Consider the following 56,449-nt stretch of genomic DNA (forward strand, 5'->3'; position numbering starts at 1 on the left):
CACCAAGTGCTTCAAGGCAGTCCTGACCGCCATCCAGCCGCACCTGCCGGCCTCGCTCAAGCGCTGAGACCTGGCACGACAAGAAAAGCACCCCACGGGGTGCTTTTTTCATGGGCGCAATTCAGCCTCCGCCCAGTCAACCTTCGCAGGCGAAAGCCAGTATTCGTCCCAGCATCTCGTCGCATCCGGCCAGCTGCGCGAGGCTGACGAACTCATCGGGCTTGTGCCCCTGCGCCATACTGCCGGGCCCGCACACCACGGTGGCGATGCCTGCCTGATCGAACAGCCCGCCTTCGGTACCGAAGGCCACCGTGGAAAACGCCTGCGAACCGCTGAACCGCGCGATCAAGCGGGCGGCCTCGCTGGCATGGCTCACGTCCAGGCCCGGATAGCTCGACAGCTCGCTGAACCGAATTGCACTCTGACCACTGATCGCCTGCATCCCCGGCAGCAGCGTGTGCTCGGCGTAGCGCTGCAGGGCCTGGGTCAACTGTCGCGGATCCTCGGCAGGCAGCGAGCGCACCTCGAAATCGAAACGGCAGAGCTGAGGAACGATGTTGAGCGCGGTACCGCCAGCGATCACTCCCACCTGCACCGTGGAAAACGGCGGATCGAAGCGCTCGTTGCGGGCAGCCGGTGCCTGCAGCGCGTCGCCCAGCCGACCCAGTTCGGCAATCAGCCGCGCGGCGTATTCGATGGCATTGACCCCGCTCGGCGCATGGGCCGAATGGCAGGCCATGCCCTGCACCTCGCAGCGCATGGCCAGTTTGCCCTTGTGGCCGAGCACCGGCGCCAGCTCGGTCGGCTCGCCGATCACGCATAACATCGGCTGCACCGGCTTGCCCCGCAAGGCCACGAGCAGCGAGCGCACGCCCAGGCAACCGACCTCCTCATCGTAGGACAAGGCGATGTGCACCGGCCGACGCAGGGGCGCCTGCACCAGCGCGGGCACCTGTGCCAGTACGCAGGCGATGTAGCCTTTCATGTCTGCCGTGCCGCGGCCGTACAACTTGCCGTCCGCTTCGCTCAACTGGAACGCAGGATACGTCCAGGTCTGGCCGTCCACCGGCACCACGTCGGTATGACCTGACAGGACGATGCCCGGCACATCGGCCGGGCCGATGCTGGCGAACAGATTGGCCTTGCTGCCGTCCTCGTTGTAGATCAGTTCGCTGCTCACGCCGTGCTCGGCCAGGTAGTCGCGAACGAACTCGATCAGGGCAAGGTTGGATTCGCGGCTGGTGGTGTCGAAGGCCACCAAATGCGCAAGCAGCTCACGGCTGGCGCTCATCGCTCGTCTCCGGGCACGCCATAGCCCGGTGCTACCGCCGGATTCAGGGCACGGTCGATGTAGTCCTGCATCTGCGGTCGATAGGCCTGCCACAATCCCTGCAACTCGCCCAAGGGGTCATGCTCGGCCCAGTCAACACGCAGATCGACAATGGGCCACGGCAGCTCGCCCACCACCTTCAGCGCCGCCGAATGCACCGGTCCGGCTTCGCCGCCCGCGGCCAGGCCGGCGAGCATGGCGTGCAGCAGACGCTCGGCCAAGTGCCCGGAGGCGTTTTCGAACGCCTCGACCACGGCGTCGACCACGGCGGTCGTGGCCAGCATGTTGCCGGCGGCAACGCACTGCTCACCGCTGCGCGCGTGATGAATGCCCAGGGTCTGGCTGCCACTGGCGTGGGCGCTGCGGCCTTGCGCATCGATGGCGATGATCTGGCGATACGCACCGAAGCCGTCGCGGTCCAGCACCTGTTGCAACGCCTGGTCAGGCGACACCTGTTGTTCCAGTTGCGCCAGCGCCTGCGGACCGAGGGCTGGCAGTGTGATGTTCTGCGACGACACCGCGCCCACACCGGCCAAAAGCCACGGGCAGCGGGCGCCCACGGCGATGCTCGACGAACTGATGGCGATGCCCAACTGGCCGGTTTCGGCGCAGCGCGCTGCGATGGAAAGGGTCATGGCAGAGAACTCCTCAGTCCGGAATGACGGCGATCACGTCGATTTCCATCAGCCACTGCGGCTGGCCCAGGGCCGAGACCACCAGGCCCGTGGAGATCGGAAAGACACCTTTGAGCCAACGGCCAACGACGTGATAGACCGGCTCGCGATAACGCGGATCGATGATGTAGGTGGTGGTCTTGACGATGTGCGACAGGTCACTGCCCGCCTCTTCCAGCAACTGCTTGACGTTTTTCATGGCCTGCTCGGCCTGCGCCGCAGGGTCGCCCAGGCCGACCAGGTTACCGTCGAAATCGGTGCCCACCTGACCGCGCACGTACACGGTATTGCCGGCGCGGACGGCCTGGCACAAATCATTGTCCAGGCTCTGATTAGGGTAGGTGTCCTTGGTGTTGAACATGCGGATGCGGGTATGGGTGACCATGAACGAAGCTCCTTGGCGTGCGCGTCGTAATGACGCGACACAGTGATGATCAAGCGTTGACGCGCAACGGCGCGGGTGTCCGGGCAGCGGTCCGGGACTCGTCATAGGCGCGGTACTTGCGCTGCGTGGCGATCTGATCGGCGACATGCTTGGCGTCGTGCCAGACGCCCCAGATAAAGGCCGACCCGCGCCGCGACAGCCAAGGCAGGCCGACGAAGTAGACGCCCTGCTCGCTGCTCACACCGCGCTGATGGCGTGGCTTGCCGTTGGCGTGGAAGGCGTCGACCTGCAGCCAGCTGTAGTCCTGCGAATAGCCAGTGGCCCAGATGATCGTGGACACCCCCGCCTCGGTCAGGTCCAGCGCTTGCAGGGGTTGGGCAATGCACGCCGCGTCGGCCACGCGTTCGCGGGCGGTCGGCTCCAGGGGCAGGTCCAGGCCGTTGCGCTCGGCGTAGGCGTCGGCAGCATCGAGCAGCGCCAGGTAGTTCTCGTCGCCTCGGTCCAGATTGTCGTTCAGATCCTGGGCGAAGCTGACCTTGCCGTCGGCAAAGCGCTCGGTCAGACCCACCAGCACCATGCCCGCCTGAGCCAGTCGCCGGAAGTCCACGGTGTGCCCGCCGCGGGCACCGCTGACGGCGATGGTGACGTGCTCCCGACCCGCCTGCACCGTTTCACTGTCCCACAGCCCGAGTACCCCCAGCCACCAGCAGAAGTCGCGCCCACGGTAGGCGCGCGGCGGCCGATCGTGGGGACCCACCGAAAGGTAGACCTTACGCCCGGCACGCAGCAGCTCCTCGGCGATCTGCACCCCGGAGGAACCGGCACCGACCACCAGCACCGCGCCTGCGGGCAATTGTTCAGGATTGAAATAGTGCGCCGAGTGAATCTGGTGGAGGGTCGAATCCGTAGGCGCGATGGCCGGGATCACCGGCCTCTGAAACGGCCCGGTGGCCGATACCAGATGGTTGACGCAATAGGTGCCGTCGCTGGTTTCCACGGTGAAGCCGGCGCGGCCGACATTGCGCGTGACCCGCTTGACCTCGACCCCGGTCTTGATCGGTGCGTCGAACTTGCGGGCATAGGCCTCGAAATAATCGGCCACCTGCTCCTTGCCGGCAAAACCATCGGGGTCCATGTCGAATTCCAGGCCAGGGAAACCGATCGTGCCAGGCCGGACCGTTGGCCACCAGCGAGTCCCAGCGGCCCGAGCGCCAGGCTTCGGCGATACGATGCCGCTCCAGCACCAGATGAGGGATACCCAGACGGCTCAGGTGCTCGCTCATGGCCACGCCGGCCTGGCCGGCGCCTACGACCAGGGTGTCTATTTCGGTGATCTGTTGGTTCATCTTGGCATCCTTCGACAGGCCGTCGGTGGCCAGTCGCTGTCTTCATGAAAATTCGAAAGCCGGGCGCACGGCGTCCTGCGGCACCCGCGAGGTTGTGTGCAAGGCTTCAATCAGTCGGGCGCTCGGTTGCGCTCAGTCCACCAGCGAAGGGTCCGCCTGGATCATCAGGTGCTTCATTTCTTCGAAATGGCGCTGGGAAAAATCGGTGATCTTCTCCCAGTCCCGTGCGGTCTTTTCCGCCACGTCATCGGCCAGCAGCTTGAGCGGCTGGCCGGTCGACCACGCCGTCACCAGAATCTGGCAGGCCCGCTCCAGGGTCCAGATGTCGTCGAAAGCTTCCCCCACCGTGGCGGCGGTGACGATGACGCCGTGGTTGCCCATCAGCAGCCGGCGCTTGTCCTGCAGCAGGTTGGCCAGACGGGCACCCTCGGCGCTGGTATCGGCCATGCCGCCGTAGAGTTCGTCCACCGCAATGCGGTTGAAATAACGCGCCGTGTTCTGGTCGACCGGCAGAATCTTGGGTTGCGCAAGGCAAGCCACGGCCGTGGTGTAGACCGGGTGCAGGTGCAGCACCACACGGGCATCGGGCAGGCGCTGGTGAACCTGGCCGTGGATCGACCAGGCCGTGGCGTCCACGTCCGGGCGGTGCGCGGCGTCGGTGTCGTCGGCATCGAGCAGCAACAGATCACTGGCCCGCAGCCGCGAGAAATGCACCCACTTGGGGTTGAGCAGGAACTGCTTGCCGTCGGCGCTGATGGCGGCGCTGAAATGGTTGGCGACCGCCTCGTGCATGCCCAGGTGGGCGATGATGCGAAAGGTCGCGGCCAGGTCGATGCGCGTCTGTTCTTCGAAACTCAGGGCCATGCTCTGGGCACTCCATGGAAACGTACCCGCGAGTATCGACGGGTACTGTCGGCTGATGTCGAGGCGCGATATCAGGGCTTGGGCATCAAGGCCGCGATGTCATCGGCGGTCGGTGCCTGGAACTTGTACTTGTCCAGCAGGGCCGCGTATTCGGGGGTCTTGCTGTACTTCTCCAGGCCCTGGATCAGCGCGTTGCGGACCTCGTCATTGCCTTTCTTCACACCGAAGCCGTTGAGCACCGGGTAGATCAGGGTCTGCGAGGAAATCACCACGCGATCGCCCAGCTTGTCGACCACCCCGCGAGCGACCGCCGCGTCGGTGATCTGCGCTTCCACCGCGTGGGCCAGCATGGCCTGGGTGGTTTGCGGGTCGGTGCCGTACTCACTGATGGCGATCGGCTGCAGACCGTTCTTCACGCAGTACTCGGCGGACAGCTTCTGCAACTGCTGCAACCAGGAGGTGGCGCCCATGGAGCCGATCTTGTGCCCGCAGAACTCTTCCGGCGTCTTGGGCTGATAAGCGCTGCCCTTGACCGCGAGGATCGACTCACCGCTTTTCAAGTAGGGGACCATGTCGATCACCTTCATGCGGTCGGCGGTGATGTACATCGACGAGTTGGTGATATCGAACCGTCCGGCCTGAAGCCCGCTGATCAGGTTGGGAAAGCGGGTGTCGATGTTTTCCGCAGTCATGCCCATGACCTTGGCGAGGCCGTCGAGGAACTCGATATCGAAGCCGGCAGGCTTGTTCTTCTCCATGTACTCGTAGGGGAAGAACGTCATGTCGGACCCGGCGACGATCTTGCCGGGCTGCTGGAACGCCGAAGCGCTCAACGAACTGGCAGCCAGGATGGCGCCGAACACGGCCATGGCGACGGGGCGGGCTTTCAGGCTTGGCAACTTCATGGGGTATTCCTCGCAGTCAATGGATTCAGGCTGTTGCCAGGTCGGTACCGGCCTGCTGGACGAAAAACGATGCACCCTTGGGTTTCTGGGGCAGACGCACATGGTTCTCGGTGCTGCGGATCAAGCCGCTTTCGCACCCGGCCACCAGGCGTCCGGCGTGCTCACTGGGCAGCGGGTTGTCGGCCAGTGGCAGAGCGTCCTCGGCGGCGTACACGCTGATGAACAGCGTCCGCGGATCTTCGGTGTGGTTGGGGCTCGAAGCATGCAGCAGGCGGGTGTGCATGAAGCACACCGAGCCAGGCGGGCCGAAGCAGGCCACCGGCGCCTGGCAGTGTTCCTCGACCACGGCATCGGCCACCGCGCCAGTGAAACGCTCGTCGTGCCAGTGCGACCACAGCGGGCCTTTGTGGCTGCCGGGTATCACCTTGAGCGGACCGTTCTGCGCGGTCACTTCGCTGACCATCAACAGCGCCGTTACCAGGTCGTCGTTGCTGTGCGGAGTGAAGAGGAAATCCTGATGCCATTTCACCTGGGTCGCGGTGTGTGCGGCAGCTTGGAGTTGATCTTGCTGTGATGGAAACGGGTGCCGCTCCCGCCGATCAACTGCCCGGCGATTTCGGCCATGCGCGATTCGAAGGCCGTCTGGCGATAGGCCGGCGAAATCTCGGTGGGCGACGCTACCCGGCGCAGGGAGGGATGGTCGGCACGGTGATCGCTTTCCACATCGAAACGTGCGCGACCATCCAGAGTTTCACCCCAGGCCTGAGCCTGGCTGCGGCTATCCTGCACCCATTGATCGAAGTCATGCTGCAGCGCCGCCACTTCAGGCGCCGCCAGCACGTCCTCGACCACCAGAAAGCCATCCTGGTGAAACTGGTCTATCTGCCATTGCTCGATCATGTTCTCTCCTCGCACCGGTAGGGTTGGCTTCAGGCCAACGAGACATCTTTCAGGAACGCTTCCACTCGCGGGTTGTGACCGCCACGCAGCGCCTGCGGGCTGTCGTCGCAGACCACTCGCCCCTTCTCCATGAAGACGATGCGATCGGAAACCTTGAAGGCAAAATTCATTTCGTGGGTCACGATGATCATGGTGATGCCCTCGCTGGCCAGGGCCTCGATGACCTGCAGCACCTCGTTGACCTTCTCCGGATCGAGCGCCGAGGTGGGCTCGTCGAACAGCATGATCTGCGGGCGCATCATCAATGCCCGGGCGATCGCCACGCGCTGCTGCTGGCCGCCGGACAACTGATGCGGGTATTTCCAGGCGTGGTCGAGCATGCCGACCTTGTGCAGCAGGGCGTAGGCCTGTTGCTTGAGTTCGGCCAGGGGCGCCAGGCGGTGATAACGCGGCGCCATCAGCAGGTTGTTCAGCACGGTCATGTGCGGGAACAGATTGAAGCTCTGGAACACCATGCCGATGTTCATGCGGTGCTCGGCGTGCTCCACATAGCGCGGCGGTTGCGCGCCCTGCCGGTTCAGGTGAATGAACGGCTTGCCGTTGATCTTGATGTCGCCGTTGTCGATCTGCTCCAGGCCATTGAGCAGGCGAATCAGCGTGGTCTTACCCGACCCCGAAGGACCGATCACCGACACCACCTCGCCCGGCTCGATCTGCAGGCTCACCGCGCCCAGCACTTCGACGTCGTTATAGGCCTTGTGCAGCTTGGTCGCCTGCAACGCAGGACCGGTCGCGGCGCTATCGGGTCGCGTCACGGCGGCCCGGTGCTCGGTGGCCAGGCGCAGCACTTCGGCATCCGGCTGACGCGCGGCCTTGGTCTGGGTCACGTCCAGATAACGCTCCAGGCGTTTGAGCAGGAAATCGAACACGGTCACGATCAGCACATAGAAGAACGCCACCCCTGCCATGGTTTCCATGACCAGAAAGTTCTGCGAATAAAGGCGCTGACCCACCATGAGGATCTCGGTCAACGAGATCACCGACACCAGCGAGCTGAGCTTGACGATGGAAATGAATTCGTTGGTGAGCGACGGCAGTGCCACCCGCAAGGCCTGGGGGATGACGATGCGCCACTGGGTGCCGGCAAAACGCAGGCCCAATGCCCGTGCAGCCTCGCTTTGCCCCTTGGCGATGGAGAGCAGCCCGCCGCGATGGATCTCCGCAACGTAGGCGGTTTCACTCAACACCAGCGCGATCAGCCCGGCCCAGAACGGGTTGGCCAGCACGGCCGACGTAGACGGCATCGCCTGTGGCAGGTTGTAGACGAATATCAGCAGGACCAGCAGCGGCAGGCTGCGAAACAGCCAGATATAACCGCGCGCCGGCAAGTTGAGCAGTGGACGGGAAGATTGCTTCGCCAGCGCCAGTACGAAGCCCAGCACAATACTGACGACCCAGGTCAATACACTGAGTTGAATCACGGTCCAGGCCGCCATCCAGAACTCGGTATCGCCGAGCAGACCAAACATGTATTTCCAATCAAACGTCATCGTCGGCTCGCTTGGCAAGGTCAAGGGTGATGGGTGACTTCCTGTCGACTATGAACTTCGAACGTTGCCCGTTCTGCCCGTCTTGAACCCATCATGATTGATGCCAGGTTCGGCCGAAATTAGTAAATTCGGGCCCTTTGCATAGGAAAAACCTAAGCAGAAGTTCCTGAGTCGAACATCGCACTCCCTGTTTCTGCTTGGTTAGATACAAAGATCAGGAAATCCTGAAAACCACTGCACGGTTTTAGCGCAGCCTGTTTCCGGTCTTTTGGCAGACGAGACTTTTTGGTGCGAAATGGGTTTTGCGCCTTGATTCATTGGGTGTGCCGGAATGCCGCACTTCAGAAGCTCATTTGCAGAGCGCCGCTATTGCCGGCCGCGAAGTATGATCAGGGTTCCGACAGCCCCTGTAGTTGGGGGGGGCCCAAGCACTGGCATGGTCTTCGCAGGCATAGGTAAAACCTATTCAGGCGGCGCAGGGCTGAACGGCGCTGCCGAGGAGCTGAACTTGATGCACTTCACCCTTCGGCAACTCAAATACTTCGTCGCGGCCGTCGAACAGGACAGCATTGCCGAAGCCTCCCGACAGTTGCATATATCCCAGCCGTCCATCTCCGTCGCGATCAAGAATCTCGAAGAAGCCTTCAATCAACCCTTGTTCGTCCGCCATCATGCCCAAGGTGTTTCACTCACGGCCGGAGGCGGCAGGATCTATGAAAAGGCCAAGGAGTTATTAAGGCTGTCCCAGGAATTGGAACAGGATTCGCGCGCCGAGAATGGCAATGTTTCGGGCACCATTGCCATTGGCTGTTTTGAATCGGCCGCGCCGTTGTACATGCCGAAGTTGGTGGCCGGATTCAAGAGCCTGTACCCGGAAGTTGCCATTCAACTCTATGACGGTGAACAGCACGAACTGATGCACGGCCTGCACCGTGGTCGCTTCGACCTGGCCTTTCTCTACGACCTGGAACTGGGCAACACCATCCACAAACAGGCCCTCAACGCGCCCCACAAGCCCTATGCCCTGCTACCGCTCGACCATCCTCTGGCGCAACGAACCTCGGTCACTTTGCAGGCCCTGAGCGAGGAGCCTATGATCCTGCTCGATGCCGTTCCCAGCCGCAGTTACTTCATGGATATCTTCACCGAGAAGGGCTATGCCCCGGTCGTTGCCTACAGCTCCCCCTCCATCGAAATGGTGCGCTGCATGGTGGGGCAGGGATTAGGATTTTCGGTGTTGGTCACGCAGCCATGCAGCCATATGACCTATGACGGCAAGCTGCTGGCGCATCTGGAGATCGAAGACGACATGCCGGCCTCAACGCTGGTGATGGCTCACCTGCGCAACAACCAGCCGAGTCGGGCGACTCGGCTGTTCATGGAGTATTGCCGGAGTGTGGAGCTGACGCCGCCGGGGCCGGCGGCGCGTATGAGCGAGGAGGAACCTGGGGCTTATTGCCCGGCCTGATTCTCACCAAGGATCAATTGACCCTGCTTGTTCACCGGGATCTGCGAACCTGGGTCGCGATCCATGCGCACTTGGCCGACCTTGCCGTCGAGCTGGTACTTCACGTTGTAGCCCACGACCTTGTCGCTGATGTCGTTGACCGTGTTGCAGCGGGTCTGAGTCGTGGTGTAGGTGTCACGACCCTGCATGCCTTCCTGGACCTTGTTGCCGGCGTAGCCACCGCCGACGGCACCGGCCACGGTGGCGATCTTCTTGCCGTTGCCACCACCGACCTGATTGCCGAGCAAGCCGCCCGCCACTGCGCCCAATACACTGCCCACGATCTGATGCTGATCCTGCACCGGCTTCTGCCGAGTCACGGTGACGTCCTTGCACACTTCGCGCGGCGTCTTGATCTGCTGTTTGATCGGCTCTGCGGCCAAGACGTCGGCGTACTCGGGGCCTTTGTTCACGAGGCTGTAGGTTGCAACGGCGCCTCCGGCGGTAACACCGACAGCACCCAGCACTGCACCAATCAGCAACGACTTATTCACTTTGAACCTCCTGACTACGGTCATGGCGCCAGGCCACGTTTCCCAGCCTTGGAGCATGAAAAAAGGCGCGAGTTCAATACTCGCGCCTTTCAGGCCTTGCCGCAGTTGACGTCGAACGTCTTACGGACGGTCGTCGACCTGGTCCTTGGCCACGGGAGGAATCAGATCCTCGCTGCTCAGGTTCAGCCAGATCAGTACCACGTTGGCGATATAGATCGACGAGTAGGTACCGGCCATGACGCCGATGAACAGTGCCAGCGAGAAGCCCCACAGGTTGTCGCCACCGAAGAACATCAGGGCGGCGATGGCCAGCAAGGTCGACACCGAGGTCGCCACGGTACGCAGCAGCGTCTGGGTCGTGGAAACGTTGATGTTCTCGATCAGGGACGCCTTGCGCATCACCCGGAAGTTCTCGCGAACCCGGTCGAATACCACGATGGTGTCGTTGAGCGAGTAGCCGATGATGGCCAGTACCGCCGCCAGCACCGTCAGGTCGAAGGTGATCTGGAAGAACGACAACAGGCCCACGGTGACGATTACGTCGTGAATCAGCGACAGGATGGCGCCGACCGCGAATTTCCACTGGAAGCGGAACGCCAGGTAGACGAGTACGCCGCCAAGCGCCAGCAGCATGCCGAGGCCGCCCTGGTCGCGCAGTTCTTCGCCCACCTGCGGGCCGACGAACTCGACGCGCTTGACCGTGGCCGGGTTGTCGCCACCGACCGTCTGCAGCGCCGCCGCGACCTGGTTGCCCAGTTGCGGGTCTTCACCCGGCATGCGCACCAGCAGGTCGGTGGTCGCACCGAAGTTCTGCACCACGGCGTCGTGATAGCCGGCTTTCACCAGCTCGTCACGGACCAGGCCCAGGTCGGCCGGCTTCTCGTAGGTCAGCTCGATGAGCGTACCGCCGGTGAAGTCCAGCCCGTAGTTCATGCCCTTGTGGAACATGCTGAACAGCGCCAGCACGGTAAGGAGCACGGTGATGGCGAACGCAATATTGCGCACGCCCATGAAGTTGATGGTACGTAACATGGCAGCCCCTTAAATCCACAACTTCTTGAAGTCCCGACCGCCGTAGATCAGGTTGACCATAGCGCGGGTCACCATGATGGCCGTGAACATCGAGGTAAAGATCCCGAGGGACATGGTAACGGCGAAGCCCTTCACCGGGCCGGTGCCCATGGCGAAGAGAATCCCGCCGACCAGCAGCGTCGTCAGGTTGGCGTCGATGATCGCGGTGTAGGCGCGGTCGAAACCTTCGTGAATGGCGCGCTGGATGCTCATGCCATTGGCGATCTCTTCACGTATGCGCGAGAAGATCAGCACGTTGGCGTCCACCGCCATACCCATCGTCAATACGATACCGGCGATACCCGGCAACGTCAGGGTCGCGCCCAGCAACGACATCAGCGCCAGCAGCATGACCATGTTCAAGGCCAGTGCCACGGTGGCGATCACACCGAAGAAGCGGTAGATGGCGATGATGAACAGCGAGACGAACAGCATGCCCCACAGCGACGCATCGATACCCTTGGTGATGTTGTCGGCACCCAGGCTCGGACCGATGGTACGTTCTTCGGCGAAGTACATCGGTGCGGCCAGACCACCGGCGCGCAGCAGCAGGGCCAGCTCGGAGGATTCACCCTGGCCGTTGAGGCCGGTGATGCGGAACTGGCTGCCCAGCGGCGACTGGATGGTCGCCAGGCTGATGATCTTCTTCTCTTCGGTGAAGGTCTGTACCGCGACGTCCTTCTCCACACCATTGACCGTCTGCTTGACATAGCGGGTGGTCGGGCGCTGTTCGATGAAGATCACCGCCATGCTGCGGCCGACGTTGCTGCGCGTGGCGCGGCTCATAAGGTCGCCGCCGTGGCCATCGAGCTTGATGTTCACCTGTGGCTGGCCATGTTCGTCGAAGCTGGCCTGGGCGTCGGTGACCTGGTCACCGGTGATGATCAGGCCACGCTCGACCGCCGCCGGAGCACGGTTGCCCTCGCGGAATTCGAAGGTCTCGGTGGTGGCCTTGGAATCGTCCGGGCCTGCGCCGAGGCGGAATTCCAGGTTGGCGGTCTTGCCCAGGATACGCTTGGCTTCGGCAGTGTCCTGCACGCCCGGCAGCTCGACCACGATGCGGTTGGCACCCTGACGCTGTACCAGCGGCTCGGCCACACCCAGTTCGTTGACCCGGTTACGCACCGTGGTCAGGTTCTGCTTGATCGAGTATTCGCGGATTTCCGCAACCTTGGCCTGAGTCATGGACAGGCGCAGCACCGACAACTCGTTGCGCTCGCTGGCGGTCAGGTCGAAATCGGTGAAATTCTTGCGGATCAGGGCCTGGGCCTGGTCACGGGTCGCGGTGTCGTTGAAGCCCAGCTGGATGGCACCATCCTGCTGCGGCAGGCTGCGATAGCGCACACGTTCCTTGCGCAACAGCGTCTTGACTTCGCCTTCGTAGACTTTCATGCGGGCGTCGAGCGCCTTGTCCATGTCCACTTCGAGCAGGAAGTGCACACCACCGGACAGGTCGAGGCCCAGCTTCATCGGGCTGGCGCCCAGGCTGCGCAACCACGGCGGCGTGGTCGGGGCCAGGTTCAAGGCCACCACGTAGTCGTCGCCCAGCGCCTTGCGCACGACATCCTTGGCCGGCAGCTGGTCTTCGGCCTTGGTCAGGCGCAGCAGACCGCCCTTGCCGTTTTCGGCCAGGCTTGCGGATTTGACCTGGATGCCGGCGGCGTTGAGCGCCGTGCCGACGCGATCCAGATCGGCCTGATTGACCTGCAGCGCAGTGCTCGCGCCGCTGACCTGGATGGCCGCGTCATCAGGATAGAGATTAGGTGCGGAATAGATAAAACCGATCGCCAGCACCGCCAGGATCAGTACATATTTCCACAGAGGGTATTTGTTCAGCATCACGCCGCCCGTTCAAGACGCGGGGCGCCTTGCGCGCCCCGACATGGGTAAAAGTCTGCAGCTTAGATCGCTTTGAGCGTGCCTTTGGGCAGGGTCGCGGCGATGGCGCCCTTCTGGATTTTCAGCTCGACGGTATCGGACACTTCGATGACTACGAAGTCGTCGGTGACCTTGTTGATCTTGCCGGCAATGCCGCCGTTGGTAACCACTTCGTCACCCTTCTGCAGGTTGCCCAGCAGGTTTTTCTGTTCCTTGGCACGCTTGGCCTGCGGGCGCCAGATCATCATGTAGAAGATGACCAGGAAACCGACCAGGAAAATCCACTCGAAGCCAGTGCCGGCAGGGCCAGCAGCCGGTGCAGCGGCGTCCGCGAAAGCGGCGGGGATCAAAAAGCTCATTCAACGCTCCAGTTACTTAGAAGTTATTGACTTGAAAGTCTTTATAAAACGGTCAGTCCAAGGGCGGCACAGGCAGCCCGCGCTTGGCATAGAAGGCATCGACAAAGGCGGCCAATGTACCCTGTTGAATAGCCTCGCGCAAACCAGCCATCAGGCGCTGGTAATGACGCAAATTGTGGATGGTATTCAACATGCTACCCAGCATTTCCCCGCACTTGTCCAGGTGGTGCAGATAAGCGCGCGAGAAGTTGCGGCAGGTGTAGCAATCGCAGGTAGGGTCCAGCGGCGAATCATCGTGGCGATGGAACGCGTTGCGGATCTTCAGCACGCCCGTGTCGATGAACAGATGCCCATTGCGCGCGTTGCGCGTAGGCATCACGCAGTCGAACATGTCGACACCGCGGCGCACACCCTCGACCAAGTCTTCGGGTTTGCCTACTCCCATAAGGTAACGAGGTTTGTCAGCAGGCATCTGGCCCGGCAGGTAGTCGAGCACCTTGATCATTTCGTGCTTGGGCTCGCCCACCGACAGGCCGCCGATGGCCAGGCCATCGAAGCCGATCTTGTCCAGGCCTTCGAGCGAGCGCATGCGCAGGTTCTCGTGCATGCCGCCCTGAACGATGCCGAACAGCGCCGCCGTACTGTCAGCGTGGGCGTCCTTGGAACGTTGCGCCCAGCGCAGCGACAGCTCCATGGACGTACGCGCGGTCTGCTCGTCGGCGGGATAAGGCGTGCATTCGTCGAAGATCATCACGACGTCCGAGCCCAGGTCACGCTGCACCTGCATCGATTCCTCGGGACCCATGAAGACCTTGGAGCCGTCCACCGGGGAGGCGAAGTACACGCCCTCCTCCTTGATCTTGCGCATGGCGCCGAGGCTGAACACCTGGAAGCCACCGGAGTCGGTCAGAATCGGCCCTTTCCATTGCATGAAATCGTGCAGGTCGCCGTGCGCCTTGATCACCTCGGTGCCGGGGCGCAACCACAGGTGAAAGGTGTTGCCCAGGATCATCTGTGCGCCGATCGCGTCGATGTCGCGCGGCAACATGCCCTTGACCGTGCCATAGGTGCCCACCGGCATGAACGCCGGGGTTTCCACCACGCCACGGGGAAAGGTCAGGCGACCACGACGGGCCTTGCCATCGGTGGCCAGCAACTCGAACGACATACGACAGGTGCGACTCATGCTTGATCCCCTGGCGCGGCTTCGCTGGGACCGCGAGGCGCCGGATTGCGGGTGATGAACATGGCATCACCGTAACTGAAGAAGCGGTACTCGTTGGCCACCGCCGCCGCATAGGCCGCCATGGCTTCGGGATAACCCGCGAACGCCGAGACCAGCATCAACAGCGTGGACTCGGGCAAATGAAAGTTGGTCACCAGGGCATCGACCACATGAAACGGCCGCCCTGGAAAGATGAAGATGTCGGTGTCGCCGCTGAACGGTTTCAATACGCCATTGCGGGCCGCGCTTTCCAGCGAACGCACGCTGGTGGTACCTACCGCTACCACGCGGCCACCGCGGGCCTTGCACGCCTGCACCGCATCGACCACGTCCTGGCTGACCTCCAGCCACTCTTTATGCATGTGGTGATCTTCGAGCTTCTCGACCCGCACCGGCTGGAAGGTACCCGCGCCCACATGCAACGTCACGAAGGCAGTTTCAACGCCCATGGCTTCGATCTGCGCCAGCAGTGCCTTGTCGAAGTGCAGACCCGCCGTCGGCGCCGCCACCGCACCGGCCTTCTCGGCGTACACGGTCTGGTAGCGCTCGCGGTCGGCGGTGTCGTCGGGCCGGTCGATGTAGGGCGGCAACGGCATGTGACCAACCTTGTCGAGCAGCGGCAGCACCTCTTCGTTGAAGCGCAGCTCGAACAGCGCATCGTGCCGCGCGACCATCTCGGCCTCGCCGCCGCCGTCGATCAGGATCATCGAGCCTGGCTTGGGCGACTTGCTGGAACGCACATGGGCCAGCACGCGATGGCTGTCCAGCACGCGTTCCACCAGAATTTCCAGCTTGCCCCCCGACGCCTTCTGGCCAAACACCCGCGCCGGAATCACCCGGGTGTTGTTGAACACCATCAGGTCGCCCGGCCGCAGAAAGCCCGGCAGATCGGTGAATTGACGATGATCCAGCGCACCGGACGGCCCATCGAGGACCAACAGGCGGCTGCCATGGCGCTCGGCCAGCGGGTGGCGAGCGATCAGGGAATCAGGAAGCTCGAAAGAGAAATCGGCGACGCGCATGATAGGGTTCGGCTGTATAGGGCTGAAAATTCTAGCAAAAATCTTCAAAATTGACCATGAAAGCTGATTGACCAGTGGTCGAGTCGTCTCTATACTTCGCCGCCTGTAAGCCCTGATGGCGGAATTGGTAGACGCGGCGGATTCAAAATCCGTTTTCGAAAGGAGTGGGAGTTCGAGTCTCCCTCGGGGCACCAAATCAGAAAAAAGACCTTTGCGAAGGTCTTTTTTTTCGCCTGCGATTCGGCATCCTTCCTGTGCAGAAACGGCCGCTGACCATGAACAAGCCAGCGCTGCCGACGCCGTATCCGTTCACCGCCACCTATTCAGTGGTACACAGGCATTCGATACATGGCTCAAAGGGCACCGTGTCTTTCGCAGCCTTGGCGACCCCTGAAGCAAAATCGACTGTTGCCCCCACCTTCTCATGAACTGTGCCTCCCGCCGCTGACCTGATGCGCCTACCCTTGGAATCAACTCAAAGGAGCAGTCGTCATGCCGGATGCAGCCAACCTCTACCTGTTCGTCATTGCCGCGGCATTGCTGCTGATCGTCCCCGGACCGAACATGGCGTTCGTCACCAGCCACGCCCTTGCCCATGGCTGGCGGGCCGGGGTGGCGGCCGCGCTGGGTATTTCGCTGGCGGATTTGATCATGACGCTGCTGGTCAGCGCAGGCATGGGTGCTGTCGTCATGAGCTGGGCTCCTGCTTTCGACTTGTTGCGGTTGGCGGGTGCGTGCTATCTGTTGTGGATGGCTTGGCAAGCGTTGACGGCGCCAACGGCTCAAAGCGCTGCCCCACGTCCGCTGGACTCGACCCGAAAGGTGTTCATTCGCGCCACGCTCAATAGCTTGTTGAACCCCAAGGCCCTGCTGTTCTTCATGGTGTTCCTGCCGCAATTCGTCACGGTCGGCAACGCAAGCGTAGTCGTCCAGCTCTCGGTGCTGGGCATGGTGCTCGCCTTGATTGCCCTGGTTTTTCACTGCGTGCTCGCGCTTTGTGCCGCAACGCTGCGCAAACGGTTGAACGGTGGTCCGGCGTTGAGAAAGTGGGGCAGCTATGGCTTCGCGGGCATGATGACGGCACTGGCCGCACGACTGTTATTTCTTGAGCGCCCCCTATGATCTTCCCTCAACCTCTCAGCAAAACAGGTATCAGGTTCAACCTACTGGCACTATAAAAGCCCCTACCTGATCCACCCTCGCGAACACGGAGTTCCGCCCTTCACATGAGCAATGCCTACCGTACATTCTTCGCAACCCCAGGCGTCGTGGCGCTGATCGTGGCCGGCTCGATGGCCAGGCTTCCGCAAGCCATGGTCGGGCTGGGCCTGATTGCCATGCTTGCACAGGAAACGGGCCGCTACTGGGTCGCAGGTGCGGTAGCGGGCACTTATACCCTCACCAGCGCCATACTCGGGCCGATGATCTCGAAGCTGGTGGATCAGCGCGGCCAGCGCAAGGTGCTGGCGCCTATCGCGGCGTTCAGTATCGGCATGCTGCTGGCCCTGATCGGTGCCGTGTACTGGCATGCGCCGTTGCCGGTGCTGTTCGTGCTGGCAGCCATGGCGGGTGTGCCTCCCCATTTCGGGGCGATGATCCGCGCGCGCTGGGCCTATCTGTTTCGCGGAAAGCCGCAACTGCACGCCGCGTACTCTCTGGATACGGTGCTGGTGGAATTCACCTTCATCGTCGGCCCGCCGCTGTCCATCGCCTTGAGCAGCGGTCTGTTTCCTCAAGCCGGACCTTTGGTGGCCGCCGTGCTTTTGGCCGTCGGCGTGGTCGCTTTCCTGCGCCAGCACGAAACCGAGCCACCGCCGATACCGGCCGTCAAAGGCCACTCCAGCTCTCCCCTGCGCATTCCGGCCTTGCGGATCATCGTCGTGGCGATGCTGGCGCTGGGCGTGCTCGGCGGGTCGGTCGACGTGGCTGTGGTCGCTTTTGCCAAGGAGGCCGGCTGGGCGGCCGCAGCCAGCTTCGTCCTGGCAGGCTTCGCGGCCGGGTCGATGGTCGCCGGGATCACCTTCGGAGCGGTCAGGAGTGGGCTACCGTTCGAAACCCAATTGCTGATCGGCGCGGTATTCACCGCCGTGGCGACGACACTGCCGATCTTTGCGCCCAATGTGTACTGGCTCACCGGATTGCTGTTCATCACCGGCATGTCGTTCGCGCCGACGCTGATCGTGGTGATGAACATCGGCACGAAAATCCTGCCGCCCGGAAAGATCACCGAAGGGCTGACCTGGTTGAGTACAGGCGTCAGTGTCGGCATTGCAATGGGCGGCGCGACTGCCGGCCTGGTCATCGACCACTTCGGCACCCGTGCCGGATTCGGCGTCGCCATCGGCGCCGGCTTGCTGATGCTCACCGCCGTGCTGACAGGCCTGCGCACGCTCCAGGCAAGTTCGGCGAGCGACGTGATCGTGCCAGGCTGATGGGTACGTCAGAGAATGCAACGGGCTCGAAATAAATCGGAAATATGGCCACGATATTTATCTGCTTATTCTTTTGAGAACCGCGTACCATCGAGCTTTCGGGATACCCCGAAATCGGAAAAAAAATCGGAAAAAGAGAGCTGCAAATGAGTTCGCCATTCGTTTCCGGAAATCACTGGCTTGAGCCCATCATGCCTTCACCGGATTTCCCGCCGTCGCTGATGCACATGGCCGAACAACTACCCTTTCAGGCGGGCAAGCTTTGCGGTGTGCTGCCTACTGAAAGTGCAAGGCGAATCGGTGGACTCATGCGCATCACCAGCAGCTACTACAGCAACCTCATCGAAGGGCAATACACAGAGCCTGCTTCATTATCCGCGAATGCTCCGCGGCGTAATCCAAAGGTGCTGACCGAGCTCGCTGTCAGCCATATCGGCGCGCAGGAGGCTCTTGAGCGACTGCTTCGAACGCCTCGTGGGTCCACAATGGAGTGGGCTGGAATGTTTGCCCCCTCATTGGTCGCACGGGTGCATCGGCGCCTGTTCGCCGGTGCCGGTCAGGCAGAGCTGGCCTTGACCGACGGTCGTGAACTTGTGCCTGGGCAACTACGAAATGTAAGCGAAAAAAACGTTATGGTAGGTGATCACTTCGCGCCAGCCTGGCAATCCATTTTACCGATGATGAGCCGCCTGCAAACCGTATATGGGCGCATAGGTGATCAGCGTACACGCTTGCTCGGGGCGTTGGCTTATCATCACCGCTTGGCGTTTGTTCATCCATTCGAAGACGGCAATGGTCGCGTCGTGCGGATGCTCACGCACCTTCAACTGGCAAAACTTGGCCTGGTTTCGCCATTGTGGTCGTTGTCTCGCGGTCTGGCGCGCCAGCAAGATGAATACTATCGTCGACTCCGCTCAGCCGATCAGCCGCGCAGGGGTGATCTGGACGGTCGAGGACAACTCACACAGTCGGGGTTACTGGAGTTCGTCGAATTCATGTTGCAGGTCTGTCTCGATCAAATGAAGTACATCGAGCACGCCATGGGGATGGCGACATTGCGCCAGCGACTTGAGCGCGCCATCGCTTTCGAGCCTCGTTTCGAACCAGGCTGGAATAAAGCAGGAGGTGGCGCGCGCGCTACACATCTTGCTGACCCACGGCGAGGTGTCGCGGTCTGACTTCAAGATTTACACAGGTCTTCATGATCGAGTCGCCAGTGGCCAATTGAACAAACTGGTGACGCTGGGACTTGTAGATGCACCTTCAGTCAAATCGCGACAGCTATACCCAGGCCTTCCCGTTTGGTTTGCGCAATTGTTGTTCCCTGATCTGCATCGACGGTTCGACCAATAACGCATCGTTGTATCCAGCACCTATCTGCAGACCGTACAAGCCATCAACGAACAGAACGTCGCAGACCTTCACGCCCCTGTCACATCCCCACGCTTACATAGCCCTTTCTCTCTCACAGGGCTATGTCATGAGCATGTTCGACCTCAAGCGCCGTCGTCTCGTCCAGGCCGTGGGTGCGGGTTTTCTGCTGCCGGGGCTGGCGCCGGCGGTGATCGCTTCGGTCAAGGACCGGCCCCAACTCACCGACGGCGTGCAGTCCGGCGACCTGTTGGGCGACAAGGCGATGGTCTGGAGCCGGTGCGACCGCCCGGCGCGGATGGTGGTGGAATGGGATACACGCAGCATGTTCACCAACCCGCGCCGACTGGTCTCGCCATTGGCCGACGCCGGCACCGACTTTACCGCACGGGTCGAGCTCAATGGCTTGCCGGTGGATCAGGCGATCTTCTATCGGGTGCAGTTCGAGGACGCGCAGACCGGCGTCAGCAGCGAGCCGTGGTTCGGTCATCTGCGCAGCGAGCCTTCGCAGCGTCGTGACATCCGTTTCGTGTGGAGCGGCGACACCGTGGGCCAGGGCTTTGGCATCAATCCGGACATTGGCGGCATGCGTATCTACGAAGCCATGCGCCTGCGCTTGCCGGATTTCTTCATCCACAGCGGCGACACCATTTACGCCGACGGGCCGGTGCCGGCCACGGTGACCACGGAAAACGGCCGCGTGTGGCGCAACATCACCACCGAAGCCAAGAGCAAAGTGGCGGAAACCCTGGATGAGTACCGCGGCAACTACCGCTACAACCTGATGGATGAAAACGTGCGCCGGTTCAACGCCGAGGTGCCGCAGATCTGGCAATGGGACGACCACGAGGTGACCAACAACTGGTCGCCCAGCAAGCAGCTCGACGAGCGTTACCAGAACCGCGACATTCGCCATCTGGTGGGCAACGCCCGTCAGGCGTGGCTCGAGTACGCTCCCATGCGCCTGCAACGGGCTGACAACGGGGGGCGTATTTACCGCAAGCTCAGCTACGGGCCGATGCTGGACATTTTCGTGTTGGACATGCGCAGCTACCGCAGCGGCAATGACGACAACCTGGCGCCCACGCCCGAAGCCCGCACGGCGTTCCTCGGGCAGGCGCAACTGGACTGGCTCAAGTCCGGGCTCAAGGGATCGCAGGCGCAGTGGAAAGTCATCGCCGCCGACATGCCCATCGGTCTGGGTGTTCCAGATGGAGAAGTCAGCCCCGGCGTTGGCCGCTGGGAGGCGATCGCCAACGGCGATGATGGCGCTGCCAAGGGCCGCGAGCTGGAAATCGCCGAGCTGCTGGTTTTTTTGCGCCAGCAAAAAATTGCCAACACCGTCTGGCTCACGGCCGATGTGCACTATTGCGCAGCCCATCACTACCACCCCGACCGCGCTGCGTTTCAGGACTTCGAACCGTTCTGGGAATTCGTCGCCGGACCGTTGAATGCCGGCAGTTTCGGGCCCAATCCGCTCGATGCCACGTTCGGTCCGCAAGTGGTTTTCCAGAAAGCGCCGCCTGCGCAGAATACTTCGCCATTCGCGGGCTTCCAGTTTTTCGGCGAAGTGCAGATCGAGGGCTCGAGCGGGGAAATGACCGTGCAACTGCGCGATCTCGACGGCGTGGTGGTGTTCGAAAAGAAATTGCAGCCGGCCTGATCGGTTGCACCGCATGCGCCATGGCAGACGATTTGCGGTGCGACGGCTCAGCCAACAAGGCCCGGCAGCACCAGGCTCGCGCCCAACCCGATGAGCGCGGTGCCGATCACGCGATCGACGAGGCGTTGCTTCTCCAGCATCCGGCGCCGCAATGGCCCGGACGAAAAGAACAGCGCCACGATACTGAACCACACCCAGTGCGAGAACGACATGAACAGACCGTAGGCAAAGTTCGTCGTCATCGAACTGCCCGCTTGCACGACCTGGCTGTAGGTCGCCACCACGAACAGCATCGTCTTGGGATTGAGTGCATTGGTGAAGAAGCCTGTTCGAAAAGCGCTCCACAAGGACGGCGTCTCGCCTCCACCGTTGGCCAGGGCCAACTTGGAGGTGTTGAGCAACGAGCGCACCCCCAAGTAAATGAGATAAGCGGCGCCCAGCCATTTCATGGCCATGAACAACAGGGGCGATTGGGTGATGATCACGGCGATGCCGAACACGGTATAGAAAACATGCACCTGTACACCGCAGGCAATGCCCAATGCCGCGATCAGTCCACTGCGCCGCCCATAGGCATAACTGTTACGCGTGACCATGGCAAAGTCCGGGCCTGGGCTGATGACAGCCAATACGGTAATTAGGGCTACTGCCAGTAATTCGTTCATGACCACATTCCGTCAGCGTTTCTTGAAAGTAACGACCAGTACATCGCGGTGGGCAGGTCGATCGGGGTGTATCGGGATGATGGCACTGACACCGTGCCGGACCTGTGCGTCATTGAGCAGGGCAGCTTCCAGCTCATGGATCATCGAATGCCTGGCCAGCAGCCGCTGGTCGTTATCGTAGATGGACGTTTCCCCCTCCACGACATTGACCCTGTTGACCATCAGCATGAATACAAAGTCGACGCCGTCCCGGTGCACACCTTCGGGCGTGGGAGAGGCGGCTCCCGCGGACGCATCGATGCGGAACTGATGGACTTCGATATGCCATGCGCAGTGTGGCGCCAGCACATTGAAGCAGGCGCAACACAGATCCATCACCGCCGAAAAAACCAGGCCTTCGCAGAGCTCGGTCGGGATCGGGGCAAAGTGCCGGACAATGCCGCCATTGAGTGGGTTGTGCTCAGTGGTCTGGTAATGCGGTTGGTGAAGACTGGGTTGCCAGTGGCGACTGCCCTGCTCGGTGAAGAAGGTGGCGTAACGCCGGAAGCGATAGGTACCACCGTCGCCCATGAACGCGTCCTGGTCCAGATGACCCCATGAGAGTCGGAAGTCTTCCCAGCCCTGGACGAAGCCGGGTACGGCACTGTTCAGCAAGGCTGCCACCATGGGCGGTTGCAGAAAAACAAACCCATTGCGGTTTACGGTATCGCAGACTTCGGCGATCAGTGGCGTATAAAGCTGGGGAGCAAGATTGCCAATGGGCACTGCACGCTTATGAATATTGTCCATGGATTTTCTCCATTTTATTGGTCAGGTCGCCAGAATCCTCGGCAACGAGCGCCATCATGGAGTTTTGCCTGGGCTGGAAAAAACGATTTATAGTCATCGAAACCTGTGAGATTTCGTTGCCCGTATGAGCCTCCCGCCCCTCGCCTCCTTCCGTTTTTTCAACGCTGCCGCACAGACGCAGAGCTTCATCAAGGCCGCCGAGCAACTGCACGTCACGCATGGCGCCGTGAGCCGCCAGATACGCTCGTTGGAAGAGGCATTGGGCGTGGAGCTGTTCGATCGACGCAACCGTGCGGTGTTTCTCAACCATGCCGGACGTCTGCTCCATGAGGTGACCCAACCGATGTTCGAGCAGCTGGAACAGGCGGTGCGTCAGGTACAGCAGAAAGCCGGCGAAGACATTCTGGTGTTGTCCTGCGAGCCGACCATCGCAATGAAATGGCTGATTCCACGCCTGCCCGCCTTCAACAAGGCGCATCCGGACATCCAGATTCAACTGCTGGCAGCGGGCGGGCCGATCGATTTCTCTCGGTGCAGCGCAGACCTGGCCATCCGACGCGATGATTTCCACTGGGATGACTCAGTGCACAGCAGCGCGCTGTGTCCGGAATGGGTGGGCCCGGTGTGCGCGCCCAGCCTGGCCGGGCCCGCCAGTCGATTGCGCGGCGTGCACCTGCTTCGCAGCCGGACACGACCGGCGGCCTGGGAGCAGTGGTTGCGTCTGGTGCACAAAGCGGCCTGCGACGTCACGACGGTCGATTACGAACACTTCTACTTGTGCGTTCAGGCGGCTACCGCAGGGCTGGGCGTGAGCATGGCGTCGATGATGATGGTCGAAGAAGAACTGGCATCGGGCCAACTGGTCGCACCGTTCGGCTTCGTACGCGACGGGTCCGGGTATTTCCTGCTGTCGGCGCGGTCGAGCGAAGAAAGCCGGAAATGCAGGGTGTTTCGTCAATGGCTGGAGACCCAGGCGCAGGCATCGGTGGCCCAAGGGCTGCACGGCACGCCGGCCGAGACCCTCTGATCGGCTTCGTCTGGTCCTGCACGAATTAACTGCCGCCTCACCCACCTTGCGCTACGCTTTGTCTTATAACGCCCATCGAGGCTGGTTGGGCGTTCCGCTGTTCCATCAGCCTGGCGAATACAGCAGCGCTGGCATGCGTGCAAGGGGCGAACATGAAAAACCTTGGCGACATTCTGCAAATCAAGAACCTGACCGAAAGACTCCAGACCATCCTTCCATCGACGGCTGCAAAGGGCTACCTGCAAGGGGCCGGCTCCTTCGACAAGGGGCGGCCAGACTATCCCAAAGAGCTCGACAACTGGCTGCGCGAGACCATTCAGATCAAGCCGCACAGCAAATGGGACCCACCCCACACGACAGTACTCGACCTGGGTTCAGGCACCGGCAAATTCATTCCACGGATGATCGAGGCCGGGGCCGAGGTCTTCGCCGTGGAGCCGGTTGCGGCCATGCGCGAACAATTGGAACACAACTGGGGCGACAAGCCCTATGTGAAGATCCTGGAGGGGGCCGCCGAAGAGATTCCGCTCAAGAGCGGATCCGTGGATGCCGTGGTCTGTGCACACTCCTTCCATTGGTTCGCCAACGCTGCCAGCATGGCGGAAATCTACCGCGTACTGAAACCCAGAGGACGTCTGGGCATGATCTGGAACCTGCGCGATACCAGCCACGACTGGGTGCGCCAGATCGCGGACATCGTAAGCGAAGTGGCTGGAGACAGCCCACGGTTCTATACCCAGAAATGGCGGGAAGTGTTCCCTCACAATGGGTTCACACCCCTGGTGGAGAAGCAGTTCACCCACACCTACAGAGGTACGCCGGAGGACGTCATTCTCAATCGCGTGCGCTCCATCAGCTTCATCGCTGCCCTTCCCCCCGAGCAGCAGGAACCGATCTATCGGAAAGTTCGCGAGATCATCGCTACCCATCCCGATCTCAAGGACAAGCAAGACATCACCGTGCCCTACAACACGGTGGCCTTTCACACGGTCAGGTTTCTCTAGCGCCTGTAGCGAGCGGGCGGGGCCGGTCAGTGCACCGGCGTCAGCCCGCTTTCCTCGATAGCCAGCCGGGCCGCCGGCGTGCTCAGGTACTGCAGCAACGCTGCGGCCTCTTCGGGATGTGCGCTGGTACGCGTGACACCACCTGAATACAGGGTCATTTTCTGCACCGCATCGGGAATCAGACCGACGATGTCTATCCCCGGTACCGCCTTGAGTTCGCTGAGCTGCTGAAACCCCAACTGTACATCGCCCCGAGCGACAGCCGCGCCCACCGGTTCGTTGTCGACCAGGCTGCTTTTGTCGCGAAGCTGCTCGGTGAGCTTCATGCGTGGAAACAACAGGTGTGACAGGTACAGGCCGCTGGTGCTGTTGGAGTACGCCAACGAACGAGCGTCGAGCAGCGTCTTGCGGAAGGCGTCGACGCTGCCGATGTCCGGCTTGGCCTCGCCCTGGCGGACGGCCATGGCGATGAACGATTTGCCGACATCCACCCGCGGCTCGCGCTGCACTTCACCCAATTGAATGAGTTTGTTCAGAGCCGCGTCTTCGGTAAGCACCAGGTCCGCACGCTCGCCGCGCTCCAGTCGACTGGAGATCGCCATGGGGTTGTCGCCGATGGCGGGTGAAGGCAACACGGTGACTTTGACCCCAGTGGCCTTTTCATATTCGACGACGATGGTCTGCATGGCGCTGACCACACCACCGGAGCCGAGCAACGACAGCTGAACCGGTGGGGGCGCTTTCTGCGCATGGGCGGCGCTGGAGCCGAGTAATACACAAGCCAGCAGAGCGCTGGTGAGCCGTTTGGTCATGACAATATGATCCTGAAACTGAAGATGAAGCCTGGCCGATGACTGGCCAGAGGCGAAGCGAACGAGTGCGATGAAGGTCAACCGCCTCGCGAGGAATGATCAGTTTACGCGTAATCGGCCAAAAGCCAGGATCAGGTTGCCATTTAAAAAGGTGTTCTCGGGCAATTGCAACTTGGCGAAACAATTTCTGCGTGCAGTTGAGCGCTCATCCTGACAGTAGGTCTCCAGATGCATTGGCAGGATCTGTGGGATAACTGTCATTTACCCCCAGGCAATCCAGACCGATCATGCCTGCTCCAGACTGGAGTGAACGTATGCCCAACGCCCTGCCTCCCGAGTTGCAGATTTTCGACCGTCCTCTGCACGTGGTCATCCTGCTGTATCCCGGTATCGAGATCCTTGACTTCGCCGGACCTTATGAGGTGTTCAGTGTCGCCACTCGCATAGCCTTGCGCGACGGCCTGAGCGCGCATTCACCGTTCCTAATCAGCACCGTCGCCGCCAGTCGCGAACTGCTTGCTGCGCGCTACGATCTGCGGGTGCAACCCGACGCACAGTTCGATGACGAACTGCCCTGCGACGTTCTGATTGTGCCCGGAGGTGTGATCGACCAGCCCGTGAACGACCCGGACACTCTGGACTGGATACGCCGAATGGCGTCGAGGACCGGCTTGCTGACGTCGGTGTGCAGCGGGGCGTTGATTCTGGCGAAGGCGGGCCTGCTCCAGGGACACAGCGTGACCACCCATTGGGCCGACATCCAGGAGCTCCGTGAAGGCTACCCGGACCTGGACGTGCAGGAAGATGTGCCCTATGTCGATGCCGGCAGCCTGGTCACCAGTGCCGGGATTTCCGCCGGTATCGACATGAGCCTGCATCTGGTGGCGCGGCTGCTGGGCGATGATGCAGCGCGGATCACCGCCCGCCAGATGCAGTACGAATGGCGTGACCTGCCAGGCTAGGAACGATCAGCCTTGTCGGCCCTGAACATCTGGCGGATGCCACGCACGGCCTGGCGGATGCGATCCTGGTTTTCGATCAGGGCAAAGCGCACGTGATCATCGCCATAGTCACCGAATCCGATGCCGGGTGAAACGCAGACCTTGGCTTCGGCCAACAGCTTCTTGGCGAATTCGAGCGAGCCAAGATGAGCGTAGGCCTCGGGAATCTTGGCCCATACGTACATCGAAGCCTTGGGGTTTTCCACCATCCAGCCCAGCTCGTGCAAGCCTTTGACCAGCACGTTGCGCCGCTGGCGGTATTGTTCGGCGATGTCCTTCACACACTGTTGATCGCCTTCGAGCGCAGCGATGGCCGCCACCTGCAAGGGCGTGAACGTGCCGTAGTCGTGGTAGCTCTTGATCCGGGCCAGCGCGTTGACCAGTTCGGGATTGCCAACCATGAAGCCGATTCGCCATCCGGCCATGTTGTAGCTTTTGGACAGGGTGAAGAACTCGACGGCGATGTCCTTGGCGCCCGGCACCTGCATGATCGAGGGCGCCTTCCAGCCGTCGTAGACGATGTCGGCGTAGGCCAGGTCATGCACCACCAAAACGTCGTAGCGCTTGGCGAGTGCCACCACCCGCTCGAAGAAATCCAATTCCACGCACTGCGCGGTCGGGTTGGAAGGAAAGCCCAGGATCATCATCTTCGGCTTGGGAATGGATTCGCGGATCGCCCGTTCCAGCTCATTGAAAAAATCCACACCGGGCACCAGCGGCACCGAGCGCACCTGGGCGCCAGCGATCACCGCGCCATAGATATGGATCGGGTAGCTGGGGTTGGGCACCAGAACGGTATCGCCCTGGTCGAGGGTCGCCAGCATCAGGTGGGCCAGGCCCTCCTTCGAACCGATGGTGACGATGGCTTCGTCTTCAGGGTCGATATCGACCTGGTAACGGTCCTTGTACCAGCGCGAGATGGCCCGGCGCAGCCGCGGGATGCCACGCGAGGTGGAATAGCCGTGGGTGTCTTCGCGCTGGGCAACGGTGACCAGCTTGTCGACGATGTGGGGCGGCGTGGCGCCGTCGGGATTACCCATGCTCAGGTCGATGATGTCTTCGCCGCGCCGACGCGCAGCCATCTTCAATTCGGCAGTGATGTTGAATACATAAGGGGGGAGACGATCGATGCGCGCAAAGCGGCGCGGGCGAACAGGTTCGGCCATGACTTCCTCGGAGACGTAAGCGCCCGGAACCGTCCGAGCGACGTTGGCCACTGCGGTGGCCAGGTCGAACGATAATCGGGCCGATGCGGGGCTGTAAAGCGGAATATTCGGTGCGTCTTCGCAGGCAAAGGGATTCTTGTGGGTGCGGGCTCTGCCCGCGAAGGCCGCACCGCGGACCCAACCTTTGCCCCAAAAAAAACCCCGGATCTATTCGACCCGGGGCGTTTTTATCGCTGCAGCAAGATCAGTGCGCGTAAGTCAGCAACAACTCACTGGGCACCTTGAAATCCAGCGACATCATCACACTCAACGCCGTGATGGTGAAGATCGAGAACACGAACAGCTTGCGCGCCCAGACTCGATCATCAACTGCCTTGTAGCCGGTCCAGGCCATGTACAACCAGTACATGCCCATGGCCGCCGCCACTGCCAGATAGCTCATCCCGGCATAGCCACCCAGGGTCAGCATCAGCGTCGCCAGCAGGAAAGCCAGGATGTAGAGGAGGATGTGCTTCTTGGCCACCACGATACCGCGCTTCACCGGCAACACCGGAATCGAAGCTGCCAGGTAATCATTGAAGCGGAAGATCGCGATGGCATACGAATGAGGCATCTGCCACAGACTGAACATCACTAGCAGCGTCAACGCCGCCAGGTCGAAGCTGTTGCTGACTGCCACGTAACCGATCACCGGAGGCATGGCACCGGACAGGCTGCCGACCAACGTACCGTGCACCGACTTGCGCTTCAGATAGAGACTGTAGAAGCCCACATAGATCACGAAGCCGATGAGGCCGCACAACGCCGCCAGAGGATTGGCCAATGCGTACAGCATGACCATCCCGGCGACTCCGAGCAGTGTGGCGAAGATCAATGCGACCTTCACCGAAATCTGCCCCTGGACCAATGCGCGGTTCTTGGTGCGCTCCATCTTCACGTCGATGTCGCGGTCGATGCAGTTGTTGAAAGCACAGCCCGATGCCACGACCAGCGATGTACCGATCACTGTGGCCAGGAACAGCCCAATGTCGACATGCCCTTGAGAGGCCAGGAAGAACCCACCTGCCACGGAAAGCACGTTACCGAAAATGATCCCCGGTTTGGTGATTTGGATAAAGTGCTTAACGGACATGCCGGGTTCCTTACTTCGCCATCATGAAGTGATGGATGCTGAACATGATCCACAGCGACAGACCGACCAGGAACGCGATGATCAACGCCGAGAAGACGAAAGCGATCACGTTCCAGCGCTGCTCGGACGTGCGGTCCAGGTGCAGGAAGTAGACCAGGTGCACCAGCACCTGGATCACCGCGAAGATCATCACGATCCACAGGGTGGCTTCCTTGGACAAGGTGGGGAACATCACCAGGCCGAACGGAATCGCGGTCAGGATCACCGACAGCACGAAACCGATCATGTACGACTTGTAGCTGCCGTGGCTGCTACCGGCCGAAGTGGTATGAGGGTTTGCCATTTACAGAGCTCCCATCAGGTAGACGACGGTGAACACGCAGATCCAGACCACGTCCAGGAAGTGCCAGAACAGGCTCAGGCAGCTCATGCGCGTGTTGTTGGTTGCGGTCAGGCCTTTGGATTTGACCTGGGCGATCAGCACCGCCATCCAGATCAAGCCGCTGGTCACGTGCAGGCCGTGGGTACCGACCAGGGTGAAGAACCCGGTCAGGAAGCCGCTGCGCTGCGGGCCGAAGCCCTCTTCGATCAGCTTGTGGAACTCGTAGATTTCCATCGCGATGAAGCCTGCGCCCAGCAGGAAGGTCACGAACAACCACTTCATCACACCGCTTTTGTTGTTGCTGTGCAGCGCCAGCATGGCGAAGCCATAGGTGATGGAGCTGAACAGCAGCAGTGCGGTCTCGGCTGCCACGAAGGGCAGCTCGAAGATGTCGTGGCCCGACGGGCCACCGGCGACGTTGTTAACCAGTACTGCGTAGGCGGCGAAGATCGACGCGAACAGGATGCAGTCGGTCATCAGGTAGATCCAGAAACCGAAGACCGTCATGCTCCCGGAATCGTGATGATCGTGATCGTCGTGACCGTGCTCGTGTTCGTGAGCCACTTCCGCGTTTAAGGTTGCGTTAGACATTGTTTAAGCCTTCTCCACCGTGGAGTTCAGACGAGAATCAACTCGTGCAGCGTTTGCCAGGCGAGCCATGCGTTCACCTTCGATACGAGCGACTTCTTCAGCCGGTACGTAGTAGTCGATGTCGTCGTCATAGCTGCGCACGATCAGGGTGATGACCATGCCGGCCAGGCCGATCGCAGCCGCCCACCAGATGTGCCAGATGGCGGCGAAGCCCAGGATCAGACCGAAGAACGACATCAGCACGCCCATACCAGTGTTGCGCGGCATGTGGATCTGCTTGTAGTCCGCAGCGTTGGCAGTGGCTTCACCACGCTCTTTCATGCCCCAATAAGCGTCCAGATCGGAAACCACTGGCTGCTCGGCGAAGTTGTAGAACGGTGGTGGCGACGAAGTCGACCACTCCAGGGTACGGCCATCCCATGGGTCGCCCGAGACGTCCTGGTTCTTGTGACGATCGCGGATCGACACGAACAGTTGCAGCAGCATGAAGCCGATACCGGCAGCGACGAACAGTGCGCCGACGAAGGCTACATACAGCCATGGCGTCCAGTCCGGGTTGTCGGTGTGGTTCAGGCGACGGGTCATGCCCATGAAGCCCAGCACGTACAGCGGCATGAATGCCAGGTAGAAACCTACCAGCCAGCACCAGAAGGAGTACTTGCCCAGGCGCTCGTTGAGCTTGAAGCCGAAGGCTTTCGGGAACCAGAAGGTAAAACCTGCCAGGTAACCGAATACCGCACCACCGATGATCACGTTATGGAAGTGAGCGATCAGGAACAGGCTGTTGTGCAACACGAAGTCAGCACCAGGCACAGCCAGCAGAACGCCGGTCATGCCGCCGATGCTGAAGGTCACGATGAAGCCGATGGTCCACAGCATCGGAGTGGTGAACTCGATGCGGCCACGGTACATGGTGAACAGCCAGGTGAAGATCTTCACACCCGTCGGGATCGCGATCACCATCGTCATGATGCCGAAGAAGGCGTTGACGTTGGCACCCGAACCCATGGTGAAGAAGTGGTGCAGCCAGACGATGAACGAGAGCACGGTGATGGCAATGGTTGCCCATACCAGCGACACGTAACCGAACAGACGCTTGCGACAGAACGTGGACGTGACTTCCGAGAACACACCGAACGCCGGCAGGATCAGGATGTACACCTCGGGGTGACCCCAGGCCCAGAACAGGTTGACGTACATCATCGGGTTCCCACCAAGCTCGTTGGTGAAGAAGTGGAAGCCCAGATAGCGGTCAAGAGTCAGCATGAACAGTACAGCGGTGAGGATCGGGAACGATGCAGCGATCAGGACCGCGGTGCACAGGCAGTTCCAGGTGAACACCGGCATTTTCATCAGGGTCATGCCAGGCGCACGCATCTTCAGGATGGTGACGATGAAGTTGACGCCTGTCAGCAATGTACCCAGACCGGATATCTGCAGTGCCCAGATGTAGTAGTCGACACCAACCCCAGGACTGTACTGAATCCCGGCCAGCGGTGGATACGCGACCCAACCCGTCTTGCCGAACTCGCCGACCCCCAGGGAGATGTTGACCAGCAGCGCGCCGACCACGAACAGCCAGAAGCTGACCGAGTTCAGGAACGGGAAGGCCACGTCGCGTGCACCGATCTGCAACGGCACGACGATGTTCATCAGACCGATCATGAATGGCATGGCCATGAAGATGATCATGATCACACCGTGAGCGGTGAAGATCTGGTCGTAGTGCTCTGGCGGCAGGAAGCCGGTCGAGCCAGCGGTTGCGACCGCCTGTTGCGAGCGCATCATGATGGCGTCGGCGAAGCCACGCAACAGCATGACCAGGGCAACCGCGATGTACATGACGCCGATTTTCTTGTGGTCGACCGACGTGAACCACTCGGTCCACAGGTACGTCCACTTCTTGTAGTAGGTGATCAGACCGAACACCACCGCCCCGAGCAGCGCAACGACGGCAAGTGTCACCATCACTATCGGCTCGTGGAAGGGCACCGCTTCCAGACTAAGTTTACCGAACATCTTTTACTCCTCTGCCCCAGCAGCTGAATTCTTGCCCATGTCCATCCCTTCGTTCGAGGCTTGCTTCCCCTCGTGGCTGACGCCTTTACCTGGATTCATGCCTTCATACTTGTCGATGATGGTCTGGAACAGGTTTGGAACGTACGAGGAATACAGCTCGACCGGGTTTTTCTCGCTAGGTTTGGCCAGCGCTTCGTAGGTAGCTGCATCGAGCTGCTTAGGTGCGCTCTTCACTTCACTGACCCACGCATCGAAATCAGCCTGGGTCGTAGCGACTGCCTTGAACTTCATGCCGGTGAAGCCTGCGCCGCTGTAATTCGCGGAGATACCGTCGAACTCGCCGTTTTCATTGGCGATCAGGTGCAACTGCGTCTGCATGCCGGCCATCGCGTAGATCTGGCCACCCAGCTGCGGAATGAAGAACGAGTTCATGACCGAGTCGGAAGTGATGCGGAAGTTGACCGGTACGTTGGCCGGGAAGACGATCTTGTTGACCGTGGCAATGCCCTGCTCTGGATAGATGAACAGCCATTTCCAGTCCAACGCCACGACCTGGATGGTGACCGGCTTGTGCTCGGAATCCAGCGGACGGTAAGGGTCCAGGTGATGAGTCGACACGTAGGTCACGTAGCCCAGCGCGATGATGATCAGCAGCGGGATGCCCCATACCACCATTTCAATCTTGGTGGAGTGCGCCCATTCAGGCGTGTAGGTGGCTTCCTTGTTGGAGGCACGGTACTTCCAGGCGAACGCGATGGCCATGACGATGACCGGGATCACCACCAGCAACATCAGCCCGGTGGCGATGTAGATCAGGTTGCGTTCGTCGATGCCCACCTGCCCTTTCGAGTCGATCAGGGTCCACTTGCACCCGCCGAGAAAAAGCATGCCTAAAAAGGGCAGTATGCCAAACAGTCTGGGGTAACGCTTTTTACTCATCTCACGACCTCTAGAGCAGCTTGCTTCAATGCAATTGTGTTTTGGTAGCCAACACTTCGACCTGCCAAGCGCCAGCATTTATATCGGGATTGAATACGGACATGCCAGGCTCGCAGTTGCTGCGGGGTGACAAGACCGGTCTGGAACGGTGCAGCTGTCATGACTTGTGCAACCCAGAGGATTGCAGACTCTTTCCCTTGAGTGCACGGACCACTCAAGGGTTCAGCCAAGCCGTACCAACGGTATGAAAAGTGCCTGCCAATGGTGCAAAAGCGCCACTGACCTGCCCTTTTTGAGGCACCGACCTGCTGAAATTTCCGCGATTGTAGTGAGCCCGTTACCCATTGACTACGACTAATCCAGCAACAGGTATTTCCAAATTATGCAACAATCCGACGCACTTTCAAAGCCTTGCGACACGATGTCGCACCCCTGAAAACCCTTGCCAAGGCCCGTATTTTAGGGGCTTTCGCGAAATCGCCGACGACAGGTTGTCGCATCTTCGCCGTTACACGCCAAAGGCGGAATCGACTTCCGGCACGAATAATGACGAGGCCGACACCCCTGGCGCCATCAGGCGCGTGTTCGATTGCGATGGATGCCTACGGGTACAAGAATAGCCGTCATCACGAAAGCCACCAGCGCCCACTGCGCCAGCGACAGGCCGAGCACCGGCGGGTAAGGCGTGGAGCAGAACCCCTGAACCTGGAACACGCTGGGCATCAGGTCGGCCAAAGGCAAACCGTCGACGATGGGTTGCAGCGTGTCGAGACCGCAGCTCACCGAGGGGTTGGCCAACACCCACGCATGACGACCGGCAGCCGCAATGCCGCCTATGGCACTGAGCACTACCAGCCCTTCGCACACGGTCACACCGGTACGGCCGCGCATCGCCGCGCCGATGAATGCGAACAGGGCAATGAACAGCAGCGCATAGCGTTGCAGGATGCACAGCGGACAAGGCGCTTCGCCCAGGACGATCTGCATGTACAGCGCGCCGCCGATCAGGGACAGGCAGATCACGCCCAGCAATACCAGGAAACGTCGCTCGCGGTTCAGGCGCAGGTTGACTTCATTCATTGCAGCTTTCCCTTCACAGGTCAGAACGGGCAGGTTTTCGATGGGCGCCAGTCTACACGCTGGGTTGCGTGGACGACTGTAGGAAAACTCTGGAAATACGGTGTAACCGGAAATTTCTGCCAACCCGCACACAGTAGAGCGGCTGCGATTAAACCGGCATTAAGCCAGCCGTGGCAGCCAGTACGACGATCTCGTTAAAGCCTGCGCGTGTCGAGTCGATACATAGGCAACGTACTCCTTGGGCTGGTCGTTCGCCGCCCCGCATCGGCTCCATCAAGAAGGTTCACATGGCAACCCAGAACGCCCGCGCAGATTCCCTTTCGCTGCTGCTGTTCACCTTGCGCAGCGGCAAGTTGATGGCCATCAACCTGCTCAAGGTCAGCGAGATCATCCCCTGCCCTGCCCTGACCCGCCTTCCCGAGGCACACCCCCACGTCAAGGGCGTGGCAACCCTGCGAGGCCAGGCGTTGTCCGTCATCGACCTGAGCCGGGCGATCGGTGAGCAACCCTTGCTCGATCCGTCCGGCGGGTGCCTGATCGTCACGGACGTCAGTCGCTCCAAGCAGGGCCTGCACGTTCAGGCCGTCAGCCGCATAGTGCATTGCCTGAGTACCGATATCCGTCCGCCACCCTACGGCTCGGGCACCAAGTCGTTCATCACCGGGGTGACCCAGGTGGACGGTGCGCTGGTGCAGGTACTGGACATCGAGAAAGTCATCCACGGCATTGCCCCGGCACGCCTGCAGGGCGAACCCCAGCGCTTGAGCGACGCCGATGCCCGCTGCCTGGCCAACGCCAACATCCTGGTCGTGGACGACAGCCACGTGGCGTTGCAGCAGTCGCTCATCACCTTGCGCACCCTGGGCATCGAATGTCGGACCGCGCGCAGCGCCCGCGAGGCGATCGACTGCCTGCTGGAGTTGCAGGGCACCGAGGCGCAGATCAATGTGCTGGTATCGGATATCGAGATGTCGGAAATGGACGGCTACGCGCTGACCCGCACTTTGCGCGAAACACCGGACTTCAAGGATCTGTACGTTCTGCTGCACACCTCGCTGGACAGTACGATGAACAGCGAGAAGGCTCGGCTGGCCGGTGCCAATGCGGTGCTGACGAAATTCTCCTCCCCCGAACTGACCGGCTGCCTGATCACCGCAGCGCGTTTCGTCGCCGAACAGGCGCGCTGAACCCGCTGCGGCATGCATAAAGGTAGCTGCGCATGAATGCAGTCAGGTCGGCGGTGCCTGGATGAATGGGGCATGGATGCAAAGGTACCCAGGCATAATGGGTGCCCGCTTACACCGCTGAGGCTCCATGATCATGAAAACCTACCTGACCCTTTTGCTCACGCTCGGCGGCGCCACCACTCAAGCGATGGCGTCGACCGACCAGGCCTGGGCGGAACACGACAAACGCGTCGCGAGCAGCTGCCTGAAAGCCACCACGTTGAAACAGGCCCGGGTGGCCAGCGCGCCTGCCGAATTCGAAGACCGCGTGGGTTACACCGCAGTGCTCATCCAGGGCCGTTATCCACAGGCGCACATGAAGAATCAACCTGGCGCCGAGCTGTGTCTGTACCACAAGCAAAGCCGCAAGGCATTCGTCACTCAATGGGATTCGGTACAAGGCAAATAGAGTCAAAGCAGAATGAATGCATAGAGGATACTGACAAAAGGCATGCTGCCGGCTTTCTCGTCGAGTGCTTCCAATGCCGCAAATTTGAGCATGAACGAAACGACCACCAGCACCCTCACCCATAGCCGACGTGTCCATAGCAACAGCAGCATGCCCAGCGCCAGGGCCAGTTGAAAGGCGCAGCACTTGATCGCCGCTGGCAGCGTGCTGACATACAGCAAGGCCAGCATCATGGGGATCAGACTCGCCAGCAGCAATCCTTTGCCATACTTCACACAGTCCATAACGATCACTGGCCTTCCTTCATTTATCGACTTGTTGTAAGGAAGGAAGTCTCTGGTGATCAACTGGGCAGCGCCATAGGCCTATTCAGCGCACCATGTAGGAAAACCCCGACGGGTCTCGCTGGTTCGCTTCCTTTGATCTGAGCGATTTTTTCCACGCGAATCGAAATAGCCTAATGGGTGTCGGTGGCCCATGGCCAAGCACCCAGGTACGCGGGCTTGGCAAGGCAGCGCGACTAGGGTCAAACTGCCAGATCTTCCCTCTGCCGGTGTCCGATCCGCATGCGCATAGCCATACGCCCCCTGTCCGTGGCAGGTCTGCTGCTCGTCGTCGTGGTCGGCGCGGCATGGCTGTTCAAGCGCGCCCCGGTCAGCGGACCTGCACCGGCCCAGCCCATCCCGGTGCGGGTAGTCACCGTGGTGCAGGCCGATGTTCCGCGTTACCTCACCGGTATCGGTTCGGTGCTTTCATTGCACAGCGTGACCGTGCGCGCGCAGGTCGACGGTATTCTTGATCAGGTAGCCGTGAAAGAAGGCCAGTGGGGTGAACAAAGGAGATGCGCTTGCCAGCATCGACGATCGCGCCATTCGCGCCAGCCTGGCTCAAGCTCAGGCGCAAGCCAGTCAGAGCCAGGCGCAGTTGCAAGTGGCAGGGATCAACCTGCGCCGCTACAAGGACCTGAGCCGTGACAATGGCATTTCCCGGCAGGTGCTCGACGAACAGCAAGCCCTGTTCGATCAGCTCACCGCAACCCTGCAAGGCAACAAGGCCGCCATCGCTGCGGCGCAAGTGCAGTTGTCCTATACCCAGATTCGTTCGCCGGTGACCGGTCGGGTCGGGATTCGCCGTGTGGATCCCGGTAATTTCCTGCGCGTCAGTGATGCCGAAGGCTTGTTCACGGTGACTCAGATCGACCCCATCGCTGTCGAGTTCTCGCTGCCGCAGCAGGAACTGGCCACCCTGCAGTCGCTGCTGGACAAGCCGCAGCCAGCGGTGGTGCGCGCGTACATAAATGGCGATACCGAGACGGGCACGCAGGTCGGTGAAGGCCACCTCACCCTGCTCGACAACCAGATTGCGGCAAACACCGGCACCATTCGCGCCAAGGCCGAGTTTCATAACGGCAAACACACCTTGTGGCCAGGTCAGCTGGTGAGTGTCGGGTTGCAGGTCGGGGTCGAGCGCAATGCCTTGGTGGTGCCATTGGCCGTGGTCCAGCGCGGCATCGACGGCCATTACGTCTACCGCGTGACCGACGCCAAGGTCGAGCAGGTTCCGGTGCAGGTGCTTTACCAGACCTCCACGCAGAGCCTGATAGAAGGCGTGGCGGCTGGTGACGTGCTGGTCAGTGACGGACAGTCAAGATTGCGGCCAGGCGCTTCCGTGCAGTTGGTCGAGCCGGCGACGGGCAACGCAGCGACCGCGCCATGAGCGCCGGGCGCTCGGTCAGCGCCTGGTGCATCGACCAACCGGTGGCCACCGTTCTGCTGACCTTTGCCCTGGTGCTGCTCGGTGGCCTGGCCTTTACCCGGCTGGCAATCGCGCCGCTGCCCGAAGCGGATTTCCCGACCATTCAGGTGAACGCCCAACTGCCCGGCGCCAGTCCGCAGACCATGGCGTCTTCGGTCGCCACGCCTCTGGAAGTGCAGTTCAGCGCCATCCCCGGCATGACCCAGATGACCTCCAGCAGCGCGCTGGGATCGACCAATCTGATCCTGCAATTCAGCTTGAGCAAAAGCATCGACACCGCCGCGCAAGAGGTCCAGGCGGCAATCAATACTGCAGCCGGGCGTCTGCCGCAGGACATGCCCAACTTGCCAACCTGGCGCAAGGTCAACCCGGGTGACAGCCCGGTGCTGATCCTCAGCGTGAGCTCTGCGCAAATGCCCACCCACGTGTTGAGTGACTACACCGAAACGCTGCTGGCCCGGCAACTGAGCCAGATCGAGGGCGTCGGCCAGATCTACATCACCGGCCAGCAACGCCCGGCGATTCGTGTGCAGGCGGCTCCCGAGCGCCTGGCTGCTTTGGATCTGACCTTGGCCGACCTGCGCGGCGCCATCCAGCAAACCAGCTTGAACCTGGCCAAGGGCGCTCTGTACGGCGACACCAGCGTGTCGACACTGGCCACCAACGATCAACTGTTCGAGGCCGACGAATACGCGCAACTGGTGGTGGCCTACCGAGACGGTGCGCCGGTGCAGCTCAAGGATGTCGCCACGGTGATCCAGGGCGCGGAGAATGCCTACGTGCAGTCCTGGTCCGGTGACCAACCGGGGTTGAACCTGACGATTTTCCGCCAGCCAGGCGCGAATATCGTCGACACGGTCGACCGCATTCTCGCCGCCATGCCACGCTTGCAGGAGATGCTGCCGGCGACCGTGGACGTCACCGTCCTCAACGACCGCACCCAGACCATCCGGGCTTCCCTGCACGAAGTCGAGCTGACGCTGCTGATCGCCGTGTTGCTGGTCGTGGCGGTCATGGCCCTGTTCCTGCGCCAGCTGTCAGCCACGCTGATCGTGTCGAGCGTGCTGGGCGTGTCTCTGGTCGCTACGTTCGCGGCCATGTACCTGATGGGTTTCAGCCTGAACAATCTGACGCTGGTAGCCATTGTGATCAGCGTCGGCTTCGTGGTCGACGACGCGATCGTGGTGGTGGAGAACATCCATCGCCACCTTGAAGCAGGCGATGGCATGCGCGAAGCGGCGATCAAGGGTGCCAGCGAAATCAGCTTCACGGTGGTGTCGATCAGCTTTTCGCTGATCGCCGCGTTCATTCCGCTGCTGTTCATGGGGGGCGTGGTCGGGCGGCTGTTCAAGGAGTTTGCCTTGACGGCGACCTCGACCATTCTGATTTCGGTCGTGGTTTCCCTGACCCTGGCACCGACCTTGTGCGCGCTGTTCATGCGCCGACCCGCGCACTCCACGCGCGCCGATTTCGGTGCTCGCCTGCTGGACTGGTATGACAAGGGGCTGATACGCGCGCTGGCGCACCAGCGCATCACCCTGGCCGTGTTCGCCCTGACCGTGGGCCTGTCGGTGGCAGGCTACGTGCTCATCCCAAAAGGGTTCTTCCCGGTGCAGGACACCGGTTTCGTGCTGGGCACGACCGAGGCGGCGGCAGACATTTCCTATAAGGACATGCAGGAAAAACACCTCGCTCTGGCCCGCATCGTCGGCGCAGATCCGGCGGTCCGGGCTTATTCCCACGCTGTTGGCGTGACAGGCAGCAACCAGACCATTGCCACCGGACGGTTCTGGATCGGCTTGAAGAACCAGGGCGAACGAAACGTGTCGGCCAGCGAGTTCATCGACCGCCTGCGGCCGCAACTGGCGCAGGTCCCGGGCGTGGTGCTGTACCTGCGTGCCGGGCAGGACATCAATCTCAGCGCCGGCCCCAGCCGTAGTCAGTACCAATACGTACTCAAGAGTAATGACGGGCCCACCCTGAACCTGTGGACCCAGCGTCTGACCGAGCGGCTGCGGGCCAACCCGGCCTTCCGCGACCTGTCCAACGACTTGCAGCTGGGCGGCAGCGTGACGCAGATCAGCATCGATCGCGTGGCCGCAGCACGCTTCGGCCTGACCGCGAGCGACATCGATCAGGCGCTGTACGATGCGTTCGGTCAGCGCCAGATCAACGAATTCCAGACCGAGACCAATCAGTACAAGGTCATTCTGGAGCTCAAGGCGGACCAACGCGGCAAGGCCCAGAGCCTGCAGTACTTCTATCTGCGCTCGGCGCTGAGCGGTGAAATGGTACCGCTCTCGGCCGTCGCCAGAGTGGAGCCGCCCACTCAGGGTCCCTTGTCGATCAGTCACGACGGCCTGTTTCCGGCTGCCAACCTGTCTTTCAACCTGGCACCGGGTGTTGCGCTGGGCGAAGCCGTGGCGCTGCTCGAACGCACGGAGGCGGAACTGGGCATGCCCGCTTCCATCACCGGCAGTTTCCAAGGCGCAGCCCAGGCCTTTCAAAGCTCGCTGGCCAGCCAACCCTGGCTGATTCTGGCCGCGCTGGTGGCGGTCTATATCATCCTGGGCGTGCTGTACGAAAGCTTCGTCCACCCCCTGACGATCATCTCGACCCTGCCCTCGGCCGGACTCGGTGCCCTGTTGCTGCTATGGCTGTGGGGACAGGATTTCTCGATCATGGGTTTGATCGGCCTGGTCTTGCTGATCGGTATCGTCAAGAAGAACGGCATTCTGATGATCGACTTCGCCCTGCAGGCGCAACGCATCCAGGGACTGCCCCCGCGTGAAGCGATACACAAAGCCTGCCTGACGCGATTTCGCCCGATCATCATGACCACCCTGGCTGCACTGCTGGGCGCGTTGCCGCTGATGTTCGGCTACGGCGCCGGTGCGGAATTGCGCCAGCCGCTGGGTATCGCGGTGGTGGGCGGCCTGCTGATCAGCCAAGTGCTGACGCTGTTCACCACGCCGGTGATCTATCTGCAACTGGAGCGGCTGTTTCACCGCACCGACGGTTCGCGGACACCCGCACTGCCTGCCAGCCACTGAACACCACCCATAAAAAAACGCCCGATACGCGGGCGTTCTTCTATTGCTCAAGCCTACTCAGCTATGGGCGCGAGCGATATTGCGCAGCGCCTTGATCTCATCGTGATTGCGTTGTACGCCCTGCTGCTGACGCTCGATGATGGAATGAACGTGGGCGGGCAGTGGCTGGGCCAAGGCGTCCTTATAGGCCGCGAGTGCCACATCTTCGCCACGCTCGGCTTCGTTCAAGACCGCTTCTTCATCCTTGCCGGTGAAAATCGATTTTACGTCGACCCAACGGCGGTGCAGGTCGCCGCTCAGGCTGGTGGAATCTTCAGGCGTGCCACCCAAGGCGATCACTTCGGCTTGCAACTCGCCCGCCGCCTCGGCGCATTCGTACGCATGCTTGGTGAACAGCGCCTTGAGCTCGGGGTTCTTGATGTCTTCGGCGCACGTCTTGAAGCCTTCCTGACCGTCTTTGCAGGTTTCGATCAGATTGTTGAGAATCGAAATCACGCTTTTGGTGGGACCATTCATCTTTGTTCAATTCCTGAGAAAAATCGGAAACCGGGTTGGGGATGAATGAGCAAGAGCAGGCTTCGTGCCAAATCGATGTTATTGGTTATTGTCTTATAGTTCAGTGGCTTGCGATTAAGCAGCCGCCGACCCTACCCTCTTTATGCATGATCGCGAATTATGCGCTCGTGCAGAATGCATGTAACCTTCGTCACCTTGTCCATGAAATGAAACTCGTTGCGAAGACCTGCCCATGAACCCCGAAAAACTCGAATCCCTGGTGACATTTGCAATGCCCTTCGGCAAGTACAAGGGCCGGGTGATTGCCGATCTGCCAGGGCATTATCTGAACTGGTTCGCACGCGAAGGTTTTCCCAAGGGAGAGCTGGGTGGTCTGCTGGCCCTCATGCAGGAAATCGATCACAACGGTTTGTCCGACCTGCTCGATCCGCTGCGTGTCAAACATGGCAAGCCGCGCATTGCCGATGGCCGCTAGACACCGTGAGGGCTTTGTTCCAGGCAAAAAAAAGTGCGCCGACCAAGCGCACTGAAGACAGCCATGAAGCGCCTAACGAAGTCTGATCAATCGAGCAGAGCCAGTGCTTGCGCGCTGCACTCCTGAATGCGTGCCCAATCGCGGTTTTCAATCCATTTGCTGTCGAGCATCCACGAGCCGCCCACGCACATCACGTTGGACTGCGCCATGTAGCTGTTGATGTTGCCTGGACCCACGCCGCCGGTCGGGCAGAAGCGTACCTCCGGGAAAGGTCCGCCCAGCGCCTTGATGGCAGCAACACCACCGCTCACCTCGGCCGGGAACAGCTTGAAGCGGCGATACCCCAGCGCGTAGCCCATCATCAATTCGGACGGGCTGCTGATACCCGGCAGCAAGGGCAACGAGCTTTCCACACCGGCCTCGAGCATGTCCTGGGTCACACCGGGGGTGACGGTGAACTGGGAGCCGGCCTGCTCGGTTGCGGCCAGCATTTCCCGAGTCAGTACGGTGCCTGCACCCACCAGCAGTTCGGGGCGTTGCTCGCGCAGCACTTGAATGGCCTGCAGGCCGAGTGCCGAACGCAGGGTCACTTCCAGCACGGTCAGGCCACCGGCCGCCAGCGCATCGGCGAGCGGCAGAATGTCCTCTTCACGCGCGATGGTGATGACGGGCAGGATTCGCGCACGCGCCGCCAGGGCGTCGATCTGGGCAACCTTGTCGACCATGCGTTGCTGTTGTTCGGTGGTGATCATTGCGGCGGTTCCTTGATTCATTGACACCAGTAGATATCCAACGCGGAGTGCAGGAAGGCGCGGATCGGCATCTGCGCGACATCGTCGCCGGCCAGTGCGATGCGCAATGTGCTCAACTTGCTTTCGCCCTGCACCGACAACACCTTGAAGCGGGCCGAGGCCAGCAGCGCGCGGCTCATGCTCAGGCGTTGATGGGGGACGCTGGGCGCCAGCATGGGCCAGCAGCGACGCTCGCTGTCCAGTGCCAGGGCCTGTTCGAGGTTGGGGCTGTCGGGAAACAGCGACGCGGTGTGCCCGTCATCACCCATGCCCAGTACCAGCACATCGATCGGCGGCAATTGGCCAAGCAGATCATCGGCCACTGCAGCGGCCTCCTCCTGGCTGGAAGTGGTCTGGTACAGGCTGACGAAACGAGCCTGCTCCACCGCGCCGACCAACAGGTGGCGCTTGAGCAGACCGGCGTTGCTGTCGGCATGCTCGATGGGCACCCAGCGCTCGTCGGCCAGGGAAATCACCACGCGCGACCAGTCCAGGCTCTGACGCGCCAGGCATTCGAAGAACGCCACCGGACTGCGTCCGCCGGAAACCACCAGGGTCGCCACGTTCTGACGTTCGATGGCCTCGCGCAATTGTTCGGCCACCTTGCCGGCCAAGGCTTCGGCCAACAAGGGAGCGCTCACGCAGTCGTGAACCTTCACCCCTTCGGGGAACTGTAAATCAGATATCGCCATACCAGGATCTCCCATCGCGTGTGATCAGGGCAATCGAGCTCATCGGCCCCCAGGAACCTGCCGCGTACGGCTTGGGGGCATCGCCGGACTTCTTCCAGCCGGCGATCAGCTGATCGCACCATGTCCACGCATATTCGATTTCATCTTTGCGGACAAACAGGTTCTGATTGCCCTGCATGACCTCCAGCAGCAATCGCTCGTACGCATCTGGAATACGCGCACTGCGATAGGTGTCGGAGAAATTCAGTTGCAACGGCCCGCTGCGCAGTTGCATGCCCTTGTCCAGGCCTTGTTCCTTGGTCATCACCCGCAGCGATATGCCTTCGTCCGGTTGCAGGCGGATGATCAGCTTGTTGCTGATCTGCAGGCGCTGCTCGGGGGCGAAGATGTAGTGCGGCGGCTCTTTGAAGTGGATGACGATCTGCGACAGTTTCTGTGGCATGCGCTTGCCGGTGCGCAGGTAGAACGGCACGCCGGCCCAGCGCCAGTTGCGAATGTCGGCGCGCAGCGCGACGAACGTTTCGGTGTCACTCTGGGTGTTGGAATTTTCTTCTTCCAGATACCCCGGCACGGGCCGGCCTTCGCTGTAGCCTGCGATGTACTGACCCCGGACCACTTGCTGGGTCAGGCCATCGGCAGTGAACGGCGCGAGCGCCTTGAGGACCTTCACTTTCTCGTCGCGGATGCTGTCGGCGGACAGGTCGGCCGGTGGATCCATGGCGATCAGGCACAGCAGCTGCAACAGGTGGTTCTGGATCATGTCGCGCAACTGACCGGCCTGGTCGAAATACCCCCAACGCCCTTCGATACCGACCTTTTCCGCCACGGTGATTTCCACGTGGGAAATGTAGTTCTGGTTCCACTGGGTTTCGAACAGGCTGTTGGCGAAGCGCAGGGCAATGAGGTTCTGCACCGTCTCCTTGCCCAGGTAGTGGTCGATTCGGTAGACCCGGTTTTCGGGGAAAAACTTCGCTACGGCGTCGTTGACCCGGCGCGAGGATTCCAGGTCGTGGCCAATCGGTTTTTCCAGCACGGCGCGGGTGCGTTCGGTCAGGCCGACCTTGTGCAGGTTTTCGCAGATAGCGCCGTACACGGCAGCCGGCGTGGCGAAATAGGCAATCAGCTGCTCGGCATCGCCGACTTTCTCGGCCAGCGCGACGTAGGTGTCGGCGTCCAGAAAGTCCACGTGCACGTAGCTCAGACGGGCCAGAAAACGTTGCAGCGGTTCAGGCTCCAGCTGCGCCTCGGAAACGAATTTGCGCAGTCCGGCCTCAATGACACCCAGGTGGTGGGCCTCGTCACCGGGTTCGCGGGCCAACGCGAGAATGCGGGTATCGGCGTGCAGCAACTGCGCGCGATCGAGTTGATACAGCGCTGGAAACAGCTTGCGCAATGCCAGGTCGCCCAGGGCGCCAAAGAGGGCAAAGGTGCATGATCCTGCGGTCATTGAGGGCATGATGTTTGTTCTTCTATCAAGTTGACGTAGAAATACCCTTTTTCAGGGCGCGATTCAAGGCAGAATGTAGTAATAACCACAACATTTGCCCCTTCAAACAGATACGGGTGGTGGCGCACTGCGCCCACCAGTAGGATAAGCCACCCGTGAAGACAGCCTGGCCAGACATGCTCGCTGGCTGCAGTAGACCCAAGGACATACCATGGACCGTGTGCGAAATCTTCTGGAACAGATCCAGAGCCGCCTCGATGAGCTGAACAAGGCCGAACGCAAGGTGGCCGAGATCATTCTGCTCAATCCGCAGCAGGCAACCCGCTTCAGTATTGCCGCCCTGGCGCAAGCCGCCAAGGTCAGCGAGCCGACGGTGAACCGCTTCTGTCGCTCCTTCGGCGTCAGTGGCTACCCCGAGCTCAAGCTGCAACTGGCGCAGAGCCTGGCCAGCGGCGCGGCTTATGTCAGTCGCGCGGTGGAAGCCGACGACGATCCTGCAGCCTACACCCAGAAGATTTTCGGCAGTGCCATTGCCTCGTTGGACAGCGCCTGCCAGCAACTCGATCCGGCGTTGGTCAGCCGCGCCGTGGACATGCTGATCCAGGCGCGGCAGATCCATTTCTTCGGCCTCGGCGCATCGGCGCCGGTGGCGCTCGATGCGCAACACAAGTTCTTCCGCTTCAATCTCGCGGTGTCGGCGCATGCCGATGTCCTCATGCAGCGAATGCTGGCCTCGGTGGCCCATACCGGTGAGCTGTTCGTGATCATTTCCTATACCGGGCGCACCCGCGAACTGGTGGAAGTGGCTCGCCTGGCGCGGGAAAACGGCGCCTCGGTGCTGGGCTTGACCGCCGCGGGCTCGCCCCTGGCCAAGGCCAGCAGTGTCAGTCTGAACATACCCCTGCCAGAAGACACGGATATTTACATGCCGATGACCTCGCGCATCGTGCAACTGACCGTGCTCGATGTGCTGGCCACGGGCATGACGCTACGACGCGGGGTGGATTTCCAACCGCACCTGAGGAAGATCAAGGAAAGCCTGAATGTCAGCCGCTATCCGGCAGGGGATGGGCTGGACTGAATAAGGATCTGTAGGAGCGGCCAGTGGCCGCGAAAGACGCGCTGCGGTGAAGCAGATGGACTGTGCCGTGGCTTTCGCGGCCGATGACCGCTCCTACGGTGAGCCCGTTACCGGGAAAAAAAACGGGCGACCGAAGTCGCCCGCAAAGAGCACACCACAAATCAGAACTTGGACTGGATCTTCAGGCCGGCCACCAGTGCATCGTCCACCTGATTCACGCCGCCCGGGTGCTTGATATACTGCACGTTGGGCCGCACGGTCAGCCAGTTGGTGACGTGGAACCCGTAGTAGATCTCGGCGTTGTATTCGGTGTCCTGGATCGGCAGGTAGGTGGGGTTGTCGTAGTCGTCGACATTGTTCAGATCGTTGACCAGGCGACGATTCTTGCGTACGTCGTCGTTGACGTGGATGCGGGCGATGCCCACGCCGATGTCGTCCTTGGGCCGCGCGTCGAAGGGCCCCATGTAGGTCAGGCCGATCTGCTGGTAGTTGTCGACGAAGTTGGTGTCCTTGTCGTGCACGGTGGCGTTGGCGAAGATGCTCAGACCACGAGCGGCGCTGCCGTTATGGCTGGTCAACTGCTGCTGGGCCACGATCCAGGCGCCGTGCTTGCTGCTGTGGGACTTGTAACTGGCGCCGGACACGGCTGCTGCCTGGCCATTGCCGTCTTCATAGACGTCGTCAGCCTTGGCCGTGCTGTAGTAGTAGCCCAGACGGTACTCGCCCGGCAGGTCGTTGATCTTGGGCGTCCACACCAGTTCGACCGGCAGGATCATGCCTTTGGTGCCGCTGCCGCTGAGCTTGAAGCCGTTGCCGGTTTCCAGGTACGAAGGGTTCTGCTCGAACACACCCACCTGCGCGTACACTTCCGGCGTGATGTTGTACTTGATGCGCAAGGCCCACTGGCTGACCGGCCAGTTGTACCAGATGTTGCCCACCCAGTTGCCGACCTGCGAACCGCAGAACGCCAGGTTCTGGAAGTCGCACGGGAAGCTGTTGAATTCCTCGCCCGGACCAAATCGGCCGATCTTGACGTTGAGCTTGTTGTCGAAATAGCCCTGCTTGTACCACATCTGCGTCAGCCGCCAGGTCTGCCCCCTGCCCCAGACTTCCTGGGAGGAGCTCAAGGTCCCGGCACGCGGATCGCCGATCCGGTCGTTGGAAATGTTGCGACCGCTACGTTCCGTAATGGCCAGCTTGAACTCGGCGTCGTTCCAGCCCAGGATCTTTTCCAGGTCCATTTTCACGCCCAGGGCGAACTGGTCGCTGTAGCGTGCGGTGGTGTCGTCGTTGTAGCCACCGTTCAGGTTGCTACCGACCTCCCCCACATACTCCAGCGAAAAATCGTAGCCCTTTTCCAGCAACTCGGTACGCGCTCCACCCCAATCGCCGGTCATCCACGGCGACTCTTCGGTGAAGGCGCCGGCGGCGTGCACGCTACCGGCCAGACTCAAGGCGCCAAGCATCGACAATTGGCCGATCAGTCTGGGTTTGTTGATAAGTCTGCTGTTCATCCCTCTTCCTCTTTTATTGTTATTGACGTGTTGTACAGTCTTGCCAATGACAGGCGACAGGCCGCCTGCCGGTGTCGCTATTCAGCGTCCTTTGAACTGGGTCACGTTGCCCAAGGGTGCAGCATCTTGCACGGAGCGCGTTGTGCCGAGACGCTCGCCACTGGCCGCGTCGAAAAGCAGGACCTTGCTCGGGTCCAGCAACAGGTTCAGGGTCGCACCTGGCATCGGTGCATCGTCCGGTGCCAGTCGGCAGCAGACCTTGGTCTGGTTCACCGTGACGAAGACCAGGGTGTCCGGCCCGGTCGGCTCGGTGATCTGCACTTCGGCGCGCAATACCGGCAAGCCCGTGGTCTGTTCGCTCGCCAGGGCGATCTGCTCGGGGCGGATACCGAGGATGATCTCTCGATCCTCCAGCCCCGCGTCGGTGATACCCAGCGGTAGCTCACAGCGTGCCTGGCCGCTGTCGAGCGACGCCACCAGACGGCCGTCCTGACGCGTCAGACGCAGAGGGATGAAATTCATCGGCGGCGAACCGATGAAGCTGGCCACGAACAGGTTGGCCGGATCGTTGTAGATCTGTTGTGGCGTACCGAACTGCTGAATGATGCCGTCTTTCATGACCGCCACCTTGTCGCCCAAGGTCATGGCCTCGATCTGGTCGTGGGTCACGTAGACCGTGGTGGTCTTCAGGCGCTGGTGCATCAGTTTCATTTCAGTGCGCATCTCGACGCGCAGTTTGGCGTCGAGGTTGGACAGCGGTTCGTCGAACAGATAAATCTTCGGCCGACGCGCCAGGGCACGGCCCATCGCCACACGCTGTTGCTGGCCGCCGGAGAGCTGACCCGGTTTGCGGTTGAGCAGGTGTTCGATCTGCAGCAGCTTGGCCACGCGCGCGACTTCTTCGTCGATCGCCGACTGCGGCATCTTGCGGATCTTCAAGCCGAATTCGATGTTCTCGCGCACGCTCATGGTCGGGTACAGCGCGTAGGACTGGAACACCATGGCGATGTCACGATCCTTCGGGCTCATGCCACTGACGTCCTGATCACCAATCATGATCGCGCCGCCGGTGATGCTTTCCAGACCGGCGATGCAGTTCATCAGGGTCGACTTGCCGCATCCCGACGGGCCGACGAGGATCAGAAACTCCCCGTCCTTGATCGACAGTTCGATGTTCTTCAGCGTGTCCGGCAGGCCGGGACCGTAGGTCTTGTTGACGTTGCGAAGTTCGAGCGTAGCCATGATTACCCCTTGACTGCGCCGGCTGTCAGCCCGCGCACGAAATACTTGCCTGCGACCACATAGACCAGCAGGGTCGGCAAACCGGCGATCATCGCCGCCGCCATGTCCACGTTGTATTCCTTGGCGCCGGTGCTGGTGTTGACCAGGTTGTTCAGCGCCACCGTGATCGGTTGCGAATCACCGCTGGAGAACACCACACCGAACAGGAAGTCGTTCCAGATCTGGGTGAATTGCCAGATCAGGCACACCATGATGATCGGCGTCGACATCGGCAGAATGATGCGGCGGAAAATCGTGAAGAAACCCGCGCCGTCCAGACGTGCGGCCTTTACCAGCGCGTCGGGAATGCTCACGTAGTAGTTACGGAAAAACAGCGTGGTGAACGCCAGACCGTAAACCACGTGGACAAGCACCAGGCCGGTGGTAGTGCTCGCCAGCCCGATCTTGCCGAGCGTGAACGAGGCCGGCAGCAGCACCGTCTGGAACGGCAGGAAGCAGCCGAACAACAGCAGACCGAAGAACAACTGCGAACCGCGGAAGCGCCACATCGACAGCACGTAGCCGTTCAGTGCCCCGATGGCGGTAGAGATGATCACGGCCGGTACGGTGATCTTGATCGAGTTCCAGAAGTAACCGTCAACCGTGGCCCAGGCCTTGACCCAGCCGATGCCGCTGACCACGGTCGGCCAGCTCAGCAGGTTGCCGGTGCTGATGTCTTCCGGAGTCTTGAAACTGGTCAGCAACATGACCACCAGCGGCACCAGATAAAGCAATACGGCGAGGATCAGCACTGCATAGATCGCGATGCGACTCAGGCTGATGGCGGGTTTGGCTGCGAGATCAGTCATTGCGCTTGGTCCTCAGCTCGGAATACAGGTAAGGCACGATGATCGCGAGGATCGCACCGAGCATCAGAATCGCACTGGCCGAGCCCATGCCCATCTGGCCGCGACTGAAGGTGAAGGAATACATGAACATCGCCGGCAGGTCGGAGGAATAACCCGGACCACCGGCGGTCATCGCCGCGACCAGGTCGAAACTCTTGATCGCGATGTGCGCCAGGATCATCACCGCACTGAAGAACACCGGACGCAAACTCGGCAGCACCACTTTCCAGTAGATCGTCGGCATGCTCGCGCCATCGATCTGCGCGGCACGAATGATCGATTGATCGACACCCCGCAGGCCAGCGAGAAACATCGCCATGATAAAGCCCGAGGCTTGCCACACCGCCGCGATCACGAGGCAGTAGACCACGCGATCTGGGTCGACCAGCCAGTCGAGACGGAAGCCTTCCCAGCCCCAGTCACGCAGCAATTTGTCCAGGCCCATGCCCGGGTTGAGCAGCCATTTCCACGCGGTACCGGTGACGATCATCGAAAGTGCCATCGGGTACAGGTAAATGGTGCGGATAAAGCCTTCGCGACGGATGCGCTGGTCAAGGAACACCGCCAGCAACACACCGATCACCAGCGTGATGCCGATGAACATGCCGCCGAACAAGGCGAGGTTCTTGCTTGCGACCCACCAGCGGTCGTTGTCGAACAAGCGCGCATACTGCGCAAGGCCCGCCCACTTGTAGGTCGGCAGGAACGTCGACGTGGTGAACGACAGCACGAACGTCCACAGGATGTAGCCATAGAAGCCCACCAGTACGATGAACATGCTCGGCGCCAGCACCAGTTTTGGCAGCCAGCGTTGCAATGCATCGAACGGCGAGGCTTTGCTGAACGCAGCAACAGAGCTCATTGGGAAATCCATCGAAAAGGAAAAGGGCAGCTACAAGCCACAAGTTTCAAGCTGCAAGATAAGCAGGGCAGTGCTCCGACTTGCAGCTTGCAGCTTGCCGCTACGGCTTATTTGGAAGACTTGACCGCTGCGCCGAGTTTCTTGGCAGTGTCGGCCGGGTCGGCTTTCGGGTCGTTGATGTAGTTGGTCACGACATCGAAGAACGCGCCTTGCACGGCCAGCGTGGTCGCCATGTTGTGCGCCATGCTCGGTTGCAGGCCGCCGGACTTGGCGTCCGCCAGGAAGTCCTTGGCAGCGGTCTGTGCGCAGGAATCAAAACCGAGTTGCTCCATGTTGTTCAACATGTCGTTGCGGACCGGGATCGAGCCTTTGTTGATGCTGAAGACTTTCTGGAAGTTCTCACCCAGCACGACCTTGGCGATGTCCTGCTGACCGGCCGCAGTGCCTGCGTCCTTCTGCTTGAACACGGCCAGCGAGTCGATGTTGTAGGTGAAAGCTTTGTCGGTGCCCGGGAAGGCGACGCACTCGTAGTCCTTGCCAGCGACTTTCTTGGCGGCGGTCCATTCGGACTTGGCCCAGTCACCCATGATCTGCATGCCGGCCTTGCCGTTGATGACTTTGGCCGCTTCCAGGTTCCAGTCCTGACCTTTGCCGTCGGCGTCCATGTAGGTCGCGACTTTCTTCAGCTCGGTCAACGCATTGACCATTTCCGGGCCAGTCAGCGCGGCGTTGTCCAAGTCGACCAGGGCCTTTTTGTAACCATCGACACCCATGACCGAAAGCACCACCGCTTCGAACACGGTGCTGTCCTGCCAAGGCTGACCGCCATGGGCCAGAGGAATGAAGCCTGCAGCCTTGAGCTTGTCGCCCGCAGCGTAGAATTCTTCGAGGGTGGTCGGGTTCTTGGTGATACCGGCTTTCTTGAACACTTCCGGGTTGATCCACAGCCAGTTCACGCGGTGAATATTCACCGGCACGGCCACGTAATCACCGTCGTACTTCACGGTATCGGAGACTTTCTTGTCGAGCAGACTGTCCCACTTTTCCGACTTGGCGACGTCTTTCAGCACGTCGGTGTCGAGCAGGCCGGTCGACGCCCATTCCTGGATGTCCGGGCCTTTGATCTGGGCTACACCAGGCGGGTTGCCGGCCACGGCGCGGCTCTTGAGCACGGTCATGGCAGTCGAACCGCCGCCACCGGCTACAGCCCCGTCTTTCCAGGTGAAGCCATCTTTCTCGACCTGCGCCTTGAGCACGTCGACCGCCGCTTTTTCACCGCCTGACGTCCACCAATGGACCACTTCCACCGAACCTTTGGAATCGGCAGCCATGGCACTGAGCGGGAACAGGGAGGCGAAGGAAACGACGAGGGCGAGGCGAGAGAGCTTGTTCATGGGACTTCCTTTTTTGTTGTTATGCAGAGGCAAGTCTGATGCTTGCGTTGCGTGAGAGTGTAAACACCGCCAAGTGGGGTGCAGGTAACGAAGGGATAGGGAAATGTCACAGACTGGTGACATTCATGATCGCCAGGCCAGTCGGCGTGCAGAAACACGCAGACCGCTCACACCGTCTTGCGCGGCAAGACCAATGTCACCCGCAAGCCACCGGCCGGAAGATTCTGCAACGTCACCTCGCCACCGTGGCTGTGGGCGATGTTGCGCGCGATCCCCAGCCCCAGCCCATAGCCCTGCTGGGTGCTGGCCAGGCGGAAGTGCGGTTCGAAGACCTTCTGCAACCGTTGCTCGGGTACACCGGGGCCCTCATCGTCGACGTACAGCACGAAGGCCTGGGCATCGTCGTGGATGGACAGGTGCGCGCGGTCACCGTACTTCAGGGCGTTGTCGATCAGGTTGCCGATGCAGCGCTTGATGGCCAGCGGCTTGCCGGCGTAGGGTCGACGCGCCTGGCCTTCCAGGGTCACACGGCCATTGCCGTGCGGCGCGAGATAGGGCTCCACCAGACAGTCGAGGACCTGATCGAGATCGACCCGCTCGATGTTCTCGTGGATGTCGGTGTCTTTCACGCATTGCAGTGCGCCCTTGACCAGCAATTCCAGCTCGTCCAGGTCGCGGCCGAACTTGGCCTCCAGGGTGGGATCGTCGAGCAGTTCGACGCGCAGCCGCAAGCGGGTGATGGGCGTGCGCAAGTCATGGGAGATGGCGCTGAACAGTTGGCTGCGTTCGGTCAGGTAGCGGCTGATGCGCTCGCGCATGGCATTCAGCGCCCGCGCCACTTCCACCACTTCGCTGCCGCCTCCTTCCATGGGCGGCTGGTTGTTGACCTCGCCCAACGACAACTCCCGTGCGGCGCGAGCCAGACGTTTGAGAGGGCGACTCTGCCAGTGCACCAGCACGCCGATGAACAGCAACAGGAAACCGCTGGTGAGGGCGATGAACCAGATCTGCTGGGCCGGCAGCCCCTCTTCTTCCAGGGTGGTGTAGGGTTCAGGCAACAGTGAAGCGATGTACAGCCACTCGCTCGGTCCCAGGCGAATCTGGGTGACCAGCACCGGTGGATTCACCGGCTCCAGGGTCAGGGCGTAGTGCGCCCAGGAACGCGGCAGTTCGTCCAGCTTCAGGCCGCTGTTGAAGATGCGCAGATCATCGGGACTGACGAAGGTCACCGAAATATCCACGTCGCTGCCCAACTGGGATCTGAGCACCGCAGACACCGCCTCGATCACTGCGGTCTTGCGTGCGGTCGGTTCAAGCAATTGCATGCCCAGGGGCTTGTCATTGAGCGAAACGAAAAAGCGCGTACCGCCCATGCTGCGCAGTTGATCCAGCACCAGCGGCCGATAGGCCAGTGGCAGCGAACGAAAATAACTGACGCTGGCCGCCATCGAATGCGCCAGGCTGCGGGCGCTGGTGACCAGTCCTTCGAGCTGGGTGGCCCGCAGCTGTGACAGCCAGATCACGCTGGACAACCCCTGCGCCAGCAGCACCGCCAGCAGTGTCAGCAAGAGCATGCGGCCCAGCAGCGAGCGTGGTTTAAACAGGCGCAACGTGGGCCGCCAGCAGGTAGCCGCTACCGCGCACCGTGCGGATCAACCGGGGCGGTTTGTCGTTGTCGCGCAGGCGCTGGCGCAGACGGCTGACCGCCATGTCGACGATGCGGTCCAGAGGCATCGGCTCGCGCCCGCGTGTGGCGTTGCCGATGGTGTCGCGGTCGAGAATCTGCTGGGGGTGATCGAGAAACAGTTTGAGCAAGGCGAAGTCGGCACCGGAGAGGAACACCTCCTCGCCATCGGTGTGAAACAACCGGTGGCTCACGGTATCGAGCCGCCACTCGTCGAAGCCGAGCACCTCGCCGCTGCGCTCGCTACGCTCGCTGGCGAACTGGCTGCGCCGCAGCAGCGCCTTGATGCGTGCCTGCAGCTCGCGTGGGCTGAACGGTTTGCCCAGATAGTCATCGGCGCCCAATTCGAGACCGATTACCCGGTCCGCTTCATCGGAGCTGGCCGTCAGCATGATGATCGGCACCTGAGCCATGCGTGGATGCTGGCGGATCCAGCGGCACAGGCTGAAGCCGTCTTCGTCAGGCAGCATGACGTCGAGAATCACCAGGTCGGTGCCGACCTCGGCGCTCAGGGCTTCGCGAAAGCCCGCGCCGTTGGCCGTGGTGCGCACGGCAAAGCCGGCGCGGCTCAGGTAGGTGTCCAGCAGTTCGCGGATTTCCTGATCGTCATCGACCAGCAGGATCGATTTGCCGACAGTGCTCACGTGGGCGTCCTTGTTGTCATTGCCGGGTCGATACGCCCGGCTTTTTTCAAGGGCTGATTAAACGCTCAAGCTTGCGCCTGTTGCAAGGCCACGCCAGCGCCCAGCAGCCCGGAGAACTCGGCCGTGACCACCCACACGGGGATGCCCTTGAAGTAATCGCTCATGCAGCCCTTGTCGGCGAAGCTTTCGGCGAAACCGCTCTGCATGAAGATTTCCAGGAAGCGCGGGATCACGCCGCCGACGATGTACACACCACCGCGACCGCCCACGGTCAGCACATTGTTGCCCGCCCACCCGGCCGAGGAAGCGACAGAATTGCTCCAGGGTTTCGCGGGCGACGGGATCGCCGGCCAGACCGGCTTCGGTGACTTGCGCCGGCGAAGTGCAGGACGGCTCGTGACCGTCCACTTCGCACACAGTTTGATACAACCTCAACAAGCCGCCACCGCTCAGAATCGTTTCGGCACTGACGTGACCGATCTGCGCTTCGATGTGCGCCCGCAGCTGAGCTTCGCGGGGGCTGCCGACCGGCAGGTCGACGTGGCCGCCCTCCCCCGGCAGCGCCATCCAGCCGTTGCGCAGGCCGATCAAGGTGCCCACCCCCAGGCCGGTACCCGGACCGATGACCACGGCCGGACGTGCAGGGTCGGCCTCCCCTTCGCACACCAGCCGATACTCGTCGGGCTGCAGGCGGGTCATGCCCAAGGCCATCGCCGTGAAATCGTTGATCAGCAGCAGGTGGCCCACCTGCAGGGTCTGGCAGAACGCCTTGCGGCTCAGGCGCCAATGGCTGTTGGTGAAGCGAAATTCGTCACCGTCCACCGGGCCGGCCACCGCCAGGCACGCGGCGCCGATATCGCCTTTCTGCAGTTTGAGGTCGGCCATGTACACGCCGATTGCGTGCTCGGGGCTGGTGTAGTCCGCCGTCGCGAAGACCCGGACCGAATGCAATGCGTCATTCTCCCAGATGGCGAAACGTGCGTTGGTACCGCCAATATCGCCAATGAGGGCGAGTGTCATCGCAAAATCTCCAACCCCGAAGTGAAGGCACTGGCGCCTTGCTCGGCCGAGCTGAAGGCCTGGCGCATGAACCCGAACAGTTCACGCCCGCAACCTACGCCATTGGCCAAGGTGCCGACCGCCGGGGTGCGGCTGGCCAGCGTCTGGGCATCGACGCGCACCTGCAAGGTACCCTCGACACCGTCGACCCGGATGATATCGCCATCGCGCACCAAGGCCAACGGTCCACCACTGGCCGCTTCGGGGCTGACGTGAATGGCGGCGGGAATCTTGCCGGACGCGCCGGACATGCGCCCGTCGGTAACCAGCGCGACCTTGAAGCCGCGGTCCTGCAGCACGCCGAGAAACGGCGTCATCTTGTGCAGTTCCGGCATGCCGTTGGAGCGCGGCCCCTGGAAGCGCATGACGGCGACGAAATCCTTTTCCAGTTCGCCGGCCTTGAACGCGTCGGCCAGTTCCTGCTGGTCCTGGAACACGCGGCAAGGCGCTTCTACCACCTGATTCTCCAGAGCCACCGCAGACACTTTCATGACGCCACGGCCCAGGTTGCCTTCCATCACGCGCAATCCGCCTTCGGCCGAAAACGGCCGCGCCACCGGGCGCAGAATGCTCTCGTCGAGGCTCGCCACAGGCCCTTCGCGCCAGACCAGACGGCCGTCTTCCAGAAACGGCTCGCGGGTATAGCGACTCAGGCCGTGGCCGGCCACGGTGTTGACATCCTCGTGCAACAGGCCTGCACCGAGCAGCTCGCGAATCAGGAACGCCATGCCGCCAGCGGCCTGGAAATGGTTGATGTCGGCCTTGCCGTTCGGGTAGACGTTGGACAGGGTGGGCACGACCTCGGAAAGGTCGGCCATGTCCTGCCAGGTCAGGATGATGCCTGCTGCCATGGCGATCGCCGGCATGTGCAGGGTGTGGTTGGTCGAACCGCCCGTGGCGTGCAGGGCGACGATCGAATTCACCAGTGACTTTTCATCGACGATGCGACCGATGGGCGTGAACTCGCCATTGGCTTTGGTCAGGCGCGTCACCTGATGAGCCGCTTCATGGGTCAGCGCATCGCGCAGCGGCGTATTGGGGTTGACGAACGAGGCGCCCGGCAGGTGCAGGCCGAGCACCTCCATGAGCAGCTGATTGGTGTTGGCCGTGCCATAGAAGGTGCAGGTGCCCGGACTGTGGTAGGACTTCATCTCCGATTCGAGCAATTCCTCACGGCTGGCCTTGCCCTCGGCATAGCGCTGCCGGACATCGGCCTTTTCCTTGTTGGAAATGCCCGACGGCATCGGTCCGCCAGGAACGAAGATCATGGGCAGATGGCCAAAGCGCAGGGCTCCCATCATCAAGCCCGGCACGATCTTGTCGCAGATGCCGAGCATCAGCGCACCGTCGAACATGTTGTGCGACAGCGCCACGGCTGTGGACAGCGCAATGGTCTCGCGGCTGGCCAGGCTCAGCTCCATGCCAGGCTCACCCTGGGTCACGCCATCGCACATGGCCGGCACGCCGCCGGCGAACTGGCCGACCGAGCCGATTTCACGCAGGGCCTGCTTGAGCTGTTCGGGGTAGGTTTCGTAGGGCTGATGCGCCGAGAGCATGTCGTTATATGACGAAACAATTGCGATGTTGGTCGCGTTCATCATGCGCAGTTGGTGCTTGTCTTCGGTGCCGCACCCCGCTACTCCATGGGCAAAGTTCGCACACTGCAGCTTGCCCCGCATGGGGCCGTCGCTGGCAGCGCTGTCGATCAGTTGCAGGTAGTGCTCGCGGGTAGCTTGGCTACGCGCGATCAGCCGTTGGGTGACCTCAAGGACGCGGGGATGCATGTGAAGAACTCCAGGCTTTGGGGGCGACCTCTGCAACACTCTGTCCGAACTACGACCTGTGCCAGGGCTCAAAGCCCTGCAGGCAGAATCGATGTGAAGGAAGGGTTGTACCGGTCACTCGTTGTAGATAGAACAAAATATTGCCACTAAAAAGGCTTGTTTTCTATTTCTATGCGAATAATCTTGTAATTCCAACAACAAAACAGATTACGTGACCTGCTTGCCCGGACCTGATCCAAGGGGAATCACCCAATCTGATTACAGGAATCACTCATGACCATTCGCATAGCAATCAACGGTTTTGGCCGCATCGGCCGCAATGTCCTGCGGGCACTCTATACCCAAGGCTAC

General features: G+C 61.2%; 52 protein-coding genes, 1 tRNA gene and 4 pseudogenes (2 of these 57 only partly in view). 18 read left to right on the plus strand and 39 right to left on the minus strand.

Going from position 1 to position 56,449, the window contains the following annotated elements; all coding sequences use genetic code 11:
* On the plus strand, positions 1-67 hold the 3' portion of the coding sequence (gene suhB, locus ABMD26_RS07075) for a type III secretion system regulator SuhB (protein ID WP_049861891.1). It extends 749 nt beyond the left edge of the window; only the last 67 of its 816 coding nucleotides appear in the window; the start codon falls outside the window, past its left edge; the stop codon is at positions 65-67.
* 69 nt (positions 68-136) lie between these two features.
* Here the strand turns inward: suhB and argE are convergent, their stop codons facing one another.
* The 4 genes and pseudogenes from argE to ABMD26_RS07095 form a co-directional block, all read right to left on the minus strand.
* The gene (argE, locus tag ABMD26_RS07080; RefSeq protein ID WP_354308740.1) at positions 137-1,291 is read right to left on the minus strand and encodes an acetylornithine deacetylase; all 1,155 of its coding nucleotides are present in this window, start codon (positions 1,289-1,291) and stop codon (positions 137-139) included.
* Complete coding sequence (locus tag ABMD26_RS07085; RefSeq protein ID WP_354308742.1) at positions 1,288-1,965, minus strand: DUF1028 domain-containing protein; 678 nt, start codon at positions 1,963-1,965, stop codon at positions 1,288-1,290. Before ABMD26_RS07085 ends, argE begins: the two co-directional genes overlap by 4 nt.
* 13 nt (positions 1,966-1,978) lie before the next feature.
* Positions 1,979-2,389 (minus strand): RidA family protein, encoded by a 411-nt coding sequence (locus ABMD26_RS07090; protein WP_049861888.1) that lies wholly within the window; start codon positions 2,387-2,389, stop codon positions 1,979-1,981.
* Between the two features lie 49 nt (positions 2,390-2,438).
* Positions 2,439-3,672: pseudogene (locus tag ABMD26_RS07095) on the minus strand (flavin-containing monooxygenase).
* Between ABMD26_RS07095 and ABMD26_RS07100 the strand changes: the two are divergent.
* The gene (locus tag ABMD26_RS07100) at positions 3,637-3,783 is read left to right on the plus strand and encodes a hypothetical protein (protein ID WP_354311864.1); all 147 of its coding nucleotides are present in this window, start codon (positions 3,637-3,639) and stop codon (positions 3,781-3,783) included. The pseudogene ABMD26_RS07095 and the gene ABMD26_RS07100 overlap by 36 nt on opposite strands.
* Before the next feature lie 84 nt (positions 3,784-3,867).
* Here the strand turns inward: ABMD26_RS07100 and ABMD26_RS07105 are convergent, their stop codons facing one another.
* The 4 genes and pseudogenes from ABMD26_RS07105 to ABMD26_RS07120 all read right to left on the minus strand — a co-directional run bounded on the left by ABMD26_RS07105 (position 3,868) and on the right by ABMD26_RS07120 (position 7,954).
* Entirely contained in the window at positions 3,868-4,599 is a 732-nt protein-coding gene (locus tag ABMD26_RS07105; RefSeq protein ID WP_122741425.1) for a class II aldolase and adducin N-terminal domain-containing protein, read from the minus strand.
* Between the two features lie 71 nt (positions 4,600-4,670).
* Positions 4,671-5,504 (minus strand): transporter substrate-binding domain-containing protein, encoded by an 834-nt coding sequence (locus tag ABMD26_RS07110; RefSeq protein WP_049861884.1) that lies wholly within the window; start codon positions 5,502-5,504, stop codon positions 4,671-4,673.
* A gap of 25 nt (positions 5,505-5,529) precedes the next feature.
* A pseudogene (locus ABMD26_RS07115) lies at positions 5,530-6,404 on the minus strand (phytanoyl-CoA dioxygenase family protein).
* A gap of 29 nt (positions 6,405-6,433) precedes the next feature.
* A complete protein-coding gene (locus ABMD26_RS07120) occupies positions 6,434-7,954 on the minus strand; it encodes an amino acid ABC transporter permease/ATP-binding protein (RefSeq protein ID WP_049861882.1) in 1,521 nt (506 codons plus the stop codon).
* Between the two features lie 508 nt (positions 7,955-8,462).
* On the opposite strand from ABMD26_RS07120, the gene ABMD26_RS07125 reads away from it, so the two are divergent.
* Positions 8,463-9,422: a LysR family transcriptional regulator gene (locus tag ABMD26_RS07125; protein WP_354311803.1), complete on the plus strand. Its 960-nt coding sequence runs from the start codon at positions 8,463-8,465 to the stop codon at positions 9,420-9,422.
* Here ABMD26_RS07125 and ABMD26_RS07130 read toward each other — a convergent pair.
* The 6 genes from ABMD26_RS07130 to queA all read right to left on the minus strand — a co-directional run bounded on the left by ABMD26_RS07130 (position 9,407) and on the right by queA (position 15,510).
* Positions 9,407-9,955, minus strand: coding sequence for a glycine zipper 2TM domain-containing protein (locus tag ABMD26_RS07130; protein ID WP_049861881.1), 549 nt, complete (start codon positions 9,953-9,955; stop codon positions 9,407-9,409). The two genes, ABMD26_RS07125 and ABMD26_RS07130, sit on opposite strands and share 16 nt — an antisense overlap.
* A gap of 120 nt (positions 9,956-10,075) precedes the next feature.
* A complete protein-coding gene (gene secF / locus ABMD26_RS07135) occupies positions 10,076-10,987 on the minus strand; it encodes a protein translocase subunit SecF (protein ID WP_043186504.1) in 912 nt (303 codons plus the stop codon).
* 9 nt (positions 10,988-10,996) lie between these two features.
* Positions 10,997-12,865, minus strand: a complete 1,869-nt coding sequence (gene secD, locus ABMD26_RS07140) for a protein translocase subunit SecD (protein ID WP_049861880.1) — start codon at positions 12,863-12,865, stop codon at positions 10,997-10,999.
* A gap of 62 nt (positions 12,866-12,927) precedes the next feature.
* On the minus strand, positions 12,928-13,263 hold the full coding sequence (yajC, locus tag ABMD26_RS07145) for a preprotein translocase subunit YajC (RefSeq protein WP_043186500.1): 336 nt from the start codon (positions 13,261-13,263) through the stop codon (positions 12,928-12,930).
* Between the two features lie 52 nt (positions 13,264-13,315).
* The gene (gene tgt, locus ABMD26_RS07150; RefSeq protein WP_354311804.1) at positions 13,316-14,431 is read right to left on the minus strand and encodes a tRNA guanosine(34) transglycosylase Tgt; all 1,116 of its coding nucleotides are present in this window, start codon (positions 14,429-14,431) and stop codon (positions 13,316-13,318) included.
* Positions 14,432-14,445: 14 nt separating this feature from the next.
* Positions 14,446-15,510, minus strand: coding sequence for a tRNA preQ1(34) S-adenosylmethionine ribosyltransferase-isomerase QueA (gene queA / locus ABMD26_RS07155; RefSeq protein WP_354308747.1), 1,065 nt, complete (start codon positions 15,508-15,510; stop codon positions 14,446-14,448).
* A gap of 109 nt (positions 15,511-15,619) precedes the next feature.
* Here queA and ABMD26_RS07160 point away from each other — a divergent pair.
* From ABMD26_RS07160 to ABMD26_RS07180, 5 genes are all read left to right on the plus strand, one after another.
* A tRNA-Leu gene (locus ABMD26_RS07160) sits at positions 15,620-15,704 on the plus strand.
* Between the two features lie 298 nt (positions 15,705-16,002).
* Entirely contained in the window at positions 16,003-16,632 is a 630-nt protein-coding gene (locus ABMD26_RS07165) for a LysE family translocator (protein ID WP_192065081.1), read from the plus strand.
* Between the two features lie 104 nt (positions 16,633-16,736).
* Positions 16,737-17,942: an MFS transporter gene (locus ABMD26_RS07170; protein WP_354308749.1), complete on the plus strand. Its 1,206-nt coding sequence runs from the start codon at positions 16,737-16,739 to the stop codon at positions 17,940-17,942.
* 146 nt (positions 17,943-18,088) lie between these two features.
* A complete protein-coding gene (locus ABMD26_RS07175) occupies positions 18,089-19,120 on the plus strand; it encodes a Fic family protein (RefSeq protein ID WP_354308751.1) in 1,032 nt (343 codons plus the stop codon).
* Positions 19,121-19,422: 302 nt separating this feature from the next.
* Positions 19,423-20,976 carry an alkaline phosphatase D family protein gene (locus ABMD26_RS07180; RefSeq protein ID WP_354308753.1) on the plus strand — a complete coding sequence of 518 codons (1,554 nt, stop codon included), beginning with the start codon at positions 19,423-19,425 and terminating at the stop codon, positions 20,974-20,976.
* A 47-nt stretch (positions 20,977-21,023) separates the two neighbouring features.
* On the opposite strand, the gene ABMD26_RS07185 is transcribed toward ABMD26_RS07180, so the two are convergent.
* The 3 genes from ABMD26_RS07185 to ABMD26_RS07195 are packed head-to-tail and all read right to left on the minus strand — an operon-like array spanning position 21,024 to position 22,650.
* The gene (locus tag ABMD26_RS07185) at positions 21,024-21,641 is read right to left on the minus strand and encodes a LysE family translocator (protein ID WP_354308755.1); all 618 of its coding nucleotides are present in this window, start codon (positions 21,639-21,641) and stop codon (positions 21,024-21,026) included.
* A 12-nt stretch (positions 21,642-21,653) separates the two neighbouring features.
* Positions 21,654-22,430 carry a 2OG-Fe dioxygenase family protein gene (locus ABMD26_RS07190; protein WP_354308757.1) on the minus strand — a complete coding sequence of 259 codons (777 nt, stop codon included), beginning with the start codon at positions 22,428-22,430 and terminating at the stop codon, positions 21,654-21,656.
* On the minus strand, positions 22,414-22,650 hold the full coding sequence (locus ABMD26_RS07195; protein ID WP_167649275.1) for a hypothetical protein: 237 nt from the start codon (positions 22,648-22,650) through the stop codon (positions 22,414-22,416). The genes ABMD26_RS07190 and ABMD26_RS07195 overlap by 17 nt, the downstream gene beginning before the upstream one ends.
* Here ABMD26_RS07195 and ABMD26_RS07200 point away from each other — a divergent pair.
* Together ABMD26_RS07200 and ABMD26_RS07205 are read left to right on the plus strand one after the other, a co-directional pair.
* On the plus strand, positions 22,555-23,457 hold the full coding sequence (locus tag ABMD26_RS07200; protein ID WP_134721725.1) for a LysR substrate-binding domain-containing protein: 903 nt from the start codon (positions 22,555-22,557) through the stop codon (positions 23,455-23,457). The two genes, ABMD26_RS07195 and ABMD26_RS07200, sit on opposite strands and share 96 nt — an antisense overlap.
* Positions 23,458-23,609: 152 nt before the next feature.
* On the plus strand, positions 23,610-24,461 hold the full coding sequence (locus ABMD26_RS07205; protein ID WP_134721724.1) for a class I SAM-dependent methyltransferase: 852 nt from the start codon (positions 23,610-23,612) through the stop codon (positions 24,459-24,461).
* Positions 24,462-24,487: 26 nt separating this feature from the next.
* Here the strand turns inward: ABMD26_RS07205 and ABMD26_RS07210 are convergent, their stop codons facing one another.
* Entirely contained in the window at positions 24,488-25,273 is a 786-nt protein-coding gene (locus tag ABMD26_RS07210; protein ID WP_049861871.1) for a substrate-binding domain-containing protein, read from the minus strand.
* 314 nt (positions 25,274-25,587) lie between these two features.
* Here ABMD26_RS07210 and ABMD26_RS07215 point away from each other — a divergent pair, with 314 nt between their 5' ends.
* On the plus strand, positions 25,588-26,235 hold the full coding sequence (locus ABMD26_RS07215) for a DJ-1/PfpI family protein (RefSeq protein WP_134721723.1): 648 nt from the start codon (positions 25,588-25,590) through the stop codon (positions 26,233-26,235).
* Here ABMD26_RS07215 and alaC read toward each other — a convergent pair.
* The 7 genes from alaC to ABMD26_RS07250 all read right to left on the minus strand — a co-directional run bounded on the left by alaC (position 26,232) and on the right by ABMD26_RS07250 (position 33,583).
* On the minus strand, positions 26,232-27,440 hold the full coding sequence (alaC, locus tag ABMD26_RS07220) for an alanine transaminase (RefSeq protein WP_122741414.1): 1,209 nt from the start codon (positions 27,438-27,440) through the stop codon (positions 26,232-26,234). The genes ABMD26_RS07215 and alaC overlap by 4 nt on opposite strands.
* 244 nt (positions 27,441-27,684) lie before the next feature.
* Positions 27,685-28,572 carry a heme o synthase gene (gene cyoE, locus ABMD26_RS07225; RefSeq protein ID WP_049861868.1) on the minus strand — a complete coding sequence of 296 codons (888 nt, stop codon included), beginning with the start codon at positions 28,570-28,572 and terminating at the stop codon, positions 27,685-27,687.
* Positions 28,573-28,582: 10 nt separating this feature from the next.
* Positions 28,583-28,915: a cytochrome o ubiquinol oxidase subunit IV gene (cyoD, locus tag ABMD26_RS07230; protein ID WP_122741413.1), complete on the minus strand. Its 333-nt coding sequence runs from the start codon at positions 28,913-28,915 to the stop codon at positions 28,583-28,585.
* Positions 28,916-29,545 (minus strand): cytochrome o ubiquinol oxidase subunit III, encoded by a 630-nt coding sequence (locus ABMD26_RS07235; RefSeq protein WP_122741412.1) that lies wholly within the window; start codon positions 29,543-29,545, stop codon positions 28,916-28,918.
* A 3-nt stretch (positions 29,546-29,548) separates the two neighbouring features.
* Positions 29,549-31,564, minus strand: a complete 2,016-nt coding sequence (cyoB, locus tag ABMD26_RS07240) for a cytochrome o ubiquinol oxidase subunit I (protein ID WP_122741411.1) — start codon at positions 31,562-31,564, stop codon at positions 29,549-29,551.
* A 3-nt stretch (positions 31,565-31,567) separates the two neighbouring features.
* Positions 31,568-32,503 (minus strand): ubiquinol oxidase subunit II, encoded by a 936-nt coding sequence (cyoA, locus tag ABMD26_RS07245; RefSeq protein WP_122741410.1) that lies wholly within the window; start codon positions 32,501-32,503, stop codon positions 31,568-31,570.
* Between the two features lie 573 nt (positions 32,504-33,076).
* Positions 33,077-33,583 (minus strand): disulfide bond formation protein B, encoded by a 507-nt coding sequence (locus ABMD26_RS07250; RefSeq protein ID WP_134721722.1) that lies wholly within the window; start codon positions 33,581-33,583, stop codon positions 33,077-33,079.
* A gap of 287 nt (positions 33,584-33,870) precedes the next feature.
* Between ABMD26_RS07250 and ABMD26_RS07255 the strand changes: the two genes are divergently transcribed.
* Complete coding sequence (locus ABMD26_RS07255) at positions 33,871-34,770, plus strand: chemotaxis protein (RefSeq protein WP_049861862.1); 900 nt, start codon at positions 33,871-33,873, stop codon at positions 34,768-34,770.
* A gap of 127 nt (positions 34,771-34,897) precedes the next feature.
* Positions 34,898-35,218: a hypothetical protein gene (locus ABMD26_RS07260; protein WP_502948304.1), complete on the plus strand. Its 321-nt coding sequence runs from the start codon at positions 34,898-34,900 to the stop codon at positions 35,216-35,218.
* A gap of 2 nt (positions 35,219-35,220) precedes the next feature.
* Here the strand turns inward: ABMD26_RS07260 and ABMD26_RS07265 are convergent, their stop codons facing one another.
* The gene (locus tag ABMD26_RS07265) at positions 35,221-35,511 is read right to left on the minus strand and encodes a hypothetical protein (RefSeq protein WP_354308764.1); all 291 of its coding nucleotides are present in this window, start codon (positions 35,509-35,511) and stop codon (positions 35,221-35,223) included.
* Between the two features lie 273 nt (positions 35,512-35,784).
* On the opposite strand from ABMD26_RS07265, the pseudogene ABMD26_RS07270 reads away from it, so the two are divergent.
* Together ABMD26_RS07270 and ABMD26_RS07275 are read left to right on the plus strand one after the other, a co-directional pair.
* Positions 35,785-36,934, plus strand: a pseudogene (locus ABMD26_RS07270) (efflux RND transporter periplasmic adaptor subunit).
* Entirely contained in the window at positions 36,931-40,026 is a 3,096-nt protein-coding gene (locus ABMD26_RS07275) for a multidrug efflux RND transporter permease subunit (protein ID WP_354308766.1), read from the plus strand. Before ABMD26_RS07270 ends, ABMD26_RS07275 begins: the two are co-directional and overlap by 4 nt.
* Before the next feature lie 57 nt (positions 40,027-40,083).
* Here the strand turns inward: ABMD26_RS07275 and ABMD26_RS07280 are convergent, their stop codons facing one another.
* Positions 40,084-40,542, minus strand: coding sequence for a ferritin-like domain-containing protein (locus ABMD26_RS07280; RefSeq protein WP_134721718.1), 459 nt, complete (start codon positions 40,540-40,542; stop codon positions 40,084-40,086).
* A gap of 232 nt (positions 40,543-40,774) precedes the next feature.
* On the opposite strand from ABMD26_RS07280, the gene ABMD26_RS07285 reads away from it, so the two are divergent.
* Complete coding sequence (locus ABMD26_RS07285; RefSeq protein ID WP_090356375.1) at positions 40,775-41,017, plus strand: DUF3820 family protein; 243 nt, start codon at positions 40,775-40,777, stop codon at positions 41,015-41,017.
* 86 nt (positions 41,018-41,103) lie between these two features.
* On the opposite strand, the gene ABMD26_RS07290 is transcribed toward ABMD26_RS07285, so the two are convergent.
* From ABMD26_RS07290 to zwf, 3 genes are read right to left on the minus strand one after another with little or no spacing between them, the layout of a single operon-like run.
* Positions 41,104-41,790 (minus strand): bifunctional 4-hydroxy-2-oxoglutarate aldolase/2-dehydro-3-deoxy-phosphogluconate aldolase, encoded by a 687-nt coding sequence (locus ABMD26_RS07290; RefSeq protein WP_354308769.1) that lies wholly within the window; start codon positions 41,788-41,790, stop codon positions 41,104-41,106.
* Positions 41,787-42,500 carry a 6-phosphogluconolactonase gene (gene pgl / locus ABMD26_RS07295; RefSeq protein ID WP_354308771.1) on the minus strand — a complete coding sequence of 238 codons (714 nt, stop codon included), beginning with the start codon at positions 42,498-42,500 and terminating at the stop codon, positions 41,787-41,789. The genes ABMD26_RS07290 and pgl overlap by 4 nt, the downstream gene beginning before the upstream one ends.
* The gene (zwf, locus tag ABMD26_RS07300) at positions 42,487-43,956 is read right to left on the minus strand and encodes a glucose-6-phosphate dehydrogenase (protein ID WP_122741404.1); all 1,470 of its coding nucleotides are present in this window, start codon (positions 43,954-43,956) and stop codon (positions 42,487-42,489) included. Before zwf ends, pgl begins: the two co-directional genes overlap by 14 nt.
* 211 nt (positions 43,957-44,167) lie before the next feature.
* On the opposite strand from zwf, the gene hexR reads away from it, so the two are divergent.
* A complete protein-coding gene (gene hexR / locus ABMD26_RS07305; RefSeq protein WP_177327977.1) occupies positions 44,168-45,028 on the plus strand; it encodes a DNA-binding transcriptional regulator HexR in 861 nt (286 codons plus the stop codon).
* A 161-nt stretch (positions 45,029-45,189) separates the two neighbouring features.
* Here the strand turns inward: hexR and ABMD26_RS07310 are convergent, their stop codons facing one another.
* From ABMD26_RS07310 to edd, 9 genes and pseudogenes are all read right to left on the minus strand, one after another.
* The gene (locus ABMD26_RS07310; RefSeq protein WP_502948335.1) at positions 45,190-46,494 is read right to left on the minus strand and encodes a carbohydrate porin; all 1,305 of its coding nucleotides are present in this window, start codon (positions 46,492-46,494) and stop codon (positions 45,190-45,192) included.
* 129 nt (positions 46,495-46,623) lie between these two features.
* Entirely contained in the window at positions 46,624-47,784 is a 1,161-nt protein-coding gene (locus ABMD26_RS07315) for an ABC transporter ATP-binding protein (RefSeq protein ID WP_320498133.1), read from the minus strand.
* A gap of 2 nt (positions 47,785-47,786) precedes the next feature.
* Positions 47,787-48,632: a carbohydrate ABC transporter permease gene (locus ABMD26_RS07320; RefSeq protein ID WP_056844962.1), complete on the minus strand. Its 846-nt coding sequence runs from the start codon at positions 48,630-48,632 to the stop codon at positions 47,787-47,789.
* Positions 48,625-49,533: a carbohydrate ABC transporter permease gene (locus ABMD26_RS07325; RefSeq protein ID WP_354308776.1), complete on the minus strand. Its 909-nt coding sequence runs from the start codon at positions 49,531-49,533 to the stop codon at positions 48,625-48,627. Before ABMD26_RS07325 ends, ABMD26_RS07320 begins: the two co-directional genes overlap by 8 nt.
* Before the next feature lie 107 nt (positions 49,534-49,640).
* Positions 49,641-50,927: an ABC transporter substrate-binding protein gene (locus ABMD26_RS07330; RefSeq protein WP_354308778.1), complete on the minus strand. Its 1,287-nt coding sequence runs from the start codon at positions 50,925-50,927 to the stop codon at positions 49,641-49,643.
* A gap of 167 nt (positions 50,928-51,094) precedes the next feature.
* Positions 51,095-52,501 carry an ATP-binding protein gene (locus tag ABMD26_RS07335; RefSeq protein ID WP_122742335.1) on the minus strand — a complete coding sequence of 469 codons (1,407 nt, stop codon included), beginning with the start codon at positions 52,499-52,501 and terminating at the stop codon, positions 51,095-51,097.
* A 22-nt stretch (positions 52,502-52,523) separates the two neighbouring features.
* Positions 52,524-53,255 (minus strand): response regulator, encoded by a 732-nt coding sequence (locus ABMD26_RS07340; RefSeq protein ID WP_049861846.1) that lies wholly within the window; start codon positions 53,253-53,255, stop codon positions 52,524-52,526.
* A gap of 65 nt (positions 53,256-53,320) precedes the next feature.
* A pseudogene (locus ABMD26_RS07345) lies at positions 53,321-54,275 on the minus strand (glucokinase).
* Positions 54,272-56,098 carry a phosphogluconate dehydratase gene (edd, locus tag ABMD26_RS07350; protein ID WP_056844959.1) on the minus strand — a complete coding sequence of 609 codons (1,827 nt, stop codon included), beginning with the start codon at positions 56,096-56,098 and terminating at the stop codon, positions 54,272-54,274. Before edd ends, ABMD26_RS07345 begins: the two are co-directional and overlap by 4 nt.
* A gap of 273 nt (positions 56,099-56,371) precedes the next feature.
* Between edd and gap the strand changes: the two genes are divergently transcribed.
* A protein-coding gene (gene gap / locus ABMD26_RS07355; protein ID WP_049861843.1) for a type I glyceraldehyde-3-phosphate dehydrogenase crosses the window boundary here: on the plus strand, positions 56,372-56,449 show its 5' portion. 924 nt of this gene lie beyond the right edge of the window; 78 of the gene's 1,002 nt are visible here — the first part of the coding sequence; the start codon lies at positions 56,372-56,374; its stop codon lies off the right edge, out of view.

It is taken from the genome of Pseudomonas sp. PvP001 (genome assembly GCF_040546375.1).
Classification (GTDB): domain Bacteria; phylum Pseudomonadota; class Gammaproteobacteria; order Pseudomonadales; family Pseudomonadaceae; genus Aquipseudomonas; species Aquipseudomonas coleopterorum.

Bases quoted from the DNA above. Each gene is read 5' to 3' on its own strand.
- ABMD26_RS07260 (WP_502948304.1), top strand. From the start codon at position 34,898: ATGATCATGAAAACCTACCTGACCCTTTTGCTCACGCTCGGCGGCGCC.
- ABMD26_RS07170 (WP_354308749.1), top strand. From the start codon at position 16,737: ATGAGCAATGCCTACCGTACATTCTTCGCAACCCCAGGCGTCGTGGCG.
- ABMD26_RS07100 (WP_354311864.1), top strand. From the start codon at position 3,637: ATGAGGGATACCCAGACGGCTCAGGTGCTCGCTCATGGCCACGCCGGC.
- cyoD (WP_122741413.1), bottom strand. From the start codon at position 28,915: ATGGCAAACCCTCATACCACTTCGGCCGGTAGCAGCCACGGCAGCTAC.
- ABMD26_RS07320 (WP_056844962.1), bottom strand. From the start codon at position 48,632: ATGACTGATCTCGCAGCCAAACCCGCCATCAGCCTGAGTCGCATCGCG.
- ABMD26_RS07335 (WP_122742335.1), bottom strand. From the start codon at position 52,501: ATGCTCTTGCTGACACTGCTGGCGGTGCTGCTGGCGCAGGGGTTGTCC.
- ABMD26_RS07185 (WP_354308755.1), bottom strand. From the start codon at position 21,641: ATGAACGAATTACTGGCAGTAGCCCTAATTACCGTATTGGCTGTCATC.
- ABMD26_RS07165 (WP_192065081.1), top strand. From the start codon at position 16,003: ATGCCGGATGCAGCCAACCTCTACCTGTTCGTCATTGCCGCGGCATTG.
- yajC (WP_043186500.1), bottom strand. From the start codon at position 13,263: ATGAGCTTTTTGATCCCCGCCGCTTTCGCGGACGCCGCTGCACCGGCT.
- secD (WP_049861880.1), bottom strand. From the start codon at position 12,865: ATGCTGAACAAATACCCTCTGTGGAAATATGTACTGATCCTGGCGGTG.
- secF (WP_043186504.1), bottom strand. From the start codon at position 10,987: ATGTTACGTACCATCAACTTCATGGGCGTGCGCAATATTGCGTTCGCC.
- cyoE (WP_049861868.1), bottom strand. From the start codon at position 28,572: ATGTCCGTTAAGCACTTTATCCAAATCACCAAACCGGGGATCATTTTC.
- zwf (WP_122741404.1), bottom strand. From the start codon at position 43,956: ATGCCCTCAATGACCGCAGGATCATGCACCTTTGCCCTCTTTGGCGCC.
- ABMD26_RS07325 (WP_354308776.1), bottom strand. From the start codon at position 49,533: ATGAGCTCTGTTGCTGCGTTCAGCAAAGCCTCGCCGTTCGATGCATTG.
- queA (WP_354308747.1), bottom strand. From the start codon at position 15,510: ATGCGCGTCGCCGATTTCTCTTTCGAGCTTCCTGATTCCCTGATCGCT.
- ABMD26_RS07190 (WP_354308757.1), bottom strand. From the start codon at position 22,430: ATGGACAATATTCATAAGCGTGCAGTGCCCATTGGCAATCTTGCTCCC.
- ABMD26_RS07195 (WP_167649275.1), bottom strand. From the start codon at position 22,650: ATGCGTGACGTGCAGTTGCTCGGCGGCCTTGATGAAGCTCTGCGTCTG.
- argE (WP_354308740.1), bottom strand. From the start codon at position 1,291: ATGAGCGCCAGCCGTGAGCTGCTTGCGCATTTGGTGGCCTTCGACACC.
- ABMD26_RS07110 (WP_049861884.1), bottom strand. From the start codon at position 5,504: ATGAAGTTGCCAAGCCTGAAAGCCCGCCCCGTCGCCATGGCCGTGTTC.
- cyoA (WP_122741410.1), bottom strand. From the start codon at position 32,503: ATGAGTAAAAAGCGTTACCCCAGACTGTTTGGCATACTGCCCTTTTTA.
- ABMD26_RS07285 (WP_090356375.1), top strand. From the start codon at position 40,775: ATGAACCCCGAAAAACTCGAATCCCTGGTGACATTTGCAATGCCCTTC.
- ABMD26_RS07090 (WP_049861888.1), bottom strand. From the start codon at position 2,389: ATGGTCACCCATACCCGCATCCGCATGTTCAACACCAAGGACACCTAC.
- tgt (WP_354311804.1), bottom strand. From the start codon at position 14,431: ATGTCGTTCGAGTTGCTGGCCACCGATGGCAAGGCCCGTCGTGGTCGC.
- ABMD26_RS07280 (WP_134721718.1), bottom strand. From the start codon at position 40,542: ATGAATGGTCCCACCAAAAGCGTGATTTCGATTCTCAACAATCTGATC.
- ABMD26_RS07330 (WP_354308778.1), bottom strand. From the start codon at position 50,927: ATGAACAAGCTCTCTCGCCTCGCCCTCGTCGTTTCCTTCGCCTCCCTG.
- cyoB (WP_122741411.1), bottom strand. From the start codon at position 31,564: ATGTTCGGTAAACTTAGTCTGGAAGCGGTGCCCTTCCACGAGCCGATA.
- ABMD26_RS07215 (WP_134721723.1), top strand. From the start codon at position 25,588: ATGCCCAACGCCCTGCCTCCCGAGTTGCAGATTTTCGACCGTCCTCTG.
- ABMD26_RS07250 (WP_134721722.1), bottom strand. From the start codon at position 33,583: ATGAATGAAGTCAACCTGCGCCTGAACCGCGAGCGACGTTTCCTGGTA.
- ABMD26_RS07180 (WP_354308753.1), top strand. From the start codon at position 19,423: ATGAGCATGTTCGACCTCAAGCGCCGTCGTCTCGTCCAGGCCGTGGGT.
- ABMD26_RS07085 (WP_354308742.1), bottom strand. From the start codon at position 1,965: ATGACCCTTTCCATCGCAGCGCGCTGCGCCGAAACCGGCCAGTTGGGC.
- ABMD26_RS07175 (WP_354308751.1), top strand. From the start codon at position 18,089: ATGAGTTCGCCATTCGTTTCCGGAAATCACTGGCTTGAGCCCATCATG.
- ABMD26_RS07255 (WP_049861862.1), top strand. From the start codon at position 33,871: ATGGCAACCCAGAACGCCCGCGCAGATTCCCTTTCGCTGCTGCTGTTC.
- ABMD26_RS07290 (WP_354308769.1), bottom strand. From the start codon at position 41,790: ATGAATCAAGGAACCGCCGCAATGATCACCACCGAACAACAGCAACGC.
- ABMD26_RS07205 (WP_134721724.1), top strand. From the start codon at position 23,610: ATGAAAAACCTTGGCGACATTCTGCAAATCAAGAACCTGACCGAAAGA.
- ABMD26_RS07120 (WP_049861882.1), bottom strand. From the start codon at position 7,954: ATGACGTTTGATTGGAAATACATGTTTGGTCTGCTCGGCGATACCGAG.
- ABMD26_RS07275 (WP_354308766.1), top strand. From the start codon at position 36,931: ATGAGCGCCGGGCGCTCGGTCAGCGCCTGGTGCATCGACCAACCGGTG.
- ABMD26_RS07235 (WP_122741412.1), bottom strand. From the start codon at position 29,545: ATGTCTAACGCAACCTTAAACGCGGAAGTGGCTCACGAACACGAGCAC.
- ABMD26_RS07310 (WP_502948335.1), bottom strand. From the start codon at position 46,494: ATGCTTGGCGCCTTGAGTCTGGCCGGTAGCGTGCACGCCGCCGGCGCC.
- pgl (WP_354308771.1), bottom strand. From the start codon at position 42,500: ATGGCGATATCTGATTTACAGTTCCCCGAAGGGGTGAAGGTTCACGAC.
- ABMD26_RS07210 (WP_049861871.1), bottom strand. From the start codon at position 25,273: ATGACCAAACGGCTCACCAGCGCTCTGCTGGCTTGTGTATTACTCGGC.
- ABMD26_RS07200 (WP_134721725.1), top strand. From the start codon at position 22,555: ATGAGCCTCCCGCCCCTCGCCTCCTTCCGTTTTTTCAACGCTGCCGCA.
- alaC (WP_122741414.1), bottom strand. From the start codon at position 27,440: ATGGCCGAACCTGTTCGCCCGCGCCGCTTTGCGCGCATCGATCGTCTC.
- ABMD26_RS07315 (WP_320498133.1), bottom strand. From the start codon at position 47,784: ATGGCTACGCTCGAACTTCGCAACGTCAACAAGACCTACGGTCCCGGC.
- edd (WP_056844959.1), bottom strand. From the start codon at position 56,098: ATGCATCCCCGCGTCCTTGAGGTCACCCAACGGCTGATCGCGCGTAGC.
- ABMD26_RS07105 (WP_122741425.1), bottom strand. From the start codon at position 4,599: ATGGCCCTGAGTTTCGAAGAACAGACGCGCATCGACCTGGCCGCGACC.